Source organism: Bradyrhizobium sp. UFLA05-109 (assembly GCF_054185165.1).
Genome location: NZ_JBBIAR010000062.1, coordinates 1 through 55,048 on the forward strand (window position 1 = coordinate 1; position 55,048 = coordinate 55,048).

Genomic DNA, 55,048 nt, shown 5'->3' on the forward strand with positions numbered 1-55,048 from the left:
CAAGCTTGCCGGCGGCGTCCACCGTCTCGACGGCCAGCTCATGGTCGTTCTCGATGTCGATCGCGTTCTCGAACTCGAAACCAAAGTGCAAATGGCTGCGTGAGCCCAACAACATCGAAGCCGGAGAACCAAAATGAAGACATGTTTGGTCGTCGATGATTCCAGCGTCGTGCGCAAGATCGCGCGCCGCATCCTGGAAGGCCTTGAATTCGAAGTCACCGAAGCCGAGGACGGCTCGAAGGCGCTGGAGATCTGTCAGCAGAAGCTGCCCGATGCCGTGCTGCTCGACTGGAACATGCCGGTCATGGACGGCTTCGAATTCATGGGCCACATGCGCCGCATGCCCGGCGGCGACCAGCCCAAGGTGGTGTTCTGCACCACCGAAAACAACGTCGCCCACATCGCCCAGGCGCTCAGCGGCGGCGCCAACGAATACATCATGAAGCCGTTCGACAAGGACATCATCGCCGACAAGTTCGCTGAAGTCGGCTTGATCCCGGTCGGACAAGCCTTTGCTTAAGTCTTCCTGGCCTGAGTGTTTCCGGTAATCCTGCGAGAGGCTGCCCTGTGACCCCGCCCGAGTATGAGTATCTGCGGAAGTTTCTGAGAGACCATTCCGGTCTCGATCTGTCTGCCGACAAGCAATATCTGATCGAGAGCCGGCTGTTGCCGCTCGCGCGCAAGGCCGGACTCTCCGGCATCGGCGAGCTCGTCCAGAAGCTGCAAGCTGGTTCGAGCGCGCTGATCACCAGCGTGGTCGAAGCCATGACCACCAATGAGACCTTCTTCTTCCGCGACAAGGTCCCGTTCGATCATTTCCGCGATACGATCATGCCAGAGGTGCTCAAGGCGCGCGCGGCGCGCCGGAGCGTGCGTATCTGGTGTGCCGCCGGCTCGACCGGGCAGGAACCCTATTCGCTGGCGATGAGCTTGAAGGAGATGGGCGCGGCGCTCACCGGCTGGCGGGTCGAGATCATCGCCACCGATCTGTCGCAGGAGGTTTTGGAGAAATCCAGGGCCGGCATCTACAGCCAGTTCGAGGTGCAGCGAGGCCTGCCGATTCAGCTTCTGGTCAAATATTTCAAGCAGACCGGCGAGGCTTGGCAGATCAATCCCGAGCTGCGCGCCATGATCCAGCATCGGCAGCTCAATCTGCTGCACGATTTCTCCCAGCTCGGCACTTTCGACGTGATCTTCTGCCGCAACGTGCTGATCTATTTCGACCAGGAGACCAAGATCAACATCTTCAACCGCCTCGCTCGTCAGGTCGAGGGCGACGGCTTCCTGGTGCTCGGAGCTGCGGAAACCGTGGTCGGGCTGACCGACACCTTCCGTCCGATTCCGGAGCGGCGCGGCCTCTACAAGCCCAATGACGCACGCAGCGTCGGCGCCAAGCCGGCGATCGCGGCGGCGCCTCCGCGGACTGCTGCAATGGCAGGGCTGCGCGCATGAGCGAGGATGGCAAGGGTGCGGAACGTGTGACGTTCAGTCGGGGCTATGATGTTTGCATCATGGCGATCGACGGAACCTGGCGTCGCGATTGCAAGCTCAACGCGATTTCCGACACCGATGCCATCCTTACGGTCGAAGGCTCGATCCAGGGCCTGAACCTCAAGGAATTTTTTCTCCTGCTGTCCTCGACAGGCCTTGCCTATCGCCGCTGCGAGCTGGTGCGCGTCAACGGTGCGGAAATGGACATCCAATTCCTGCGCGGCAAGAACAAGAAGAAGCGCGCCGCCGCGGGTCATGACGCGATGGTCTGAACACGGAGCTGGCGTCCTGCTTGCTTTCCTAACGCGTTGTGTCGAATTTGCTGCAAACATCCGATTGAATTCGCGGCGTCCGTTTTACGTGGCCTAAGCGCGTGCGCTGTATGAATTGCCGGTCTCACTCGCAGGATCCGGTAATGCCAAGAAGCTCCTTCTCTACACTCCCGTCAAACCCGTCTGATGCCGGCGAACGGCGTCCGTTGCAGCTTCTGGTCGTCGATGACGACGCCACGCAGCGCAGCCTGATCACGGTCGCAGCCAAGCAGGCCGGACATGCGGTGACCGTGGCGTCCTCGGTTTCGGAGGCGATCAGCAAGCTTCGCGCCGGGCGCTTCGACTGTGTGACGCTCGATCTCGTTCTGGAGGACGGCGACGGCATCGAGGTGCTGCGCGTGATGTCGGAGGCGAAATTCGCAGGCTCCGTGATTGTCATCAGCGGCATGGATGGCCGGCGCCGCAGCGCCGCCCGCCACTTTGCCCGGTCGGTGGGAATCGAACTGCAGAGCCTGCCGAAGCCGCTCGATCTCGCCGCGCTGCGCATCTGCCTTGCCAATCTCGGCAAGATGGCGATGGGTCTGCCGACGATGCATACTTGGGGCGGAGTCGCCACCGATGCGATCGTAGAGCGCCACCGCGCGTGATCACGCGCGGGGTACGCGCGGTATCAGCCGATCAGGTGCGGCTGCCGTGCCGCTGCGGTCGCAGTTTCAGCCAACCTGCCGGAATCAGAGAACGATTTTAAGGCAAGGTCGAGGCCGGCCCTGCACGCACCGAGCGCTGCGTTTGCCGTGGCATAGCGGGGCGTGACGTCATCCAGCACGAAAACGTCGGTGGAACCCGGCGGATCGCAGGCATCCTCCCGCGTGATCGCGGCCTCGATCAGGCGTATGCTGGTCTCGATCTGCGCGATCAGAGAGCGAAGATCGGCGGCGATCAACTGACGGCTGTCGGAAATGGCCGCTGCGACACGTGGGTCGGTGCCAGCAGAATTTTGCATGGATATTCTCCGTCCCCCAGTCATTAGGCACTACGCCGCTACTTGTGCGTTAACTTCATGTCCCGTACAAATGCGGGGTGGGCCGAATCCGTGCCGAACGCCAAAAACGTTTGGCGCGGACACAAGTCTTCTCATGCCGGATGGACGTGGCACATGGCCGAAAAAACCTCCCGTGGCGAGATCTTTGTGGTCGACGACGATCCTGCCGTTCGCGACACCCTCTCGATGGTGTTGAAGGCGGCGGGCTATGAAGTGATCTGTTTTGCCGACGGCGCCGCGCTGCTCGCGGTCGCGCGAAACCGCACACCGGCCGCGATCCTGCTGGACGTCCACATTCCCGGCAAGTCGGGCCTCGACATCTTGAGGGAGCTGCACGGCGAGGATTATCCCGCGCCGATCTTCATGATCTCCGGACAGGGCGATATCTCGATGGCCGTCAGCGCCATCAAGAACGGCGCGCTCGACTTCATCGAGAAGCCGTTCCGCGGCAGCGAAATCGTCAACCGGCTCGACGAGGCGATCGGGGCTTATGCACGTCGGCAAGCGGAGAGCGCCTCGCCCAAGTTCGGCCAGCTCCACTTCCCTGGGCGCGAGCCCTTGACCCGGCGCGAGCGCGAGGTGCTCGAGCAGTTCGCCGCGGGTGCCTCCAACAAGGAAGCCGGCCGTACGCTCGGGATCAGCCCGCGCACCATCGAGGATCATCGCGCCAACATCATGAAGAAGCTCGGTGCCCGAAATGCGGCCGATCTGATCCGCATCGTGATGACGGCGGCCCAGCGCGCGTCGTAAATCGAAGCTCCTCTCTCGTGCCCCGGACACAGCGCGTCACGCAGTGATGCGCTGCTGAGCCGGGGCCCATCTCTCCAGTTTAGAGCAAGCGTTGTGGATCCCGGCTCTGCACAGCAGCGCTGGCGCGCTGCAGTGCGTCCGGGACACGAGAGTTACGCGCGTCTCAGCCGTCGAGCGCCTTGCGCAAAATCCTTGCGAGATCCGACTTGCGGTACGGCTTGGCCAGCAGCAGAACGCCTGAGTCCAATCGTCCGTGGTGGATGATCGCGTTTTCCGTATAGCCTGATGTGTAGACCACTTTGAGATCTGGCCTGGTCTTCAGGATCTCGTCGGCAAGCTCACGGCCGTTCATCTTGCCCGGCATGATCACGTCGGTGAACAGGAGGTCGAACGGCTTTCCGGCCGTGACGATCACCAGCGCGTCAGCCGCATTGGCCGCCTGCAACGTCGCGTAGCCCAGCGAATGCAGCTGAGCCAGCACATAGTCGCGCACCAGGCGATCGTCCTCGACCACCAAAATCGTCTCGTCTCCGCCCTCTATCGTAGCCGGCGTTACGCCCTCGCCGTTCGCGGTCGCCGTCATGCCCGGCGGCAGGTACATCTTGATCGTGGTCCCGTGTCCTTCCTCGCTGTAGATCCTGATATGGCCGGCAGACTGCTTGACGAAGCCGTAGACCATGGAGAGGCCGAGGCCGGTGCCCTTGCCGGGTCCCTTCGAGGTGAAGAAGGGATCGAACACCCGGTCCAGGAGCTTTGCCGGAATGCCGGCGCCGGTGTCGCTGACCGCGATCAGCACGTAGTGGCCGGGGCGAATGTCGTTGATGTTGGCGTAGACTTCGTCGAGATAGGCAGCTCCCGTCTCCAGGATCAGCTTGCCGCCGTTCGGCATGGCGTCGCGGGCGTTGAGCGCCAGGTTGAGAAGCGCGGTGGTGAGCTGGTTGGGGTCGACGATCGCCACGCAGCTTTCCGCCTCGAACACGGACTCGATCTGGATCTGCTCGCCCAGCGTCGGACGCAGCAGCTTGGCGGTGTCGACGATCAACGAATTGACGTCGATCTCGCGCGGTTGCAGCGGCTGCTTGCGTGCAAAGGCGAGCAGGTGCTGGGTCAGATCGGCGCCGCGCGCTGCGGCCTCGTCGATCATCTTGGTGATGGCGGCAAGCTGCGGCTCCTTCTCGACCGCTTCCGCCAGGATCTCGATCGTCCCGGTGATGACGGTGAGGATGTTGTTGAAGTCGTGCGCCACGCCGCCCGTGAGCTGTCCGACCGCCTCCATCTTCTCGGCATGGCGAATGCGCTCCTCGGCCGCGACCTTGTCGGTCAGGTCGCGGTAAAAGACGTTGAACAGCAGTCCTTCGCGACGGCTCAGCGCGGTGACGCTCAGCTCAGCCTGGAATTCCTTGCCGTCACGTCGGCGGACCATCATCTCGCGCCGGCGCTCGGGGACCCTGCCGTCTTCCGAGCTCACGAAGCGTTGCAGGCCGGCCCGGATCGTTTCGCGTTCGCTCTCGGCGACGATCAGGTCGATGCTGTTCCTGCCCAGCGCCTCATCGCGCCGCCAGCCGAACAGCCTTTCCGCCTGCGAGTTCCAGTCCAGGATGGTGCCGTTCTCGTCGGTCTGGACGAAGGCGTCGAGCGAGGTCTCGATGATGTTGCGGGCGAGCTGCTCGCTTTCCCGCAGCGATTCCTGCGCAAGCCGGGCTTCGGTCATGTCGCGCCCGACGAAGTAGAAGCGCTTCATCTCGGCAGACCATGTTCCGAGCCAGGAGAGCCAGACCTCGTGCCCGTCCTTGTGGAAACAGCGGGTGTCGGCCAGCTTCGGCCGTTCGCCGTGCCGCAAGGCCCGCATGTCCTCGCGTGCCCCCTCCAGATGATCTGGATGGACGAAGTCGGCGCCGCTGCGGCCGACCATCTCCTGCGGCCGATAGCCGAGAATGGCTTCCGAACTCGGACTTATCTGGGCGACGTAGCCCCTCGCATCCATGATCATGATCAGGTCCTGCGAGGCGTCGAAGATCCGCCGCCGCTCCTCGAGCTGCTGCTGCAGTGCCCGCTCGGTGCGCCTGGCTTGGGTGATGTCACGGGCCGATCCGGAAGCGCCGATGATTTCGCCGCCGGGACCCCTGATCGGCGACAGGCTGAGCGCGATCTCCACGGGAGTGCCATCCCTGCGCAGGCGCACCGTCTCGAAGCGTTCGATCGGTTCGCCGCGCGCGATCCGTCGCAAATAATCCTTGCCCTGCTCGCGGCGATCGGGAGGCACGATGATCGAGGTGTGCTTGCCGATCGCCTCGTCCGCCGAATAGCCATAGAGCCGTTCGGCCGCAGGATTCCAACCGGTGATGATGGCGTCGAGCGACTGCATGACGATCGCATCGTCGGAGGATTCGACCGCGGCACTGAACAGGCGCTCGCGTTCGGCATGATGGCTTCGCGCGGCTTCGGTACGGCGGTGCTCGCGAACCTCGCGTTCGAGAGCCGCGGTCTTGGCCTGCACCTCCGCTACCATGTGCGCGAAGGCCCGTGCCAGTGCGCCGGTTTCGCCAGCCGCATCGACTGGAATGGCGATCTCGCCGCCTCGGCCGACGGTCTCGACGGCGCGCGTCAGTTGCACGACAGGCCGTGTCAGGGTTCTCGCGAGCAGGATCGCCAACACGGCTGCGCCGAGCACCGCAATCGAGCCGACCGACAAGGTGGTGTTTTGGATCGCCGCGGCAAAACGGGCGAATGTCGTGTTGGGAGCAATCTCGATGATTCCGAGCCATTCTTTGCCGGCGAGTAGCGCCGGCGCGAAAGCTGCGCCGCCAACCCGGCCTCGCGCATCCCTGACGGCTTGAGCAGCACCTTTGGTGGCCCCGATCATCCCCGCAAAATAGGGAAGATCCTTCGTCCAATCGTTGGGCTCGCCGTGAGAAAGGCCGAACTCGCGACTGCGGTCGGGATGCACGACGTAGTCGCCGCGCGCATTCACGACGTAGAGCTGCTCGCCCGGGCGGACCAGCGAACGGAGACGCTCCAGCTCCGGACGCATATCGATGTTGACGATGATGATTCCGAATGGCTTGCCGTCCGGCGTGAACAGCGGAGAGGCCACACGCAGCGTCGGTGCGTGGGCCGTCGTCGTGCCGCCTCGATCACTCGCCGGTTCGAGTGGCGAGACGTAGAGCTCGCCCGGAGGAAGCCGGATCGTCTCCTGGAAGTAGCTGCGCTCACCCTTGCGCTGGAGCTCGTCATCGGGAGCGATCCGCGCCGAGCCGCTGGGGCCGGTCCGGTCCACCCGGATCAGTTCCGGTTCGCCCTCCGCGATGCCGATGATACGAAACTGCGCGTAAGCCGGCTTGGAATCGATCTCGGCGGCAAGGCGCGCCGCGAGGCGGTCGCGCCAGGTTTTCTCGGAAACGCCATCCTGCGTGTCGGTGCCTCCGGCAAGATGCGCGCGGATCAGGCCGTTGAGAGCGGCCGCCGCGCGGTAGCCGGCAATATCGCCGCGCGCGCTGGCGACGTAGCCTTCGACGTCGGATGCGAGCAGCCGTGAGTGGGTCTCCAGCCGATCGATCACCCGTGGCAGGACGGCCTGCTCGACGCTCGAGGAACTCAGCCAACCCACCGCAGCCACTGTAGCCGCAACCAGCAGAGTCATGGCGATAGCGAGCCGCGTCGCCAGCGTCATGTCGCGCTTCTCGCTGTTTCGGGTACGGTTCGGCTTGTCCTGGTGCGTCGCAGAACCGCTGCCCTCGTTATCTGCCGCCGGTGCTGACATCAGGAGTCCTCGGCTTGCTCGCCTGCAGGCAATCGTCGACGGCCGCGAGCAGCGCCTCGGGGCGGAACGGCTTGGGCAAGCTTGCCGCTGCGCCGAGCCTCGTCGCCATATTGAGGAAGTCCGGTTCGGCATAGGCGTCGGGCGTGGCCGACCGGCCGGAAATCACGATGATCGGCACCCCCGGCGCTCGCGACCGGATGTGTCGCATCGTCTCCAGTCCATCCATTCCGGGCATGAAGATATCCAGGAACAACAGCTCGAACTGATCGGCTTCAAACAGTGCAAGGCCCTGATGGCCGTCACCGGCGACCATCACGCGATGGCCAGCTCTCTCCAGCAGCAGCCGGATCGTCATCTGCACGGCCGGATCGTCATCCACGATCAGGATGTTGGCCAAGTTCCAGTCCCCCGAGCCTGGTCCAGGTCGACCATGTCGGTCGAAGCAGGGATTAGGAAATTGTTGCGCGGATTCCGCGTAACCTGCAAGCACTTCGCGACGATGGAACGTGCCGATGGCGCGGCTCGGACATAAGCTGCCCATATGCACGCTTGCATGCTTATCATGCTACAGCAGGTGGCTGCGCCGCGTCTAGTCGCTGAGATATTCCGGATAGCGTGCCCGGATCCTGTCGAGCTCGCTGAGCGTGCCTGACAGATGCGTACGCAAGTGCTGCTGGGCGGCATCGGCGTCGCCGGCTTCGATCGCGCGGGTGATCAGCCTGTGGTGCCGCACGATGTTCTGGGCCTTGCCGGGGGAGGGAAGGTGCAGCCGCCGCAAACGGTCGATATGTCCGCTGCGGCTGCGTACCAGCGTCCAGAGCTCGTGCTTGCCCGCGGCCGCGTAGAGCTGGGCGTGGAAATCGTTGTCGCCGGCGATGAAGCTCTCGAAATCTCCGCCCCTGGCGCATTGCTGCTGGAGCGCGATCGCGTGGTCGAGACGGATGATCAGGGCTTCGTCATGGCTCTCCGCGAGCAGCCGCACGATCTCGAGCTCCAGCGCCTGGCGCAGGAAATGCGCCTGCTGGGCGCGGCCGACATCGACTCGGCTGACCACCGTCGCGTGCTGCGGGAACACGTCGACGAGCCCTTCTTCCTCCAGTCGCATCAAGGCGTCGCGGATCGGCGTCGAGCTGACGCCGAATTGCGCGGCGAGATCGGCACGCGACAGCGGCGAGCCCGGCGGCAGCTCAAGGGACAGGATCGCGTTGCGCAGCCGCTCGAACACCTGTGGCGCGGCCTGCCGGGCGCGGTCGAGCCGCGCGCCGGCGCGGGACGCCGCGCGAGGCGCGGTATGGGACACTTCCATGGCGGCGGCTCCGCGCGCTTGCCTTTGATGCACTAATGCATTAGTGCATCACCAACGCCGCTCGTCAATGCCGGCCAGAGGAAACGAACAACAATGATCAAGCAGTTCCAGCACGGCCTCGCCGCCGTCGCCCTGATCGCCGCCATGGCCGTGTCGGCGACTCCTTCAGCGAGAGCGCAGCAGAAATCCGAGATCGCGCTGTCGCGGCAGCCCGGCATTTTCTACATGCCGAGCCACATCATGGAGAAGCTGAAGCTGATCGAGAAGCACGCGGCTGCGCTCGGCGTATCAGGCGTCACCACCAAATGGATCACCTTCTCCGGCGGCGGCGCGCAGACCGACGCGCTGCTCGCGGGCGGGGTCGACATCCTCAACACCGGCACCGGCAATCTCCTGCTGCTGTGGGATCGCACCCGCGGCGGCGTGAAGGGCATCGTCGCGACCTCGGCGCAGCCGATGACGCTGATCAGCCGCGATCCCAACGTCAAATCGATCAAGGATTTTGGCCCGACCGACAAGATCGCGGTGCCGACGGTCAAGGTCTCGACCCAGGCGATCGTATTGCAGATCGCGGCCGCCGAAGCCTTTGGCGCGGACCAGTGGTCGAAGCTCGATGCCAACACGGTGCAGCTCGGCCATCCCGATGCCTACGCCGCGCTCGCCAATCCCAAGCACGAGGTGCACAACCACTTCTCGATTCCGCCGTTCAGCTTCCTGGAACTGAAGAACGTGCCGGGCGCGCATGTCGTGCTGAATTCACCCGACGTGATGGGTGGGCCCCTGAGCCAGGCGCAGTTCTTCACCACGACCAAATTCGCCGACGCCAATCCAAAGATCATCCAGGCTGTGCGCGACGCGACCAAGGAAGCGCAGGACCTGATTCGCAGCGACACCAGGCAGGCGGTCGAGATCTACAAGGAGATCACCGGCGACAAGACCTCGGTCGAGGAGCTGCTGGATCTGCTCAAGCAGCCCGGCATGATGGAGTGGAATCTCGAGCCGCAGGGCACGATGAAATTCGCCGCCCATCTATTCAAGACCGGCACGCTGAAGACGCAGCCCAAGGCGTGGACGGACTATTATCTCCCCGTCGCGCACGATCTGAAGGGCAGCTGAGCCCATGGCGCTGCTCGATGTCAGCGGGGTGACGCTGCGCTACAAGACCTCGAGCGCCGTCGTCACCGCGACCGAAAAGGTGTCATTCACCGTCGACAAGTCCGACCGCTTCGTGCTGCTCGGACCGTCCGGCTGCGGCAAGTCGACCCTGCTCAAGGCGGTCGGCGGCTACATGGTGCCGAGCGACGGGCGGATGGCGATCCAGGGACGCGATATCGTCGGCCCCGGCGCCGACCGCATGATGATCTTCCAGGAGTTCGATCAGCTCCTGCCCTGGAAGACCGTGCTCGCCAACGTGATGTTTCCGCTCCTGACCGCACGGCGGCTGCCGCGCAAGGAGGCCGAGGCGCGCGCGCGGGCCTATATCGACAAGGTTGGCCTCACCCGCGTGGTCGATGCCTATCCGCACACGCTCTCGGGCGGCATGAAGCAGCGCGTCGCCATCGCCCGCGGCATGGCGATGGAGCCGGACATTCTCCTGATGGACGAGCCGTTCGCGGCGCTCGATGCGCTGACGCGGCGAACCTGCCAGGACGAATTGCTCCAGCTCTGGCGCGAGACCAAGTTCACCGTGCTGTTCGTCACCCATTCGATCGCCGAGGCGATCCGCATCGGCAACCGCATCCTCCTGCTGTCGCCGCATCCCGGCCGCGTCAAGGCGGAGGTCGTCGATGTCGATCGCGTCTCCACCGACGATGGCAGCGCCGGGCGGCTGGAGAAGGAGATACATGATCTCCTGTTCTCGTCCGCTGCAACGGCGCATTGAGGGAGCCGGTCATGAGTGAAGCGAGAATCCTGCTGCGAGCCGCACCGGTTGGGGACGCCGTCAGCGCCGAGGAAGTCGAGCGCAGGCTGAGCGTCCTTGAGCTGTTGTGGAACGAAGGCTTCGTCCGCAAGACGGTCATCATCCTGTTTCTTGCGGCGATCTGGGAAGCCTACGGCGTCTACCTCGACAATCCCCTGCTGTTCCCGACGCTGCACGATACCCTCGTCACGCTGTTCGAACGCGTCAAGGACGGCACCATTCCCATGCGCGCATGGACCTCGCTGAAGGTGCTGTTCATGGGGTACTCGGCGGGAATCGTGCTGGCCGCGATCTTCACGGTGCTGGCGATCTCGACCCGTATCGGCACCGACTTCCTCGAGACCGTCACGGCGATGTTCAACCCGCTGCCGGCGATCGCGCTGCTGCCGCTGGCGCTGATCTGGTTTGGGCTGGGCAATGCCAGTCTAGTGTTCGTGCTGATCCATTCGGTGCTGTGGCCAGTCGCCCTCAACACCCATTCCGGCTTCAAGAGCGTCTCCAACACGCTGCGCATGGTCGGGCGCAATTATGGCCTGCGCGGATTGCCTTATGTTGCAAAAATTCTGATCCCGGCGGCGTTCGGCTCGATCCTCACGGGCCTCAAGATCGGCTGGGCCTTCGCCTGGCGTACGCTGATCGCGGCCGAGCTGGTATTCGGCGTGTCGTCAGGCCAGGGCGGCCTCGGCTGGTTCATCTTCGAAAATCGCAACCTGCTCGACATTCCCGCGGTCTTCGCAGGCCTCTTGACCGTCATTATCATCGGGCTCTTTGTCGAGAACCTGATCTTCCGCGCGATCGAGCGGAATACCGTCCAGAAATGGGGTACCCAATCATGACGAAGAAAAAGACGCCCGACCAGCTCCGCAGCGCGCGCTGGTTCGCGCCTGATGACCTGCGCTCGTTTGGCCACCGCTCGCGCACCATGCAGATGGGTTACGCGCCGGAGGAATGGAAAGACCGGCCGATCATTGCCATCCTCAATACCTGGTCGGACGCGCAGCCCTGCCACATGCACTTCAAGTCGCGCGTCGACGACGTCAAGCGCGGTATCCTGATGGCCGGCGGTCTGCCGATCGAATTGCCGGCGCTGTCGCTGTCGGAATCGCTGCTCAAACCGACAACCATGCTTTACCGCAACCTGCTGGCGATGGACGCAGAGGAGCTGCTGCGCAGCCATCCCGTCGACGGCGTGGTGCTGATGGGCGGCTGCGACAAAACCACGCCGGCGCTGCTGTTGGGGGCCACCTCGATGAACATCCCGGCGATCTACCTGCCGGCAGGTCCGATGCTGCGCGGCAACTGGAAGGGCAAGACGCTTGGCTCGGGTTCCGACGGCTGGAAGTACTGGGACGAGCGGCGCGCCGGAAAGATCTCCGACAAGGACTGGGTCGACATCGAAGCCGGTATCGCCAGAAGCTATGGCACCTGCATGACCATGGGCACGGCGTCGACCATGACGGCGATCGCCGAAGCGATCGGAATGACGCTGCCGGGCGCCTCCTCGATACCCGCGGCCGACGCCAATCACATTCGCATGGCCAGCGAATGCGGTCGCCGCATCGTCGAGATGGTCTGGGAAGACCTGACGCCGAAGACGGTCCAGACGCGAAAGGCATTTGAGAACGCGATCGCGGTCGCAATGGCGATGGGCTGCTCGACCAATGCGATCATCCACCTGATCGCACAGGCGCGCCGCGCCGGTCAGGACATCGGCCTCGATGATTTCGAGAAGGCCAGCCGCAAGGTGCCGGTCATCGCCAATGTGCGGCCGAGTGGCGATGCCTATCTGATGGAGGACTTTTTCTATGCCGGCGGTCTGCCGGCGCTGATGGAGCAGATCAAGCAGCATCTGCATCTGGATTGCATCACGGTCACCGGGAAAACGCTTGGCGAGAACATCGCGGGCGCTGAGGTTCACAATGATGATGTCATACGCTCGGTCGATAACCCCATCTACAAGGAGGGAGCGCTTGCCGTGCTCACGGGCAACCTTGCGCCGGATGGTTGCGTGATCAAGCCAAGCGCTTGCGCGCCGCGCTTCCTCAAGCACACGGGACCGGCGCTGGTGTTCGACGACTATCCGTCGATGAAGAAGGCAGTCGACGATCCCAATCTCGACGTCACCGAGGACCACATCCTCATTCTCCGTAATGCGGGGCCTCAGGGCGGGCCGGGCATGCCGGAATGGGGCATGCTGCCGATCCCGACGAAGCTCGTGAAGCAGGGCGTGCGCGATATGGTGCGCATTTCTGACGCACGCATGAGCGGCACCAGCTACGGCGCCTGCATCTTGCACGTCGCGCCGGAGTCTTATGTCGGTGGCCCGCTCGCGCTGGTGAAGAACGGCGACCGCATCACGCTCGACGTCGCCGCGCGCACCATCAATCTGGATGTGCCGGACGCCGAGCTCGCCAAACGCCGCGCGGAATGGAAGCAGCCCGAGCGCCGCTTCGAGCGCGGCTATGGCTGGATGTTCACCAAACACATCAAGCAGGCCAATGACGGCTGCGACTTCGATTTCCTGGAGACCGGCTTCGGCGCGCCGATCGGCGAGCCATCGATTTACTAACCCAATCACCGTCGTTCCGGGATGGTCCGAAGGGCCAGACCCGGAACCTCGAGATTCCGGGTTCGATGCTGCGTATCGCCCCGGAATGACAACACAGGGATGCACCAATGACAAAACTCAGCGACGCCACCCGCAACAAGCTCAAATCCGTCTCCACCGCCACCGTCGCCACCGCGCTGTTCAAGCGCGGCCTGCGCATCCAGATGATCCAGGATGTGCATCCCCTGAGCCCGAACCAGCCGACCATGGTCGGCGAGGCTTTCACGCTGCGCTACATGCCGGCGCGCGAGGATCTCAACACCATCGAGGTGTTCCGCGATCGCTCGCATCCGCAGCGCAAGGCGGTGGAGGATTGTCCGCCCGGCGCCGTGCTGGTGATGGACAGCCGCAAGGACGCGCGCGCTGCTTCGGCCGGCGCGATCCTGGTGACGCGATTGATGAAGCGCGGCGTCGCCGGCGTCGTCACCGACGGCGGCTTTCGTGATTCCGCCGAGATCGCCAAGCTCGGCTTCCCCGCCTTCCATCACCGCCCGAGCGCGCCGACCAACCTGACGCTGCACCAGGCGATCGAGATCAACGTTCCTATCGGCTGCGGCGACGCGCCGGTGTTTCCCGGCGACGTCATCCTTGGCGACAGTGATGGCGTGATCGTCATCCCCGCGCATCTCGCCGATGAGATCACGAATGAAACCTTCGAGATGACCGCGTTCGAGGATTTCGTCACCGAGGAAGTCGGCAAGGGCCGCGGCATCTTCGGGCTCTATCCCGCCACCGATCCGCAGACGCTCACCGACTTCGCGGCCTGGCGCAAGGCGAACGGCAGGTAGCTGAGCGCGGCCATCGTGCGGCGCGTAGCCCGGATGGAGCGAAGCGTAATCCGGGGCGGTGTTGTCGTCTGCACGAATCCCGGATTTCGCTGCGCTCCATCCGGGCTACCTGGCTACGCCACCGCCTCCGTCATTCCCGCCGCCCAGAGCGCGAACGCGTAGACGATCGCCACCTCGTCTAGCCGGTCGAAGCGCCCCGATGCGCCGCCGTGGCCGGCGCCCATGTTGGTGCGGAGCAGGACCGGGCCGCCGCCGCTCATAGTGGCGCGCAGGCGCGCGATCCATTTGGCGGGCTCCCAGTAAGTGACGCGCGGATCGGTCAAGCCGCCCATCGCCAGGATCGCCGGATAGTCCTTTGCCGCAACGTTGTCGTAGGGCGAGTAGGACAGGATCGTACGAAAATCCTTCTCGCTCTCGATCGGGTTGCCCCATTCCGGCCATTCCGGCGGCGTCAGCGGCAGCGTGTCGTCGAGCATGGTGTTGAGCACATCGACGAAAGGCACCTCGGCGACGATCCCTGCGAACAGCTCGCCGGCGCGGTTGGCGACCGCGCCCATCAGCATGCCGCCGGCCGAGCCGCCATGGCCGACGATGCGTTTTGCGCTCGTGTAGTTGGCCGCGATCAGCGCGCGCGCGCTCGCGGCGAAATCGTCGAACGTATTGGTCTTCTTCTCGCGCTTGCCGTCGAGATACCAGCCCCAGCCCTTGTCGGCGCCGCCGCGGATATGCGCAATGGCGTAAACGAAGCCGCGATCGACCAGCGACAGGCGGTTGGTGTTGAAGGAGGCCGGCATCGCTGCGCCATAGGAGCCGTAACCGTAGAGCAGCAGCGGCGCCGTGCCATCGAGCTTGAGGCCGCGGCGATACAGGATCGAAACCGGCACCTCCGCGCCGTCATGGGCTTTCGCCATGATACGGGTGGTGACGTAGTCGGCCGCGTCGTGGCCGGACGGAATCTCCTGGCGCTTGCGAAGCACGCGCGAGCGCTTGGCCATGTCATAGTCGTAGACCTCTGACGGCGTGGTCATCGACGAATAGGAGAAGCGAAGATTCGTCGTCTCGAACTCGTAGGAACCCATGGTGTCGAGCGAATAGGCCGCCTCATCGAAGGCGATCGCGTGCTCTTCGCTCGAAGTGAGATCGCGGATCACGATCGCCGGCAGCGCGTTGGCGCGCTCCAGCCGCACCAGATGGCCGGCATAGAGATCGATATCGATGATATAGATGCCCGGACGATACGGAATCAGATCGCGCCAGTTGTTGCGCTCCGATGCGGCGAGCGGTGCGGTGACGATCTTGAAGTCGATCGCGTCGTCGGCGTTGGTGAGGATGAAGAGCTGGTCGCCGCGATCGGCCAGCGAATATTGCACGCCCTCCTCGCGAGCCGCGACCAGTCGCGGCGGCGCGTCGGGATTGGCGAGGTCGATCAGCCGCTGCTCGGATGTTTCGTGATCGCCGCCGGCGATCACGCAGAAGCGCCCGCTGGTGCTTTCGTGCAAATGGGTGAACCAGCCGGAGTCCTGCTCCTCATAGACCAGGGTATCGTCGGCCTGCTTGGTGCCGAGCCGGTGCCGCCACACCTGCATCGGTCGGTGATTGTCGTCGAGCTTCACATAGAAGAAGCTTTTGGCGTCCTTGCTCCAGACCACGCCGCCGTCGCTTTCCTCAACGAGGTCGTCGAGGTCTGTTCGCGTCGCCCAATCGCGCACGCGGATTGAAAAATACTCCGAACCCTTGGTGTCGGCTGTCCAGGCCTGGAGCTTGTGATCGGGCGAATGCCGGCTGCTGCCGAACCTGAAGTATTTGTGATCCTTTGCGAGCGCATCGCCGTCGAGCACGATATCGCTGTCGCCGCCGTTGCGCGGCATGCGGCCGAACAGCTCATGCTGTCCGCCTTCGCGAAACTTGCGGAAGTAGGCGAACGGGCCGTCCGGTGAGGGCACGCTGGAATCGTCTTCCTTGATCCGGGACCGCATCTCGCGCACCAGCGTCTTCTGCAGGAGGGCGGTGTGGCCGAGCAGGCTCTCGGTGTAGGCGTTCTCTTCCTCGAGATAGTTGCGGATGTCGGGATCGAGCACCTGGGGATCGCGCAGCACCTCCTGCCATTTCGCATCCTTGAGCCAGGCATAGTCGTCACTCACGGTGATGCCGTGCCGGGTGAACGAATGCGGCCGCCGCGGCGCGACGGGGGGCTTGGTGGGGCTGGCGGTTTTGGTCAAGTCGATCCTCGCGTCAGGGGGCGTGTCTCGCCATATATCGGATCGAACACACCAGATTTAAAGAAGCGCCAAGCACCGCGCTCGTGTCCCGGACGCGGCGCAGCGCGAAAGTGACGCGACGCAGAACCGGGACCCAAGGCCGCCACCTGGGCCCCGGCTCAGCAGCGCATCACTGCGTGCTGCGCTGCGTCCGGGGCGCGAGACGAGGATTACGCCTCGACCTGCTCGCCGAGATACGCGACCGCCGCCTCGAGCCCACCCTTGCCGTGCGGGATCTTCAGCGCGTTGAGGCCTACTTCGATCACGCCGAGCGTGCCGAGCAGCATCGGTGCGTTGACGTGGCCCATATGGGCGATGCGGAAGGCCTGGCCCTCGAGATCGCCGATGCCGGTGCCGAGCACCACGCCGCATTTGTCCTTGCAATAGCGTTGCAGCACGGCCGGGTCGTGACCGTTGCCCATGGTTACGGTCGTCACCGTGTTGGAGCGCTCGTTGTTCTCCAGAATGTTGAAGCCGAGTACCTGGCCCTCCGACCACACCGCGACTGCTTGCCGCGCGGCTTCGCCGAGCAGGTGATGGCGACGGAATGCGTTCTCCAGACCCTCCTCGTGCAAGAGGTCGATCGCCTGGCGCAGCGCGAACAACAGATGCACCGGCGCGGTGCCGGCATATTTGCGATAATGCTCGGTGCCTTCGCGCTCGCTCCAGCTCCAATAGGGCGTCGCCATGTTCGCCTTCTTGTGCGCCTCGAGCGCGCGATCATTCGCCGCAACGAAGCCGAGGCCGGGCGGCGTCATCAGGCCCTTCTGCGAGCCGGACATCGCGACGTCGATGCCCCATTTGTCCATCTCGAACGGCATGCAGCCCAGCGAAGCCACGGTGTCGACCATGTACAGCGCCGGATGGCCGCTCGCCTTGATCGCCTTGCCGATCGCCTCGATGTCGTTCTGTACGCCAGAGGCAGTGTCGACCTGCACGACGACGACGGCCTTGATCTTGTGCTCCTTGTCACGGCGCAGGCGCTCCTCGACCTCGTGCGGCCGCACTGCGCGGCGCCAGTCACCCCGGAGCACCTCGACCTCGGCACCCATCAAGGATGCCGCATGGCCCCAGCCGATCGCGAAGCGGCCGCTTTCCAGCACCAGAAGCTTATCGCCGCGCGACAGCACGTTGCTGAGCACGGCTTCCCAGGCGCCGTGGCCATTGGCGATGTAGATGTAGGACTTGCCCTTGGTCGCGAACAGTTTCGAGAGGTCGCTGATCAGGCTCTCGGTCAGATCGGTCATCTGCTTGGAATAGATGTCGATCGCCGGACGATGCATCGCCCGCAGCACCTCGTCGGGCATCGTGGTGGGCCCGGGGATGGCCAGAAATTCCCGGCCCGCGCGAACGGTCATTGTTGTTTTTCCTTAGTTGATGAAGACGGTCTGGAGGGTCATTGATCTAGCTTTTACGCGCCGCGGGGGCCCGAGAAAAGCACGTAAAACGCGGGATGATCATGCAGGGCGAGAGCGTCCGGAGCCCTATCGCCGCGTCTCGCGACAGCCGGCGGCCTCCGCCTCTTCGACTGAACAGAACCAGCGGGTGCCCTTGCTGATCTTCATCTTGATCTGCGCGTACCAGCGGCTGGTCGGCTGGTGAAAGATGCATTCGCCGGCACTGTTGACGTTGCCCTTGATGGTGCAATCCGGCGAGGGCGCGATGGCGCCCGACGCCGAGGCGAGCAGGATTGCATGCGCCCCTTCGGGCGGCTTGGTGGCGCCGAGGATCGCGGTCTTCTTGTTGCGCACGCGCCAGTCCCAGGGGGCGATGAAGGCGCCCTGCCACATGCCGGCCTTGGCTTCGCGTGCGGCGGCTTCATCCGCCTCGTAGTCGTGGGAGATGCGAGTAAAGGCTAGTGCCCAGCCGTTTCGCACCAGCCATTTCTGGATGTCCTCGCCATCGACCTCGCAGCGCGCCACGGTGCGGCCGCGGCGGTCGATCGACCTCGCATGGCAGACCCAGCTCTTGCCCTCGACGTGTTTGGTCAGTTCCTCGCGTGCTGCCACGCCGCAGGTCCAGCGCTCGCCCTGGGTGTTGAGGCACAGCTGGTCGGTCGAGGGTGCATCGATGCCGCCGAGCCGGATGCGGGTATTGCCGATCTGGAGTGTATCGCCGTCGCGGATCTTTGCCGTGCCGGTGATGTCGGCGGCCTGCGCCAGCGTGGGCAAGGCGAGAAGGGAAATCGCAGCTAGGAATTTGCGCAGCATGCCGGTCCGCGGGTCAGGAAAAATCGCGATCAACGACGCAATTGTGGTCGGGATTTGGCCGCCGGGCCAGCACCTGCCCAAGTTATGGGCTTTCAACTTCCTGTCATCGAGCTCCAGATCCGTAGGGTGGGTTAGCCGAAGGCGTAACCCACCTCTTTGCTTTCCGCGGGTCGAAGGAAGTGGTGGGTTACGCTTCACCCACCCTACGATTCTATGCGGATCCGCGCATCGCCTTCCGCGCCACGGCCAGCCCCATCAGCACGAAAGCCGACGTCACCTCCGGCCCGCCAACCAAGATCCGCGTCGGGGTCTTCATCTTGTTCCATTCATAGGCGCGGAACGGGCCACGGCGGCCACCTTCGCCGAGAGCTTTGACGATGCAGTTCAGCGCCGGCGCGAAGGTCCTGGGATCGGCGCCGAGATGGCCGAGCGCGATCAAGGCGAGCGCCGCATCGAACGCGTTCATCTCGGCGACGAGCATCTCGCCCTGGACATAGCCGAGTACGCGGGCGCGGATGAAATCGAAGGTGCCGTCGGGATCGATCGCGGCCTGGGCGGCGAGCGGCAGCGACAGGAAGCTCGCATAGCAGCGGCCGAAATAGGCGCTGTAGAGTTCGGGCAGATAGTAGATGTGCGAGCGCGGATTGGCGAACGCGCCGCTCGCCGCCAGCCGTTTCTGGAAGGCGATGATGCGATGTACGGTGGCGAGCCGCGCCGGCATCTCCAGAATTTTCCAGCGCTCGAGATTGCGGAACGACACTTCGAGGATGTCGAGGTTCAGCGTCGGATCGAGATCGTTGCCGTAGGGCCGCTCGCCGGCGAGATTGTCGATCCAGGTGGCGACGCCGCCTTCGTAATCGATGTTGTCGTTGAGCGGCACGGTGACGCGCGGCTCGTTGACGCCCTCGCGCACCTGGTAGCCGGCGTAGAAATCGAGCAGCGGTTGGGCGAGGATCGGATCCTCGCAGCCGGCCTGTGTCGCGGCCGAGAACGAGCACGCCGTGGTGTCGCAGTCCGGCACGTAGACGCCGAAGCCGAGATCCTGCTTGATCTGCGCGAAAAAGCGGGAGAAGCGCGGATGCGGCGCCGGCGCGAGCGCGGTGATGACGTCGAAGCGATGGCCTTCGCTGCTCCGCACCTCCTCGCGACTGATGTTGATGCAGAAGTCGACCATGTCGGCGATCGCGGCCTGCGCGGCAGTGGCGTCGTCGGGCGAGGCGAGGCCGGTCTCGCGATAGGCGAGCAGCGCCTCGATGAAAAAGGCGTCGTAGTAGGCCGAGCGGTGGCGGATCTGCACCGGCTCCCACATCGGCTCGGCGATGCCCCTCCAGGGCGGATTGATGATGGCGCCTGCGCTCGAGCGCGCGATGAAGACGCGCGCCAGGTTGAACAGCAGTGAGGAGTTCTTGTAGCCGCGCGAGTTCAAGCCGGTCAGCGCCATGATCAGCTCGCGACCGCGCAGGTCTGGATCGCCGATCAGGTTGAACGCGGCGAAGGTCGGCAGAAAGCCGTTCTGGCGGTAGCTGCGCAGCAGATGATGGGCGCAGTCGCGGATCACGTTGTCGATCTCCGCCAGCGCCGGCGCCGCACCGTTGAACGGCATCGGTGGCGGCTTGGGATGGTCGAGCGCGATGGTATCGAGGAGGTCGGCGACGGGGCGGCCGACCGCCTCCCAGTCGGGTTCGGCGTCGTCACGGGCGCGGGTCAGCGCCGCACGCAGCCGAGTGAGCCTTGTCTCCTCGAGCAACTCGGGCAGGCCGGCGCGGCGGAGCAGCGCCCGCAGGGCGGGATTGCCGAGCGCGGTCTTGTAGAATTTTGCCAGATGCGGATCGCCGGTGGCCGGGCCGGCGAGCACGGGATCGCAGACGTCGTAAAGCGAGGGTCCGTCCTTCCGTGCCGTCAGGGCGCGGAAGGCGTGCCCGGCAAAATAATGAAAGCTCATGAATGACCTGGTCGCGCGGGGCCTTGCCGGGGTTCACGGCACGCCGTCCCGCCAGCGCGCCTATGTCTCAGCAAGTGTTTGAAAAGTGTCACGAATTCGTGGGGAACACAAATGTGACTGATGTCACATAAAAATCCGGCACGGAAGCTGCCCCTTTAGCCCCCAAAAGGGGGCAAAAAGGTGCAAAAATTCGCATCGGGGCTGTCGTGAATTAACCAGTATATTCAGTGGTTTATCTAAAAAGAGGGGCAATCTATTGCCCCGGGGGCGATATCCGGTTAAGGGTTTGTTTGGTGCGGCGCCGCAAATTGCGCGCAATTCGGGGACACACCCCCGACCAATCCCTCAAACCTAAAGACGCCATCGCGCTACTCGGACAAGTACGCGCGTCGCGATGGCTCCTGACAGGAATGAACCGAGATGAATGTAAGGCAGCTCGACATTTCCCGACGCACCATTGCGGTCGCCGCCGCCCTGATCGGCACGGTGTCGCTGGCGATCGGCGCCCACGCTGCCCTGAACATGCGCGCCCTCGATGCCGCCAAGGCGGTCTCGACCGTTGAGGTCACCGGTTCCGTCGGCCACACCTCGCGCCTCGCCCTCGTCATCGGCAATGGCCACTATCCCGATGCCAATGCGCCGCTATCGCAGTCGATCAACGACGCGCGCGCGCTGTCGTCCGCGCTGCGCAAAGGCGGCTTCGACGTCGACATGGTGGAGGACGCAAGCAAGGATGACATGGTCCGCGCCGTCAATCGCCTCAAGTCGAAGATCACGCGCGACAGCGTCGTCATGCTGTTCTTCGGCGGCTACGGCGTGCAGGCCGGCCGCGAGAGCTACATGCTGCCGGTCGACGCCGTGATCTGGAAGGAAAGTGACGTCCGCCGCCACGGCGTCTCGATCGAGAGCGTGCTCGAGATGATGAAGGAGCAGGGCGCCAAGGCCAAGCTCGTCGTCGTCGATGCCTCGCGCCGCAACCCCTATGAGCGCCGTTTCCGCTCCTACAGCCACGGGCTGGCGCCGATCAGCGCATCCGACAACGCGCTGATCCTCTCCTCCGCCTCGCCCGGCAAGGTCGCCGACGACGGCAGGGGCGAGCACAGCGTGCTGGTCGGCGAACTCCTGAATAACCTCAATGCGCAGGGCAGCGCCGAAAGCGTCTTCAACAAGACCCGCGTCGCGATCTCCCGCGCCTCCGAAGGTGACCAGGTCCCGACGGTGTCGTCCTCGCTCCTGGAAGACGTCCAGTTCGACCAGGCCGGCGGCTAGTCTCTCGCCGCAATTTGTAGCGCTGCATTTTGCAGGGTGGGCAAAAGGCGCAACGCGCCGTGCCCACTGGTGGGCACGCTTCCGCCTTCTCTTCGAGCTACGGCGGACAAGCCGCTTTGCCCGCCCTACGAAGTTGCGCGTTACTTCGTCTCTGCGCTCGCCATCACCGGGCGCACCGGGTCGCCTTCGCGCAACAGCGCGCCGGCGCGGGCGACGACGATGTCACCTTCGTTGACGCCGTCGCGGATCTCGATATTGCCGCCGGACATCAGTCCGATCTCGACGCGCTTGGTCTCGACGCGGTTGCGACGGATGAGCTGAACCACGGTGCCGGCGGAACTGTACTGCACGGCGGTGAGCGGGACGGCGACATTACAGCTCTGCCCGGTCTTGATCAGCGCGCGCCCGCTGGAATTCAGCAGCAGCCGTCGCGGCGTCGAGATGCCGATATAGACTATGCCCTGCTGGATGTTCGGCTCGACCGTCGGCCCGATCTTGCGCACCTTGCCGTCGATGTCGCCGGCACCCGCGATGCGCACGGTGGCCGGCTGGTTCACCGCGAGCTTCTTGATGTCGGCGGTGGCGACGAGGCCGACGAGGTCATATTCGCTGCGCGCCACGATCGAGAACAGCGCTTCGCCGCGTGCCGAGGCCGGCGCGCCAATCTGCGCGGTCGAGGCGGAGATCACGCCGGCGACCGGCGCCGTCACCTGGACTGTGCCGCCTTCGGGCAAGGCCAGCCGCGCCAGCACCTGGCCGGCGGTGATGGTGTCGCCGGCTTCCGCCAGCACCTCCGTCACCTTTAATCCGGGCCGCTCGGGCCGCACCGAGGTTTCCTCGCGCGCGATGATCGTGCCGCTCGCCTCCACGATATCGGAGAAGCAGGACTTTGCCGCCTTCAGCACCGTGACGGCCGGGCCCTTCGGCGCCTCCTCATCGGCGGCCCGGGCCGGGAGGGGGCCAAGAAAAAGGCCAAGCCCCAGTGCGATGGTCACGGGAAACAGGGTTTTGCGAGATTTGCGGGTGCAATGACGCATCGGACTAATCCACGGGATCAAACGCTTCACTCGATAGCAGATGGCGGGGGCACAGACCATGGCGCTCGGGTGCCACAGCAGGATCGATTGCGGCGGGTGTAGTCCACGGCAAGCCTTTGATTAGTCGCGGAATTGAAGATCAGGTTCGGCGCCTCGCGCCATCCGTCAGCGGCGTTCGCCGAGCAGCCTGCCGGTCGTGCGATTGATCAGGTGCAGGCGCGCGCACGCCGGACACGTCACCGAATCGTGCGTATCCTTGGCATCGGTCGGCTCGGCCACAAGCCGATGCTGAACGTTCATGCCGGTCTGCGGGCATTTGAAGACAATATGACGGTCCATCGCGTGTCGGAATATGACCGCGGCGAGCCGCGACCGAAACTACGGATGATTGCGTAGGTCGGTCGCAGCTCCCGTATTCTTACGGCAGCGTGACGAACTCCACCCAGTTCGGCTTCTTGCCGGTCGGATAGGACTTCAGCTTGGTTAACGCGCCGCTGGCCTGGTCGATGGCGTAGACCGACATGCCGTCGGACAATTCGCCGACGGCGGCGAGATAGCGGCCGGTGGGATCGATGTTGAAGCCGCGCGGCTGCTTCTCGGTCGGCACAGTTCCGACCGTGGTGAGTTTGCCGCTTGCCGGATCGATCTTGTAGGCGGTGAGCGTGTTGGTGGTGCGCTCCGAGGCGTAGAGGAAGCGGCCGTCGGGCGTAACATGGATGTCGGCGGCCCAGGGTTTGCCGGTGAAGCCTTCGGGCAGCGCCGTGGTCCGCTGGATCTCGTTCCACGCGCCGGTCTTGGCTTCATAGCTGAATACCGCGACGTCGCCGTTCAGCTCGTGGATCAGATAGATATATTTGCCGTTGGGGTGGAATACGAAGTGCCGCGGGCCCGATTTCTCAGGCACCTTGTAGACCGGCGGATCGCTCGGCGTCAGCTCGCCGGTGGTTGCATTGAAGGCGAAGGCGAGCACCTGGTCGGAGCCGAGATTGGTCGCAAACGCGAAGCGGTTGTCGGGCGAGGGGATGAAGGCGTGCGCATTCAGCCCGGTCGGAATCACCTGCTTGGGCTCGCCGACGACGCCGGTATCAAGCAGCGGATTGAGCGCGACCTTGTTGCCGCCATAGGAGGCGCTGAGCACGAACTTGCCGGTGCGATCGGTCATGACATAGGCCATGCTGTCGGCGAGCGGCCCGTTGCCGATATGCTTGAGTGTGCCGGTCTTCTGATCGATCGCAAAGCTCACCGCCGAGAACGGCTGCGAGCGCACGCCGGCAATCAGCACGCGGTGATCGGGCGTCACCGCCAGCGGCGTCGAGGAGCCAGGCTTCTCGATGCCTGCGAAGGGCGCGGTCTGCACCGCGCTCATTTCGCCCTTGTCGTCGATGCGGAAGACCGAGATGTCGTTGCTGTCAGCATTGCCGACATAGGCGAAAGTGTCGGCCATGCCGGCTCTTGCTCCGAATTGGGTGGCGAGAATGACGGCGCATGCCGTCAGCGGCAGTTGCAGGGCAATACGGCGGGTCGGTCGGGACATCAGGCTTCCTCCAGCTTTCCAAAATCGCCATTGCCGTCCGGCAAGGCTTTTCTTGGTTCCCGCGAGGATACAAGGCTGCCTGCCATTCCACCAAAATCCAGTTTGGATCGATCGATGTCGAAATTGTATCAGTCGGGCGTCGCAAAGCCGGTCCCGCGATGCCAATCAATAGGGTGGGCATGAGTGTGGGGCAGGCCTTTCGAAAGAGGAGCTTGACCATTGCCCCGCGAAAACGATCTTGAAGGCAAGCCCGACATGGGCGGCAAGCATGGCGGCCAGGCCGGCCAGCCGAAATCTCCGCCACGCCCAAAAACCAGCCAGCGCGATGAAGATGTGATGGCAAAGCATCGGAGCCATCAAACCGATCAGAGGCCGCCGCCGACCAACAGGTGACAGTTCGGCAAGAGATTGGCCTCAGGATACGGGACAGGGTTGGTTCAAGAACTGGTCCAAGGTTGATTCTTGAGTGCGCTCACAGGCCGCAGCAAAAGAGGAACGGCATCGTCGTTCGGCTGTTCTAGAATTCCTGCATGCGGCGGGAGGTTTTTGCGGAGGCTGACGTGTTTTGGATTTATTGGGACACCGCCTGGTCGATCATCATTAGCGGCATCATGTTCGCGACCATCGTCGCGCATCCCGATGCCGAGTTCGCGGAAGTGCGCGCGGCGAAACGGTCCTGAAGATCGCGCAGCGTCCTGGCTGCGTGTCTCCGTAGTTCTGCGGAGTTTGCCCTTCCGCGCGTCATTATTCGACGCCACGGCCCTTGCCGGCATCGAGGTGAACCAAATCTTAGGAGCGCGACGGTATTTTTCCGCATCTTTTTAAAGGATGCGGCCCCGCAATGAAATTGTTCGGCAATCCCTCCATTCGTTCGGTTCTCGGCGCCATCATCGGCATCCTCGGCCTGTTTCTGATCGCCCAGCTCGCGACCGGACTCTATGGCGCCGTTGAGCGCAACGCCACGGCGCAGAAGCTCGAGCGCTTTGCCGGCACCGACCAGCAGCTGTTTGCGACCCTGCTCGGCTTTCGCTTGGAGCGCGGCACCTTCCTGTCGGCGCTGCTGGCGGAGGGGCCGGCCAACGCCAATGCTGACAATCGCATCGCCACCAACCGGCAATCGTCGGAAGTCGCCTATAAGATCGTGCTCGAGCGTCTCGAGGGCGTGACCGATTCCCGTCTCGCCGGCGCCCTGAGCAGGCTGGTCGCAATCCACGATGCGCTCGTGTCGCTCCGGCCCAAGGCGGAAGCCGCCATCCACCAGGCGAGAGCCGAGCGCGACACGAAGCTCGCCGACGATTTCCGCAGGACCGCGCAGGACTATCTCGACGGGATTCTGGCGCTGACGGGTGAGCTCGAGAACGCGCTGAAGCTGAGCGATCCCGTGGTCGATCATCTCCTGGGCGTGAAGCAGTCGGCCTGGGCCGCGCGCAATTTCGGCGGCCTGATCGCGATCCGCCTGGAAGCCGCGGCGGCCAGTGCAAAACCCTGGAGCGCCGCCGACATGGTCGGCGCCGCCGAGGATACCGGCCGTGCCAAGCAGGCCTGGAGCCAGGTGCTGGACGCAGCCGGCCGCGCCGACGCGCCCGCCGGCCTCACCGACGTGATCGCGCGCTCGAAGCAGGGCGAAGCCGCCGCCATGGTCGAGCGCCAGCAGGGATTCATCAAGGCGCTGAGCAACAACCAGACGATCGACATCAAGGTCGAGGACCTCTCCAAGCTCAACACCGCCATCCTCAACTCCAGCGTCGAGGCCGGTCAGGTTGCGCTTGCCGAGATGGTCGCGCGCGCCGGCCAGCAAATGAGCTCGGCGAAGTGGAGCCTGGTGTTCAACGGCGCGATGATGCTGGTCGCGCTCGCCATCACCGTGTTCGGCTTCATCCTCGTCAACCGCCGCGTCAGCGTCCCGATCCGCAAGCTGACCCAGGCGATGCAGCGCCTCGCTGAGCGGGACTATGCGATCGAACTCGCCGGCATCGAGCGTGGCGACGAGATCGGCGAGATGTCGCGCGCGGTGTCGGTCTTCAAGGAGAACATGATCACGGGCGATCGCCTCGCCGAGGAGCAGGCGGACGAGCAGGGTCGGAGAGAGCGGCGCCAGCTTGCTGTCGAGCGGCTGATCGGAGAGTTCGAGAAGACCGTCACGGCATCACTGCATACGCTTGCCTCGGCGTCCGGCGAGCTGAACGGTACCGCGCAGTCGATGTCGTCGACCGCCGAGCAGGGCTCCTCTAAAGCGGCCTCCGTTGCGTCCCTCTCGGGTGATGCGTCATCCAACGTGCAGACCGTTGCCGCTGCCACGGAAGAGCTGTCGGCCTCGATCGCCGAGATCAGCCGCCAGGTCGCGGAATCCTCGAGTATCGCCGGCGCTGCCGCCGCGGAAGCCGATCGTACCAATGGCGAGGTGCAGGCGCTGGCGGACGCCGCCCAGCGCATCGGCGATGTCGTCGAACTGATCACGGGCATCGCAGAACAGACCAACCTGCTGGCGCTCAACGCCACCATCGAGGCCGCGCGCGCCGGTGAAGCCGGCCGCGGCTTTGCCGTGGTCGCAGCCGAGGTGAAGAATCTCGCGACGCAAACCGCGAAGGCGACTGAAGAGATCACCGGCCAGGTCGCCGCAATCCAGGGCGCGACGCGTTCGTCGGTGACCGCGATCCAGTCGATCGGCACCACCATCCAGCGCGTCAACGAGATCGCCGCCGCGATCGCCGCCGCGGTCGAAGAGCAGGGCGCCGCCACGCGCGAGATTGCCCGCAACGTGCAGCAGGCCTCCCAGGGCACCACGGAAGTCTCGCGTCACATCTCCGGCGTCTCGCAGGCCGCCGGCCAGACCGGTGCGGCCGCCGGCGAGGTACTCGATTCGGCCAAGATGCTGTCGCGCCTCTCGGACGACCTGAAGCGCGAGGTCGATCGCTTCGTCGAGGATCTCAGGGCGGCGTAGTTTTGCAGTGCGGTAGGGTGGGGTAGCCGGTCACGTTCTCGCTTGCTCAACAGGCGACAGCGCAAGGCGTAACCCACCGCTTGTCTCGTACGCGGGATGATGGGTTACGCCGGCGCCTGTCATCGGGTCGCGCTTCGCGCGGACCCGGTGGGCCAACCCACCCTACGAATCCCGCGAAGCCTCACGTCATGCTGCCGGGCATGAAGCAGCGGATCAGCGTGCGGCCGTTGACGTAGTACGGCCAGACCATGGTGCGACCGGCGCGGTTCGGCTCGGTGATCACGGTGTCGTCGGGCACCTCGACCCACATGCCTTCGAGACGAACGCGGTAATGGCCTTCCCTGGTGTCCCAGTCGGCATCGGCTACCGCGGTGCCGTCGGCGTCCGCGCAGCACGGGCCACCGCCTTTGCTGTGCAGGCTTTCGAACCAGCCTTTGAGGGGGGAATTTGCAAACTGGCCGTTGTCGCGGCCTAGTGCGGGGGCGCCGATCAGGGCAAGCGCCGCAACGAGAGGCAGTAACCGATAGCCGACAGACATCCTTTCGCCTCTTGAGTTTCGCACGCAAAAGACCGTCCGGCCCCCGGAGGCCCGGTGCGCACGTGATGTATTTTCGGCTGACACCCCCCGGCTGGACCGTTCCGCATCAGCGATTGCGACAACCCGCGGCTCGAAGCTTTGATCCTATTTGGGAACGCGCATCACTGCGGCCCTATCGGTCAGAAGTTGTGACCGATTGCCGATCGTCCATTTTGCCGACTTGATGCGCGCGCGAATTGAGCGCAGTTTGCGTTCGTGATTTGTCGTGAAGGGCTTTAAGGGGCTTTGGGATTCATGGTGATCGCATCGAAGGCGACAATCGCCGTTTGCTCATTCCTGCTGGTTGCGGCCGGGGGTACAGCGATCGCTGTCGGCACCGGTGGGCTGTGGCAGGCTTTGCGTGGCCAGCCCGAGGCCAAGGTCGCCGACGGCAATGCCGAATCCAAGCCGGAGGCCCGGACGGCACGCGCGGCGCCGCCCACATTCCTGCCGCCGAGTGCGCCGTCCGTCGCACCGTCAGCGTCGCCCAGCAATGACGTCGCCAATGCGCTCGGCAAAGCCGAGACCGCGCTTGCCGATCTGCCGACGCCAACCGCTCCGCCGCCCACTGCCAGCGAGGAGACCGGACCGCGCTTCGATGTCGCTCGCGTCGATGACGACGGCGAGGCGGTGATCGCCGGTCGCGCCGCGCCGGGCGCCCGCGTCGAGCTGCTGCGCGATGGTGAGAGCCATGCATCCGCAGTCGCCGATGCGTCCGGCCTGTTCGTGATGACCCCGCCCAAGCTGCCGCCGGGCAGCTACAAGCTCAGCCTGCAATCGACGGCGCCGGACGGCAGCGTGACGAAATCGAGAACCGACGTTCCCGTGACGCTGAACGCGATGGCGCAGCCACCGCGCGCCGCACAAGCGCGTACCGATGTCGCCAAGGTTGCAAAGGATACGCCCGCTGCCAAGGAAGTGTCTGCGAAGGAAGACAGTCCGGCGGCATCGCAGGCTGCATCGCCAAGCACCGCACAATCGGTTCTGGCACTCGCCGCCGCATCGCCCGTCGAGAAGGGCCCGTTGCGCTCCAGGGTGGAGGCGACGGGGGCGATTGCCAACAGCCGCATCGTCATCCGAGGCGACAGCCTCTGGCAGATCAGCCGCCGCGCCTATGGCGACGGCCTCAACTACGCCCTGATCTACAACGCGAACCGCGACAAGATCCACAACCCGGACCGGATCTATCCCGGCCAGACATTCGTCTTGCCGCGCAAGGCAAGGTGAGGGGTTCTCGCTCCGTAAATTGTAGGGTGGGTTACTGAGCGCGGGAACTTTCTGTTCCACTGCGCGTCATTCTCGTTGTGACGAGATGCGGCTCGACCCGGAGACTTGGTGCTGAGGAGTGAGCCAGGGTGACCATCATGTCGAAATCCCGCTTTGGATTTGCGGCCGCCGGGATCGCGCTGGTCGTTCTCGCGCTGCTGCCTGACGTGGCCGAGGCCGGCTTCGGGCTGCGAGTCGGCGGCCCGCTTGGCGTGGCACGCTTTGCGATGGCGCGTATGCTCGGGGTTGCCGGCATCCGCCACATGCGTTTGGCGGCGCGGCGCGGCCATGCCCGGATGGCGGCGCTGCATCCGCAGGATCTTCGCTCTGCCGCGGACGCCGTCCGCCCGACCGTTCGGGCCCAGCTCACGGCCGTTGCGGCGCTGGCCGGCTGGCGCGGCGGGCGCGCCGAGCAGGGCTGGTGGCAGCACGCCGACGGGACCTATGGCTGGGTCGGCCCCCTGTTCTGGCCGTTCGCCGATGACGACATCACCGATTTCACGATGCGCGGCGACGGCACCGCGCTGTGGGCTTATGGCTATGGCGATATCTATGCCGCGATCTTCGCGCCCTATGCCCCGACCGAGCTCGCCGCCTACACGGCGACCGGCCGTCGTCACCGCAGGGTCCCCGAGCTCCAGCAGCTCTGCGACACCGGCGATGCCGTGGGCCTTCCGATCGATGCCATCCTGCGCACGGTGCAGCCGAACGAGGTCCAGCGCGCCGGCCTCGACGAGCTCGCAAGTGCGTGGGGCTCGGCTGGTGCGACGATCCGCTCATCCTGCCCGACCGATGCGGCCGCCAATGCGATCGATCGCTTCGCGCTGATGCAGCGCCGCCTCGAGGCGATGATCAACGCGGTGGATGCGGCCGCACCATCGCTCGCAAAATTCTACGGCCTGCTCGACGACGAGCAGAAGTCGCGCCTCAACGCGCTCGGCAAGGACAGTCGCGCGAATGCTGCCGAGACCAAGCGCAAGGAGATGCAGGCCGCGGCGTGCAAAGCGCCCGCTGAGCTCCCGAGCGACGAGCAGGCCCAGCGTCAGTACGAGCAGCTCGTAAAGCAGCAGTGGCCGGCCGACGAGATCGGTGCTGCCCTTCGCCTCGACGATACCAAGCGCGCTGCGCTGGAGGTGCTGCAAGACACCACCATGCGCACCATGGAGGCCTTGTCCCCCTGTCCGCCGCAGAACCTGCACACCCCTCAAGCTCGCCTCAAGGCGGTGAAGGCGCGGCTCGATGCCGTGCTCGAGACGGTGAAGACCGTAGGCGACGCGCTCGACGATTTCGAGTGGGGGCTCTCCGACGAGCAGAAGACGCAGTTCGAGGCGATGGGGCTGAAGCGGGGCGTGTGAGCAGCGGAGAGGTGCGGGCTGTCGCCACATGGACACTCTTCTCCCTCCGCCTTGCGGCAGGGCTATCGCATTTGATGTGAGAGCTCGAGGCGTTGAAGCTTCCAGATCGTCGTGACCGGGCTTGTCCCGGCCATCCACGCCTTGCCCCGGCACCAAGAACGTGGATGCCCGGGACAAGCCCGGGCATGACGACCTCTGGTGAATGCCCATATGCGATGGCCCTGCCCGCAAGGGGGGAGGGAATGCAGCGGAGGCGACGTTGTCGAGCCTGCGCGCTACCCGCACGCCCAGTCGAACTTCATGTCCTTGAAATCGAGCTGCGCGTTGCCACCGCCGAAATTGTAGCCGCCGAACTCTTCCTCGAACTCGATGTAGAACGGGCTCATCTCCGGCACCCACTGGTTGGGTCGCATGGTCCCGCCAAGATGATTGTTGCCGTGGTTCTTGGCCCAGTCGTGCTCGCGCCAATTCTCCAGCCTGCTCGCATCGCCGACATAGTAGTAATAGGGCTGGTAGCCGGTGGGTTCGCCTCGCCAGAGATGTTCGTCTCGGGGCGCCTTGCCGGCGTTGGGGTCGCGCTCGCGCGGTTGCAGCGCGATCGCTCGGTTCTCGGCGAGATTGGCGCGCGGCGGGCCGGCGAACATCTTCTTCGCGTAGGGGGCGGCGTCTTCGTGAAAGGCGCTGGCCCCGCCGACGTCGAGCCAGCGCGGCCGCTCTAAGGTCGCGAGCGCAAGCGGTGCCGGCGGGATCGCGAAGGCGCCGACATATTCGCGCGCCGTCAGCAGAAGCGCGGCATATTCGTAATCGAGAATGTCCGTCATGCGGGCGAGGCGCGGGTGTGAGGGGTGTGCTAGCACCGCCTCGCGGATTTCAGGATCGTCCGGCGCGCCGCCGCCATTGTGGTCAAGGGCGGGCGCGAAGAACGACAGCGCGACGATGTCATCGCCATGCACGCGATAGTCGTCCGGCAGCTTCAAGGTGAAGCCGTGCATCAGCGGATAACCGGAAACCGGATCGAGCGGCCACTGCTCGCTGGCGATACCCGGCGGCAGGCCGAATACCCAGCCATTGTCGCTTTGCCGATCGGCGGCGCGATCCAGCATCTGCAAATCATAGGCGCGCGAAGGCGGGGCAAGCGTCACGATCGATCTCTTCATGCGAACGCCTCGCGATCGAGGCGATCGTTAGTCGTGGGCAGGAGCGGTGAGGTTCGTGGGACGGGGGAGGGAGTTTTGCCGGAGGAGCGCGCCGCGTTCTCAACTGTCATCGCCCGGCTTGATCGGGCGATCCAGTATTCCAGAGACGGTGGTGATCAATCGAGCAGCCGCGGCGTACTGGATGCCCCGGTCAAGCCGGGGCATGACAGTGAGTGTTTGGCACGCATCGTCGCTCACATCCTCCGCCGCGCCGCCGACGCATCCACGACATTGTCGACTTCGTCGCGCCAGCTCAGGATCTCCATCGCGAGCACGGGGTGATTGAAGCCCTTGAGCTGGAGATCATCGAGCGGGCGGGCTTCGACCCAGGGCTCGACGATGCCGTAGACGCGCCGCGCGACCACGACCTGTCCGGCCTTGGCCTCGTCGCACAGGCGCGAGGCGAGATTGGTGACGCTGCCGATCGCGGCGTATTCCAGTCGCTGCTCGAAGCCGATCTGGCCGAGCGTGGCATAGCCGAGCGCGACGCCGACGCCGAAGCCGAGCGAATGGCCGCGGTTCTTCCATTTCTCGGTCAGCTTGCCGATCGCATCGCGCATCTCGACGGCCATCTTCACCGCGCGCTTGGTGTGGTCGGCAAATTGAATCGGTGCGTTGAACAGGATCATCACGCCGTCGCCGGCGAAGCGGTCGAGCGTGCCCTCGTAGCGGTGGATCAAATCGCCGAGCGCTGCGTGGTATTCGCGCAGCACGTTCATTGCCTCTTCCGGCTCGGTCGCTTCGGTGAATGAGGTGAAGCCGCGCAAATCGCAGAACACGACGGTGACCTCGCGGCGATGGCTGTCGAGCAGCGCATCATGGCCGTCGGAAGAAGCGATGAGCTGTGCGACCTGCGGGGCGAGGAAGCGTTCGAGCCGCTTGATGCGGCCGATCTCGCCAAGCTGCTTTTCGACGCGCTCTTCCAGCGAGCGGTTCCAGTTGCGGAGCTGCTCGGTCTGCTCCTGCAATTTTGTCGCCTGCTGCTGCACCGTCTCATGGGCGGCCGCAAGCTCGCGGCCTTTGTGGTCGACCTCGGTGAAGAGCCGCGCATTGCGCATCGCGAGCACCGCCTGGTGCGCGAAGGTGCGCATCAATCCGGTGAGGCTGCTTAGGAACTCGCCAGCCGCGCGGCGCAGCACCACCAGCGAGCCGAGCGTGCCCTGCTGGTCGACCAGCGGCACCACGAGCACGGAGTGGAAGCCGGCATTGACCGCGACGTCGCGCAAAGGCTGCTCGGGGGCCTCATCGAGATCGGGAAGCGCGATCGGCTCTCCGCTCCTTGCGGCGTCGCTGAGCAGGCTCGCGCCCTCGTCGATGGTGACGTGCGCGCCGTCGGTCGACTTGTCGATGCCGTTGGCCTCGACCAGGTTGAACTGGTGCTTCTCGGCATCGTAACCGTAGATCAAGACCGCGTCGGCCTGGGTGATCTCGATCGCGCGTGCGGCAATCGTCGGCAAGACCGCATCGAGATCGAGCGAGGAGGCGACGGCGCGGCCGACTTGCTCGAGAACCTTGAGCTCGTTGATGGACTGCGCGAGGTCGCGCGTGCGTTCCTCGACCTTGGTTTCGAGAACCGAATAGGTCTCCTGGATCTGGCCGGCCATGCGGTTGAACTGGCCGGCGAGCTCCTCCAGCTCATCGGAGGTCTTCACGTCGATGCGGTGGCTGAAATCGCCCTCGCCGAGCCGGTTTGCACCGGCACGCAGCGCGGTGATCGGGATGAGCATGCGCCGCGCCAGCAGCGTGCCGGCGAGGATCGCAACCAGCAGGCCCATGCCGATCAGAAGCGCGACCCGCACCAGCTGGTCGCGGATCGGCGTCAGCGCCTGCGCAGTCGGCTGCTCGAACAGCACCGTCCAGTCGAGCTTTGGCACCTCGCTTGTAGCCGTCAGCACCGCGTGGCCGTTGAAGTCGGCTCCGGAGGACGCGCCGTCGCGGTCGGAGGCAATCGCGGCTGCGACTTGCGGCAGTTTCGAAAGGTCGGCGGCGACGTCCGGCCCCTTTGACGATGCCGCCAGCACTCTGCCGTGCGGATCAACCACATAGGCAAACGCAACCTTGCCGACCTGGGTGTCGGACAGCAACTCGGCGAGGAAGCCGAGGTCGACCTCGGCCAGCGTGACGCCGGGCTTGAAGCCGGAATGCGCGACCGAGATCGTCATGAACGGCTCCTGGTCGATGAAATGAGCCGGCGCGTAACTGGTGCCGCGAGCGACGGCGTCGGTGAAGCGCATGTCGCGCGCGTAGTCCGTGCTGCTGCCGCTGGAGACCGCGGCGCGCGACACGCGTTGCACCACCTGGCCCTCGCCGTCGAGCTGGGTGAGCCGGCTCACGGCCGGGACCTGGTTCAGGAGCTGGACATAGTCGGCGCGGCGCTTCTCGATGGTGTCCTGCGAGGCGCGCGTTACCCAGCTGATCTGGCGCTCGAGATCGGACATCGATTGCTCGATGCGCTTGGAGACGGCCTGCGCTTTCTCCTCGAGGCCGTCGGTCAGACTTGTCCTGGTGGCGCGATAAGAGATCCAGGTCTCCATCGCGCCGTTGACCGCGAGCACGAACACGACGAGGCCGACGAGCGAGACGACGTATTTGGCGAACAGGCCCTCGCGGAAAAACCAGGTCTTGTCTTTCGCTCCCGCCATCCAGATCCTCACGCGCCACGGCCGATGCTGGGGCTGTGGGCCGTTTTAGCACAGTTCAGCCGCCATGGCGGTAAGCTCGGCCGGCGTGGTTACCCATTGTGGGCTAGGAGAGCCTTCCGCAGGCGTCGAATCGTCGCAGTAAGCAGGGCTTTGCGCTGGCGCGCCGCCCGGAAAAATCACCGGTTAAAGAGCTGGCGCAGCACGTCATTCATCGGCTGGCTGTCCTGCTGTTCGGCGGGCGGGTTGGCGGGCGGGTTGTCCTGGACCGGCGGCGCCGGTGAGGCTTGCGGCGCCGGTTGCGCCGGCGTTCCGGGTAGGCCGCGGCTGCGGCCGGTGCTGGTCCCGGGGGCACCGCCGGACAGGCCCTGCTGGATCAGATTGCCGATCGCCTCGCCTAGCGCGCCGCCGAGCGGATTGTTTTGCGGCGGCTGTCCTTGCGGATTGGCATTGCCCGCATTGTTTCCGCCTGGGGCAGCGCCGCCGAGACCGAAGCTGCCCAGGATGTTGCCCAGGCCGGCGCCATCGGGACCGAACAGGCCCTTGCCCATCTCGCGCAGCTTTGCATAGGCAGCCTCCGGATTGTCGAGCATGCCCGCCATGTCCGGATAGATTTTTGGCTGCGACCAGGAGCCCTCGATCATCACGGGAATGCCGAAGCCGATGGGATCGGAGGTGCGGCCCTGGCCCTCGGTGGTCATCACCAGTTTCGGCTCGACGCGAAAACCCATCATCTTGGTGTCGAGCGCGATCGTGCCGGCGCCGGTCACACGCACCAGTGGGCCGATCAGGTTGAGATCGGTCGTCACCGCCTGGCCCTTGTCGATGCTGAAGGAGGCTGAGAGCTGCGTCAGATCCGTGCTCTGCTCCTGGCTGTCCTGCCAGCCGGACAGGGTGGACGTGGTCAGCGAGCGGATCATCTGCGCGACATTGATGCCGCGGATGGCGCCGTCCTGGAAATTGGCGAACGCCGTGCCCTGCATGTTCGCCATCAACGCACGCTGGCTGACGCCTGCAGAGCGCACCGCGATCTTTGCCTGCAGCTTGCCGTCGAGCCGGTCGAAATCGGCGAGCCCCTTGAGCAGCGGCAATGCGCGCACGCCGACGAGGTCGGAATGCATGGCAAAGCTCGGCGCGCCGCCGGTCGCATCCAAGATCACCTCGCCGGAGACCTGGCCGCCATAGGCGCCGAGATTGGTCGTACCGGCCTTCAGCACGCCGCCGGCGAGCTTTGCATCGAGCGCAAGAGGTCCAAAACGCGCTTCGCCGATATTGGCCTCGGTCGCCGAGACCCGCATCTGCGCGTCGACATAGTTGAGTGCGGAGATGCTGATCGGCGCATCGCTCCAGGGCTGGCCGGCGGCACCGTCGGCCGATTTCGACAGGGGAATGTCGAGCCGCTGGAAGTCGAGATCGAGCTTGAGCAGCGGCTTGCTGGCGATGTCGACCGAGGCCCAGCCGTTGAACGCGCCTTCGCCAAGCGCGCCGTTGATGCCATTGACCATCACGACCGAGCCGTTGAGCCGAGCCTCGGCGTGGCCGCTGAGCTGCGACTGCAACAGGCTCGGTGCGTCGATGGCGAAGTCGAGCGGGATCGTCTGCCGCTCGACCGGCGCCGCAGGCATCACGGCCTTGATGTCGAACTTGATGCCGTGATCGCCAGCCCGCGCCGTGCCCTTGAGACTGACCTTGCGCTCGGCATTCATGGTCGCATCCGCGTTGATCGCGCTGAGCCGGCTCTCGACACGGTCGCGGGCGACCGAGAACGCCACTTCGCCGTCGGCGACCTTGAGGCGGTCGATGCTGACGTCACCGGCGGCCAGCGGCACCGCCGGCTTCGATGCAGCGGCCGCGTTCGGCCTGCGCTCGCGCAGCAGCGGCTGGTAGAGTACGGGATGGGTGACGACGAGATCGCCGATCTTCGGATGTCCCGACCACACGCTCGCCAGCGACATGTCGGCCTGAACGTTGTCGATGGTGAGGCGATTGATGCCGGTGTGGTCCTTCGGATCCTGGAGCGTGAGGTCGCTCAGCGTCACATTCAGCGTCGGCCATACGCTGACCTTCGTGGTGCCCGCGATCGTCAGGCGGTAGCCGGTCGCGCTTTCTACCCGCGAGGTGATTGCCGAGGTCAGGAATCCGGAGGGGACCCCGATCACCAGCAGAAGCGCGATGACGATGATGACGGCGGCGACCGCAGCGCCGGCGAATTTCACTGCTCTCATGTCGACTTTCCAAACGGAGCGGTATCGAACCCGGCCGGCCCGATCACCCGTCCGTTGCCCGTCAGTCTATCCCGGGAGGGGAAACCGCTCCAAGCTGCCAAAAATAAACAGGAGGTGCTGCAAAGTTATGTGACTTATGACACACTTCTCTCCGCGGGTTTTCCGCGAGTCTGATGTTGATGGTTCCGGGGGAATTGCCAAGGGGATTACCAAGGGATTGCAAAGGAAATTGCCATGAGCAAACAGGCCGAATTTGCGGTCATTCTGAAAATGAATCCGATGTTCGCCGACCTCGGTGCGGACGAACTGCAGCGCTTGTCCAATCTCTGCCATACCCAGCATCTGGCGAATGGCGAAGTGCTGTTCCAGAAAGGGGACCCCGGCGATGGGCTGTTTGGCGTCCGCCGCGGCCAGGTCCGGATCGAGACCGGCGCCCCTGATGGCAGCAGGCTGACGCTGAATTTCATGGGACCGGGAGACCTGTTCGGCGAGGTCGCCGTGCTCGACGGCCAGGACCGCACCGCGGATGCGACCGCGGGCGAGGCCAGCGAGCTGTTCGTGCTGCGGCGCGAGGATTTCCTCGCCTTCCTGGAGCGCGAGCCGAAGGTCGCGATCAAGATCATCACGCTCTTGTGTCAGCGCATCCGCTGGCAGAGCGAGCGCATGGAAGAGTCCATGCTCCAGCCCCTGCCGGTGCGGCTTGCCCGCAGGCTGTGCGCGCTCGCCGCCGATTTCGGCTCGGAGGTGCATATCTCGCAGGAGCAGCTCGGCGTCTTCGTCGGCGCCGCCCGCGAAAGCGTCAATCGTCAGCTCCAGGCCTGGCGCAAGGAGGCGATCCTCGACCTGCAGCGTGGTCGGATCCTGCTCAAGAACATGGCCAAGCTGACGTCGATCGCGCGGAATGAATAGGGGTAGGTAACGCCTACTCCGCCGCCGGATGCACGATGCTCTTCGGCACCGGTGTTGCTTGAGCAGGTGTAGCCGCGACCGTCGGCGCAGCATGGTGCTCGTCGGCGTCCGTATCTGCGCTGTGAACGATCAGCCGCTTGCCGAAGCGCCAGCTCAGCGCGCCGATGTCGTCCATCACCATGAACATCGCGGGCACGAACACCAGCGACAGCACGGTGGAGAAGATCAGGCCGCCGATCACCGCGAGCGCCATCGGCGAGCGGAACTCGCCGCCGGCGCCGACCGCGAGCGCGCTCGGCATCATGCCGGCGACCATCGCGATCGTGGTCATCACGATGGGGCGGGCGCGCTTCATGCCGGCGTCGATCATGGCTTCGTCGCGCGGCTTGCCTGCGCGGATCGCTTCGATCGCAAATTCGACCAGCATGATCGCGTTCTTGGTCACGATGCCCATCAGCATCAAAATGCCGATCCATACCGGCGTAGTGAGTTGCTTGCCGGTCACGAGCAGCGCGGCGATCGCACCGCCGATCGAGAGCGGCAGTGAGAACAGGATGGTGATCGGCTGCAGGAAGGTGCCGAATAGCAGCACCAGCACGGCATAGACCATCATCAGGCCGGCGGTGATCGCGGTGGCGAAACCATCCGACAGCTCGTTCAGGCTTTCGGCGTCGCCGGACGGGCTGACCCTCACGCCCTTCGGCAGGCTCTTCATCACCGGCAGCTCGTAGATCTTCCGCGTGGCATCGCCGAGCGCGGCGTGGCCGACGAGGTCGGCGGCGACGGTCGCCTGACGTTCACGGTCGTAGCGGTTGATGGTGGTCGGGCCCTGGTCGAGCTTGACGTCGGCGATGACCGAGAGCGGTACGCCGCCCTTCTCGCCGCGCTCGCCGAGCGGCACCCGCAACTGTTCGAGCGTTTTCAAATTGCCGCGCGCGGCATCTTCGAGCTGAACGCGGACCGGCACCAGCCGGTCGCCGACGTCGAACTTCGCGAGCGCAGGTCCCACGTCGCCGATGGTCGCGACGCGGATGGTCTGCGACAGGATTTCGGTCGAGACACCGAGCCGTGCCGCAAGCTCGGCGCGGGGCTCGATGCGCAGCTCGGGCCGCTCCAGTGCGGTTTCCGAGATCACGTCGGAGATGGTCGGGATCCGCTTCATCTGCGTCGCAAGCTCGCTCGCAACGTTGTTGACGATGTTGGCGTCGACACCTGTGACGACCAGCGAGATCGCGCGCAGGCCGTTCTCGTCGAGGAACCAGAAGCGGATGTCGGGGATGCTCTCGAGCTCCTGGCTGATCGAGGATTCGAGCTCGCGCTGGGTGATCTTGCGCTCGTTCTTCGGCGTATAGTTGATGATCAGGGAGGCGCGCCGGACTTCCTGCGTGCCCGGCGGGACGCGGCCGCCGTCGACGAATATGCTCTTCACCTCGGGCCGCTGGCGCAGCCGCGCGACGATGTTCTCGGTGACCTTCTCGGTATAGGAGAGCTGGGTGCCCGGCGGCAGCTCGATCGCGAGCAGCGATCGCGCACTGTCCTGCGCCGGCAGGAAGCCCTGCGGCAACAGCGTGATGCTCCAGATCGACGCGGCGAAGATGCCGAAGCCGATCAGCACGGTGATGAAATAGTGCTTCACCGACCACGCCACGATCTTGTGGTAGGTGCGCAGCACGCGGCCTGGCGGCGGTTCCTCGTGATTGTGATGCTTGAGGAAATAGGCCGCCAGCATCGGCGTGACGAAGCGCGCGGCGAGCAGCGAGAAGAACACTTGCACCGAGACGGTGATGCCGAACTGCTTGAAGAACTGCCCGGCGATGCCGGACATGAAGCTTGCGGGTGCAAAGATCGCGATGATCGTCAGCGAGATCGCGATGACCGCGAGCCCGATCTCGTCGGCTGCTTCCAGCGCGGCACGATAGGGCGATTTGCCCATGTTCATGTGCCGCACGATGTTCTCGATCTCGACGATGGCGTCGTCGACCAGAATTCCGGTCGACAGCGTGATGGCGAGGAAGCTGACGAGATTGAGCGAGAAGCCGAGAAGATCCATCGCCCAGAATGCCGGGAAGATCGACAGCGGCAGCGAGATCGCGGCGATGATGGTGGCGCGCAGGTCGCGCAGGAACAGCAGCACGATGATGACGGCAAGGATCGCGCCCTCGAACAGGGTCGAGATCGCGGCCTCGTAATTGCCCTTGGTGTATTCGACCGAGGTGTCGATCAGCTTCAGGTCGACGTCGGGATAGGCGATCTTGAGCGCATCGATGCGCTTCTGCACGGCGGCGGCGACCACCACGTCGCTGGCGCCCTTCGAACGCTTGATGCCGAGGGCGACGACCGGCTCGCCGTTGAAGCGGGCGAAGGTGCGGCGGTCGGCGATGGTGTCGGTGACTGTGCCGAGATCGTCGAGCCGGACCTCGCCGCCGCCGAACAGCGGGATCATGGTGCCGGCCAGGTCGCTCAGCGTCTTGGCGCCGGCCAGCGTCCGGATCGCCTGATCGTTCTTGCCGATCTCGGCGCGGCCGCCGGCGACGTCGACATTGGTGCCGCGCAGGCTCTGGCTGACATTGACGGCCGTCAGCCCCATGGCCTGCAGCCGGTCCGGATCGAGCGAGACCAGGATCTCGCGCTCGACACCGCCGATGCGCTCGACCTGGGCGACACCGCGCACGCCCTGCAGCGCGCGCTTGACCACGTCGTCGACGAAATAGGAGAGCTGTTCCGGCGTCTTGCCGGGCGAGATCGCGGCATAGGTGACGATCGGCAGGCCGATGACGTCGACGCGCTGGATCAATGGCTCGGTGACGTTCTGCGGCAGGTTGGAGCGCACCCGCGTCACCGCGTCCTTGACGTCGTTCAGCGCGCGGTCGGTGTTGGTTTCCAGGGCGAACTGGATCGTCGTCACCGACAGGCCGTCGGTGATCTGCGAAGTGATGTGCCGCACGCCTTCGACGCCGGAGACCGCGTCTTCAACCGTCTTGGTGACCTGGGATTCAAGCTCGGCGGGAGCTGCGCCGAATTGCGACACCGCCACCGAGATCACGGGGATGTCGGCTGAAGGCAATCGCGTCACCGCGAGCTTGGTGAAGGACACCCAGCCGAGGATCAGGAGAATGATGGAAAAGACGACCGACGGCAGCGGATTGCGGATCGACCATGCCGAGATATTGAGAGCCATCAGCGTACTCGCGATCGATCGAGTTCATCGGCGAAGACGGTCTTGATCTGGTCGCCGTCATGGAGCGAAGAGCCGGCGTCGGCCACGACGATCTCGCCGACGTCGAGACCTTCCAGGATTTCCATTGCGGTATCAGAGGTCAGCCCGACCCGCACCCGTCGCGTCTCGACCGTGTTTCCTTTGACCACCTGGACGGTGAGATGGTCAATGGCGGTCTTGGGAACCGCAACGCCGCAGCTCCGCTTGGCGTCGATGGAGGCGCGGGCAAACATGCCGACCTTCAGTGACGGATTGTTGGCAACGCTGATCCGGACGCGGCCGAGCTGCGTGGCGCGGTCGATCTCGGGCGAGACCAGTCGGACCCGGCCGATCAGATCGGGGGCGTCGTCCCGGCTGATCCGAACCGTCGCGCCGGGATTGAGTTTTGGCATGTGCACGGCCGGCACCTGCGCATCGAGCTCGATCTCGCCGCCGACGGCGATGCGGAACATCGGACCCGCCTGCGGCGAGGCCGGGGCGCCCACGACGGTGCGGACTTCGGTGACGAGGCCTGCGGCGGGTGCCTTGAGCGAGATCGGTCCCTGCGGTCCCGGTCGCGCCGGCTGTCCCGGCATCTGCGGAGGCGGGCTCAGCCGCGCCAGTTCCTGGTTCTCGGTGACGGTGGCGCCTTCGGCGACGAAGAGGTCGGTGACGCGCGATCCTTCCTGGTCGGCAGTCACCACGGCCTCGCGGCGCGGCACGAAGAAACCGGTCACGCGCACCAGATCGGAGAAGCAGGCATTGGTCGATTTGGTCACGACCACGACGGCTTCGCCCGGCGTCTCCTTCACTTCCGGGCGATGGCGGTGCTCGAACCAGTAATAGCCGGCGCCGAGCACGACGATGAACGCCGCGGTTCCCGCAGGCTTGAGGTATTCGGTGATGTTCATCGCCGGATCATCCTGGCCTGGCTCGCTGTCGCCCGCTCGCGGCCCGCCACTGAAAGAGTTTCCCCGAAACGAAGCTGCGTCCCGCAAGGCTGCGGGACGCGCGTCGGACACACGGATTTACCACATCACGACGAGGCACTTGAACAATTGTCGCCGTTACTTGGACGCAGTGGTCTTGTTTTCCATATTGACGACCTGCACCCGGCGATTGACCTCGGCCATCGGCTGGCTCGGATCCTTCAGCTTGCTCTTGCCATAGCCGACGGTGACGAGATCGGCCGCGGGAATGCTGTACTTGTCGATGAGGTAGCGCTTGATCGAGTCGGCGCGGCGCTCCGACAGGTCCTGGTTGTAGCCTTCGCCCCCGGCGGCGTCGGTGTGGCCGGCGACGACGAAGGTCGAGCCCTTGAGGTCGGGATTGGTCAATGCGCGGCCGAGCGCCTGCACGGATGGCATCGACTTGGCGCTGATATTGGCCGAGTTGTAGTCGAAGGTGATCTCGAGATCGATATTCGGCTTGTCCTTGGCGGCGGCTGCGATTTCCTCGCGTTCGGTCACTGAGAGCGAGCGCGTGGCGCGGCCCCGCACGCTCTGGAGCAATTTGGTCTCGGCGGCGCTCGGCGCCGGATCGGTGGTTTGCGGTCCGATCGAGAGGCCACGCGTCAGGGGCTTCTTCGGTGGCGCGAGCGCCCGGACGATCTGGTCCTCGGTGACGTTGTTATTGGTGTCCTTGTCGTCGCCCGCGAATGCGCTTCCCAGCGGCAGCGTCAGCGCGGCGCTGATCGTGAGGATCGAGAGAAGCGCGGTCACGCCCTTTGCAGCCAATCTCATTGCCAGTCCCTCCTGCAAAAATTCCTGCAACAAGCCCGGAAGCGCCCTTGCGGCATCCTTCCCTTGGTCTCCGCAGAGCTCTCGGGGGTTCGAGGCGCGTCGCCCCGAATCTCAAAAAAATGTCAACGGACTCCGTAACTTGCGAACTCCTGGACGATGTTCGGATCCATCGCCTTGGCATTCGCAATGTCCAGCGCGCCTTCCGGGGCCGAGCCGTTGCGCTGCTTGGCAAGCCCCCGCCCATAGAGCGACGAGGTCAGGCGCGGGTTGATCTTCAGTGCCGCATCGAAATCCGAGATGGCGTTCTTCACCGCGCCGGATTTCAGGTTGACCAGGCCGCGGCTGTCCAGCGCATCGACGAAGTTCGGGCGCAGCCGCAAGGCCTCGTTGCAATCCTTCAGCGCGCCCTGGAGGTCGCCGATCACGGTACGGGTCCAGCAGCGGTTGTTGAGGGCCTCGACGTCCTTGGGATTGATCCGGATCGTGTCGTCGAAATCCTTGATCGCAAGGTTATAGGCGCCCTTGCTGGCATAGACCTGGCCGCGCCGGTAGAGCGCGTTCACGTCGTCGGGGTTGGCCGCAATCTTGGCGGTCAGGCTCTTGATGGTCGGGTCGTCCGCCAGCGTGGCCTGGCTCGGTCCGGTGTCGCCGGTATTGGGACTGGTGCCGACGTCGGCCGGCTTGGCCGGCGGCTGCGGCGGGGGAATAGCCGCATCAACCTGCGGCTTCGGTGACGGTGCAGGAGCGGGGGAAGGCGCAGGAGCGGGGGGCGGAGCAACATTCGCTTCGACCTGCGGCTTCGGCGGGGCGGGCGGTGCCGGGGCAGCGGGAGTTTGGGCAGGTGTCGGTGCAGGCGGGTTGTTTGCAACCACCGGCGGCGTGGGCGCGGGTGGGACCGGCGACGGGGTGGTCGGCTGTGTCGTGGCCGCCGGCCGCGATCCGCTGGCGCCCGGAATGAAGGAGAAATCCTCGGCCAGCGAGGACGAGATCCACGGCACCTGCTCGTTGCGCGAGGCGCGGGTGACGCCCATCTTGGTGCGGTTCAGCGTTTCCTCCGCCATCAGGTCGGGGACGCGGATTTCCTTCAAAAGTTCCTGGACGAACAGGCTGCGGTCACCGCCGGCATCCGAGGTCACCGAGCTCAAGGCTGCCGAATACATCACCAGCGTGCCGTTCGGCGCGATCACCGGGGCGAGGCCCGCGGAGAAGCTGCGGAACCGCCGCTCGAACGGGTTGCGCCGGGAGGCATCGATCAGCGCGATCTTGACGCCGGCGCCGCGGGTGTTGATCTCGCCGAGCACGGTCTCGATGCTGAAGCCGTCGCGGCGCACGTCGGACTCGGTCCAGATCTGGGCGTCGACCGGGATCATGTAACTCTGGCGCGCGGACTGGATGCCGAAGCCGCTGTAGAAGATCAGCACGACCGCGCCGGGCTTGATCTTGCCATAGAGCTTGTCGAAGGCCCGGCGCATGCCGTCGCCGGTCAGGTTCTCGCCGACATCGACGGTAAAGCCGTCATGCTTGAGCTCGTCGGCGACGTCGCGTGCGTCGTTGATCGGCTCCTTCAGCGGGCTGTCGGCATCAGGATACTTGGCATTGCCGATGACCAGCGCATAGCGGTCGCCGGCGGCAAAGGACGGGGCGGTCAGGACGACCGAGAACGTCAAGAGCAGAAGCGAAAGAAAGCGAATCTTCATAACGAGCGCGGTCCAGCCAAAAAGGCGCCGTTCGCAAGCTTTGCGCCACGGCGACCTTAACTTACGCAATTTGCATTATCAAACCGGGGGGTGGGGGCGTCAACCGCTTGGAGACACGGCGTTATCGCGACAATTGACCGCGACGCCGCGGAAAAGATGGAAGGGACTAAAGCGGCTGTCACGGCATCGCTCGATCGGAGGGGAGCCCGGCGGGGATACCTCTCTTAGCGCGGCCATCGCGACAAAAATGTGATCGGTCTCACACGGCGGCAGCGCCAGGGGCGATGTTTGACCTTTGCGTCCGGCGATGGCTTGCTGCGTTCGCGACCGCTCTCAGCCTCCCTTCAACGAAAAAAGTGCACCATGGGAAATCTCTACGAAGTCTACGCACTGCGCTACGCGACGATGTCGCCCCGCACCCCCCACATGAACTTCCTGTCGCCGGACCCGCATGAGAGCACCGCGCAGGATCTCGACTATTTCGTCTGGCTGATCCGTGGGGGCGGCCGCGATATCCTGGTCGATACCGGCTTCAATGCCGAGGAAGCCACCTTGCGCGCCCGCAAGCTGACGCTCAATCCGGTCGACGCGCTGGAGCGCTTTGGTGTCAAGGCATCAGCCATTGCCGACATCATCGTGACGCATCTGCATTACGACCACGCCGGCAACCTCGATCGCTTTCCGAATGCGCGCTTCCATCTGCAGGAGCGCGAGATGGCTTACGCGACTGGCCGCTGCATGTGCAACGGCCTATTGCGACATCCATTCTCGGTCGAGCACGTCACGCAGATGGTGCGCCATGTCTATGGCGAGCGCGTCAGCTTCTATTCCGGCGACGGCGAGGTGGCGCCTGGCGTGACCGTGCATCGCGTCGGCGGCCATTCCGACGGCTTGCAGGTGGTCAGGGTCGAGACGGCGCGCGGGCCCGTGGTGCTCGCCTCCGACGCTGCGCACTATTACGCCAATCTGCAGCGGCGCAGCCCGTTCCCGATCGTCTACAATGTCGGCGACATGGCCGCAGGCTGGGAGACGATCGAGCGCCTCGCCGGTCATCCCGATCGCTTCATCCCCGGACATGATCCGCTGGTCACCGAGATCTATCCGCGCGCCAGCGACAAGGTCGATGCCTGGGCACTGCACCTGCCGCCGACGCGGTCGTTTGCGAAGTGACGCATCTCCGTCATTCCGGGGCGCGCGTCAGCGCGAACCCGGAATCTCGCGCCACAACTTCTGGATTCCGGGCTCGCGACTTCGTCGCGCACCGGAATGACGAGGAGAGAGAGCGAAGCCGCGCTCTCAATCCCTCATCCCGAGGAGGGCGCAGCGGCCGTCTCGAAGGATGCAGGCCAAGATGCAGAAGCGGGGGCCTTCATGGTTCTCGCGGCGATGCGAAGCATCGTCCGCTAGACGGCGCTTGCGCGCCTCCTCACCGTGAGGGTCAGCTAAGTCAGGGCGCGTATGAGGTCCGCGGTGCCCTGATAGCGGACCTCGCCAGAGGTCCGAGTCGGGTCAGAAGACGACTTACTTTGATCCCAACAGCGGGCTTATCACGCCAGCGTCTGTGATGCCGAGCATTTGTCCGAGTTTCACCGCGCGCGGCAAGACCCAAAACGGCGAGTCGGGATCGAATGGCGCGGGCTCATAGGTGATATTGTAGAGTGTCTTGGCACAAATCTCTTCGAAGGCGTATTGAGCGACAGCTAGCTGATCCTCGCGTCTATGTGCCGCTAGCGTCTTATTTCTGATTTCATTGAACAGGGCATGCGCTTGCTTGCGGCGGGACTTGTCATTGGCCAGCGCGATCAGTTTTCGAAGTGTTCCCTTGTCCTCGCACCGTTCTTCAAAGAACATAAGTGGTGCTAGCATCGCCGTGATTATGTCTCCATTCATGCGGAGACCGTAACCTATTAGGCGGATGTCCGCCATGGGCCCAAGAAAGCGACATCGCGAACTTGATCTGATACGAAGGAGGCGGCCAACTGAGGCGGCCTATTACATGATGAGCTCTCAGCGTGGGAAAGTTAACATTCGAAGGTAGTATCGTGAAATATCAATGGGCGTCGGATGTCGCCTTTGACGGCATTCGCATGGAGGTCCTTTCCGACGAAGGAGATATGCTCTTTGACGTTAGCGTGCCGGATGAAGGTCCGATCACAATCAACACCTTTGGCAAAGAGGTCGCCGCAAACCTAGTCGAAGCAGCAATCGAGGTCGCTCGCCGTTCGCGATGCTCCGTTCCGCCGCCAACCTGAGGGCGTCAGAAGCTAACTTCCGCGCCCTTATGAATCCGCACCCTAATACGCCTGCTTCGCATCCGCCTCTTCGCTGGTTTGGATCAAATCGAGGCTCTGCTCGATCTTGCCGAGCAGTGCCGACAATTGCTTGCGCTCCTGCGCGGAGAGGCAGCTGAGGATTTCGTCCTCCCGCCGCAACAATTGCGGAAACAGCTCTTCATAGAGCGCGCGCCCCTTCTTCGTGAGTTGCAGGCGGAATTCGCGACGGTCGGCTTCGTTCTCGACGCGCTCGATCAGGCCGTCATGCAGCAGCGCGGTGACCGCGCGGCTGATCGTGGATTTGTGCGTGCGGGTGCATTGCGAGATGAACTGCGCGCTACAGGCATCGTTGCGGAAGCCGAGCGTCGCAAGCACGCGCCAGGCCGGAATGTCGAGCCCGTGCTGCTCCTGATACTCGACCGCGAGTGCGGAACTCACCTCTGCAGCCAGGCGGTTCAGGCGAAAGGGCACGAACTTGAACAGGTCGAGCCGCGCCTTCGGCCTCGAAGCCGCCTCGTCCGCTTCCTTTGCTCTCAATGCGGTGTCGCCCGATGTCCTCGCCAAAAAATCGCTCCGAATGCCAGTTGACGGACGGCGGCGGCCGGTCCAAGATAGTTGCACGTGAGACTATCTAGCAGATAAGTCCCCTCCTGACCAGAGCGAAAGGTTAGCGCATGGCGCAGGCAAAAACCCAGTTCGGCTATCGCCGCCACCCCGACCAGGATCGCCCCGGCCAGGCTCCGGCGGAGCATGCGATCGTGGTGGTGGGCGCCGGACCGGTCGGGTTGTCGCTTGCGCTCGATCTGGCGCAGCGCGGCCAGCGCGTGGTGCTGCTTGACGATGCCGACCGCATCGGTGAGGGCTCGCGCGCCATCTGCTTCTCAAAACGCTCGCTGGAATATTGGGACCGGCTCGGCGTCGGCGACCGCATGGTCGAGAAGGGCGTGGTATGGAGCGTCGGCAAGATCTTCCACGGCGAGTCCCAGCTCTACCAGTTCAACCTCTTGCCGGAAGAGGGTCACAAGCGGCCTGCCTTCATCAACCTCCAGCAATATTACGCGGAAGCCTATCTGGTCGATCGCATCGGGGACCTGCCGGAGATCGACCTGCGCTGGCGCAACAAGTTGACGGCGCTCGAGCAACGCAACGATTGCGCCCTGCTGACGATCGAGACGCCGGAAGGCGCCTATCGCCTCTCCGCACAATACGTCATCGCCTGCGACGGCGCGCGCTCTTCGCTGCGGCAGATGGTGGGCGCTGAATTCGCCGGCCAGGTGTTCGAGGATCAATTTCTGATCGCCGACGTCAAGATGACCGCTGAATTCCCGACCGAGCGCTGGTTCTGGTTCGATCCCCCCTTTCATGCCGGCCGATCAGCGCTCTTGCACAAGCAGCCGGACGACGTCTGGCGCATCGACCTCCAGCTCAATCGCTATGCCGATCCGGCCGTGGAGAAGAAGCCGGAAAACGTGCGGCCGCGCATCGCGCGCATGCTCGGGCACGACAAGTTCGATTTCGAATGGATATCGCTCTACAAATTCCAGTGTCGGCGGATGGATCGCTTCATCCACGGCCGCGTGATCTTCGCAGGCGACTCCGCGCACCAGGTTTCGCCCTTCGGTGCGCGCGGCGCCAACTCCGGACTTGAGGACGCGGAGAACCTCTCCTGGAAGCTCGACCGGGTGCTGCGCGGCCAATCACCGGCAACCCTGCTCGAGAGCTACCATGTCGAGCGCAGCATGGCGGCCGACGAGAACATCCGCGAATCGACCCGCTCGACGGATTTCATGGCGCCGAACTCGCATCAGGAGGCGCGGCTGCGCAAGGCGGTGCTGTCGCTGGCGAAGGAAACCGAGTTTGGCAAGCGCATGGTCAATGGTGGCCGGTTATCGGTGCCCTGCAGTTACGACTCGCCGCTGTCCTCCGTGGACGCGGACACATGGAGCGGTGGTCCGCGTCCCGGCTGTTCCATGCTGGATGCACCTGTCGCGACGCGTGCGGGCGAGGGCGCCTATTTGACCGATATGTTCCGCAAGGGTGGAACGGGTTTTGCCATGCTCGGGTTTGATAATGGCGCGGCCATCGAGCTACCTGGCGGCGTCAAGGACATCCGCATCGGCGGCGAGAACGGACTGATCGACCCCGGCGGGCTGGCTGCGAAGCGCTACGACGCCGAGCCTGATACGGCCTATCTGCTGCGGCCTGATGGCTACGTCGCGGCCCGCTTCCGTCATCCGACAAAGGCGCTGGTCGCAGCGGCATTGTCGCGCGCTCAAGGCTTGAACTGAAGGTTTTGCCAATGGCTCTCTCCACCAGCTCGAATTTCGCGCGGCCCGACGACGCCTTCCGCGCCATCGTGGAAGCGCATCGCGGCCTGACCGAAGAGCAGAGCGCGGATTTCGACGCCGCCTTGGTCCTGATCCTCGCCAACCATATCGGCGACATCGACGTGCTCAAGGAAGCGATCGTGCTCGCCAGGTGCCGCATGGTCGACGGCCAGCAGCAACAACAGCAACAACAATAACCGTGCAAGGAACGAACTGATGGCGAAGAACTTCGCATCCACCGGCGATCTCGCGGAGAAGAAGGTTACCTTCTCCGAGATCGGTCCCGATCTCTATGCCTTCACCGCCGAGGGCGATCCGAACTCTGCGGTCATCGTCGGCGAGGACGGCTGTCTGGTGTTCGACGCGCAGGCAACACCGGCGATGGCGAACAAGGTGATCGAGCACGTAGCCAGCGTCACCGACAAGCCGATCAAATATGTCGTGCTGTCGCATTATCACGCGGTCCGCGTGCTCGGCGCATCCGCCTACAAGGCGCAAGGCATCGTCGCCTCGCAGGAAACCTATCGGCTGATCGAGGAGCGCGGCAAGCAGGACTGGGATTCCGAGTATGGTCGCTTCCCGCGCCTGTTCCAGGACGCCCAAAGCATTCCGGGGCTGACCTGGCCGACGCTCACCTTCGAAGGCGAGATGTCGATTTATCTGGGCAAGCGCGAGGTGCGGTTGATGCAGCTCGGGGCGGGCCACACCTCGGGCGACATCGTCGCCTGGGTGCCGGATGCCGAGGTGATGTTCTCCGGCGATCTCATCGAATATCACTCCGCCTGCTATTGCGGCGATGCGCATTTGCGCGAATGGCCGCTGACGCTGACCGAGATCCGCAACTTCAATCCGAAGGCGATCGCGCCGGGTCGCGGCGATGCGCTGAAAGGCACGACCACCGCGCGCGAGGCGATCGCGATGACGCGTAACTTCGTCACCACGCTCTATGGCGCGGCGGAAGTCTCCGTCGCCAAGGGCCGCACGTTGAAGGAGACGATGGCGGCGACGCGCGAGGTGATGGATCCCAAGTTTTCGAGCTTTGCCATCTACGAGCACTGCCTGCCGTTCAACGTGTCGCGCGCCTTTGACGAGGCGTCCGGGATCGATGACCCCGTGATCTGGACCGACAAGCGCGACCAGGAGATGTGGGCTGCCTTGCAAGGAGGAGGATAGTCATGAACGTCAACACCTCGCCTGACCAGATTGTTCGCAGCACGGCCCAGGTGACGCCGGGCTACATGTCCGGCTTCGGCAACAGCTTTGAGACGGAGGCGCTGCCGGGCGCGCTGCCGATGGGGCGCAACTCGCCGCAGCGCTGTGCCTATGGGCTCTACGCCGAGCAATTGTCAGGCTCGCCCTTCACGGCGCCGCGCGGCACCAATGAGCGCTCCTGGCTCTATCGCATCCGCCCGTCGGTGAAGCATTCGGGTCGCTTCGAGAAGGTCGATGCTGGCCTGTGGCGCTCGGCGCCGTGCCAGGAATACGACCTGCCGATCGCGCAGCTGCGCTGGGACCCGACGCCGATCCCGAAGGAGGAGATCACCTTCATTGCGGGCGTGCAGACCATGACGACGGCCGGCGACGTCAATACGCAGGCCGGTATGGCCGCGCATATCTACCTCATCACCAAATCGATGGTGGACCAGCATTTCTACAATGCCGACGGCGAGCTGATGTTCGTGCTCCAGCAGGGCAATCTGCGTCTCGTCACCGAGTTCGGTCGCATCGATGCCGAGCCCGGCGAGATCGTGGTGATTCCACGCGGCGTCAAGTTCCGCGTGGAGATTCCGAACGGGCCGGCGCGCGGCTATCTCTGCGAAAACTATGGCGGCGCCTTCACGCTGCCGGAGCGCGGCCCGATCGGCGCCAATTGCCTTGCCAACGCGCGCGACTTCCTGACGCCGGTTGCGAGTTACGAAGACAAGGACACGCCGACCGAGCTCTACGTCAAATGGGGCGGCTCGCTGTTCAAGACGACGCTGCCGCATTCGCCGATCGACGTGGTCGCCTGGCACGGCAATTACGCGCCGTACAAATACGATCTGCGTACCTTCTCGCCGGTCGGCGCGATCGCCTTTGACCATCCCGATCCTTCGATCTTCACGGTTCTGACCTCGCCATCGGAGACGGCGGGCACGGCGAATATCGACTTCGTCATCTTCCCCGAGCGCTGGATGGTTGCCGACAACACCTTCCGCCCGCCCTGGTACCACATGAACATCATGAGCGAGTTCATGGGGCTGGTGTACGGCGTCTATGATGCCAAGCCGCAAGGGTTTGTTCCGGGCGGTATCTCGCTCCACAATTGCATGCTGCCGCACGGCCCTGACCGCGACGCCTTCGATCACGCCAGCAATGGCGAGTTGAAACCGGTCAAGCTCACCGGCACACTCGCCTTCATGTTCGAGACCCGCTTCCCGCAGCGCGTCACCGCGCATGCCGCGAAGTCGTCGACGCTCCAGGACGATTATGCGGATTGCTGGAAGGGCCTGGAGAAGCGGTTCGATCCGAACCGGCCGTAGTCTTGCTTACCCTCCCCTGGAGGGGGAGGGGCGCTACGCATGCAGCGAAGCGGAATGCGTAGCGGGGTGGACAGCCTCTCCATTGAGGCGGTGCCCGTGTTGAGAGGTCACCCCACCCCGTCTCATATTTCGCTGCGCTCAATGAGCCGACCCTCCCCCTCCAGGGGAGGGTGATATCGTCACCGCTGCGCCTACGGGAAGCCAATGCCCCATCCCAACGATCCCAGCCTCCGCTCCTTCATCGACGTCGATCCGTCCTCCGACTTCCCGATCCAGAACCTGCCCTATGGCGTGTTCTCGACGGCGGCCTACCCGGCACCGCGGGTCGGGGTCGCGATTGGTGACTACGTGCTCGACCTCTGGGAGCTCGAGCAGGACTCTCGCCTCGATGTCGGCCCGCTCGGCGTGTTCTCGGCGCCATCACTCAATCCGTTCATGGCACTAGGACCAAAGGTCTGGGCGAAGACGCGGGCGCGGATCAGTGAGCTGCTCCGCCACGATCATCCGGAGCTGCGCGACAACGAGGATCTGCGCAAGCAGGCCCTTGTGCCGATGCGTGATGTGCGGCTGCATCTGCCATTCGCGGTCTCCGGCTATACCGACTTCTATTCGTCGAAGGAGCACGCCACCAATGTCGGCGTGATGTTCCGCGGTAAGGACAATGCGCTGCAGCCGAACTGGCTCTACATGCCGATCGGATATAACGGCCGCGTTTCGACGGTGGTGGTGTCCGGCACCAAGGTGAAGCGGCCGCGCGGGCAGTTGAAGCCGCCGACCGCAGAGGTGCCGGGCTTCGCGCCCTGCAAGCGGCTCGATTTCGAGCTGGAGATGGGCGTCGTCATCGGACAGCCGTCGCCGATGGGCGGCATGCTCAGCGAGCAGCAGGCCGAGGAGATGATTTTTGGCTTCGTGCTGCTCAACGACTGGAGCGCGCGCGACATACAGCAATGGGAATATGTGCCGCTCGGGCCGTTCCTCGCAAAGGCCTTTGCGACCTCGATCAGCCCGTGGGTGGTGACGCGCGAGGCGCTGGAGCCGTTCCGCACTAAAGGTCCCGAGCAGAGTCCGGCGCCGCTCGATTATCTCAGACAGGGTCGGCCGCAGAACTATAATGTCGAACTCGACGTCTCCTTGCGCGCCGCCGGCACGAATACGCCCGCCAGCATCAGCCGCACCAATTTCAAGTACATGTACTGGTCATCGGTCCAGCAATTGATGCACCACGCCTCCAGCGGCTGCGCGATGAATGTCGGCGATCTCCTCGGCTCCGGCACGATCTCCGGGCCCGAGAAGAACCAGCGCGGCAGCCTGCTCGAAATCTCCTGGAACGGCACCGAGCCGGTGGAGTTGCCAGGCGGCATCAAACGGTCGTTCCTCGAAGATGGCGACAGCCTCGTCATGCGTGGCTGGTGCCAGGGCGACGGCTATCGCGTCGGCTTCGGCGAGGTCGAGGGGACGATTCTGCCGGCGGCTTAGGACGGCGCCACGAATTGTAGGGTGGGCAAAGGCGCGCTCTTCGCGTGCCGTGCCCACCTCGTCTGTTGCATGCGCGGAGAGATGGTGGGCACGGCGCAAAAGCGCCTTTGCCCACCCTACGAGTTCACCGCGCCTCTGGCGGCACGTCGCGGATCCGCGCGCAATGCGCGGTGACATCCTCCACGCTGTATTTCAAATGCACCCGCTTGTCTGATGGAACATGCTTCGCCACGCACACGCCCGGCCGCCATTCCTTCTCAGGGCGGATCGGGCGCGGCGCAAAGCCGCCGCCGCAGTTCGGGCAGACGTTGAAGAGTTTCGTCTCGACGCAGTCCGCACAGAACGTGCATTCATAGGAGCAGATCCGCGCATTCATAGCATTCGGCGGCAGATCGCAGTCGCAATATTCGCAGTTCGGCCGAAGCTGGAGTGCCATGGCTCAGTCTCCCGGAGCATGATCCGGACCCGAAAGGCCGCGTTAGCGCAAAGTGTGAAGCGGCTTTCCGAAAAGATCATGCTCAAACAAAAATAGGCTGGCGCCGATCATCGCAGATCGCGCGCCGTGCGCGAATGCCGCATTTCCCTCGATTTCAGCCAGGGGTGAGCCCCTTCAACGGCAGCCGCGAGCTCTCCTTCAGGCGGTCGAGCACGATCGAGGAGCGCACATGCGCGACGCTCTGGTGCGGCATCAGCACGTCGTTGACGAGGTTGGAGAGCCCCTTGAGATCGCGCAGCACCGCCTTCAGCACATAGTCGGCGTCGCCGGTGAGCGAATAGGCCTCCTGGATCTCATCGATCCGGCCGACGAGCGTTCGGAATCGCTTGGCGTTGTCGGGCGAGTGCGTCGCCAGCGTCACCTGGATGAAGGCGACGACGCCGAAGCCGAGCGCCTCGCTGGAGAGGTCGGCATGGTAGCCCGCAATCACCTTTTCTTCCTCCAGCCGCATGCGCCGCCGCGAGCATTGCGAGGCCGAAAGCCCCGCGATATCGGCGAGCTCCTGGTTGGTGAGGCGGCCGTCGTCCTGGAGCGCAGTCAGGATCTTGAGATCGAAGACGTCTACCGGAATCATGCGCAATTTGTCCATTTCATGCACAAACCGTGCATATCATACCGGAATCGCGTCCCGTTTGCACGCCCATTGCGCGCCCCATGAAGGATAGTTCAGGCGAACAATCCGGGAGAAGTCGCCATGGGTCCGTTTCCGCACGATGCACCGCCTGCCACCATCAGCGCCGACAATCCGATGGGCACTGACGGGTTCGAGTTCGTCGAATATGCCCATCCCGATCCGCAAGAGCTGCACGCGCTGTTCAAGCTGATGGGCTTTGCGCCGGTCGCGCGCCACAAGACCAAGGCAATCACGGTCTATCGCCAGGGCGACATCAACTACATCGTCAACGAGCAACCCGGCACGCATGGCTTCGATTTCGTCGCCGCGCATGGGCCGTGCGCGCCGTCGATGGCGTTCCGCGTGGTCGATGCCAGGCAAGCCTATGAGCGCGCGATCGCGCTCGGCGCCGAGCCGGCCGACGTCTCGTCCACGCAGAAGACGCTGGATGTGCCCGCAATCAAGGGCATCGGCGGCAGCCTGCTCTATCTCGTCGATCGCTACGGCGCGAAGGGCTCGGCCTATGATTCCGAGTTCGAATGGCTTGGCGCGCGCGACCCGCGGCCTGCTGGCGCCGGCCTGTTCTATCTCGACCACCTCACCCACAACGTCCATCGCGGCCGCATGGATGTCTGGGCCGGCTTCTACGAAAAGCTCTTCAACTTCCGCCAGATCCGCTTCTTCGACATCGAGGGCCGTGCGTCCGGCCTGTTCTCGCGGGCGCTGACCAGCCCCGACGGCAAGATCCGCATTCCCATCAACGAGGATGCCGGCGATTCCGGACAGATCGAGGAGTATCTCAAGATCTATCGCGGCGAGGGCATCCAGCACATCGCCTGCGGCTGCCGCGAGATCCACGGCACGATCGAGGGCCTGCGTGAGGCCGGCCTGCCCTTCATGCCGTCACCGCCCGACACCTATTTCGAGAAGGTCGACGCGCGGCTGCCCAAGCACGGTGAGGACGTCGCGCGATTGCAGCGGAATGGCATCTTGATCGACGGCGAGGGTGTCGTCGACGGCGGCCAGACCAAGGTGCTGCTCCAGATCTTCTCGGCCAACGCGATCGGCCCGATTTTCTTCGAGTTCATCCAGCGCAAGGGCGACGACGGCTTTGGCGAGGGTAATTTCAAGGCGCTGTTCGAATCGATCGAGGAGGATCAGATCCGCCGTGGCGTGCTGAAGGTGGGGAATGCGGCGTAAGGCTGAGTTGTGCGCGAACTCACGCCAACCAACAGGTGTCGTCCCGGCGAAGGCCGGGACCCATAACCACAGGGAGTGGTTGTTAGACGAGCTTGGCAACCACGAGCCTTCGCCAAACTACTCCCTGTGGTTATGGGTCCCTGTGTCTGGAAAGTCTGTCATGATGGTGGTGGGCGGGAAGCCGTTGGGTCCTTGGCGCTTGACGCCGTG

At 64.4% G+C, this 55,048-nt stretch carries 46 protein-coding genes and 1 pseudogene; 24 read left to right on the forward strand and 23 right to left on the reverse strand.

The window, feature by feature from the left end:
- The 5 genes and pseudogenes from Q3C01_RS34115 to Q3C01_RS34135 all read left to right on the forward strand — a co-directional run.
- A pseudogene (locus Q3C01_RS34115) lies at nucleotides 1-103 on the forward strand (chemotaxis protein CheW); the annotation flags it as partial.
- A gap of 30 nt (nucleotides 104-133) precedes the next feature.
- Nucleotides 134-520: a response regulator gene (locus Q3C01_RS34120; protein ID WP_458149657.1), complete on the forward strand. Its 387-nt coding sequence runs from the start codon at nucleotides 134-136 to the stop codon at nucleotides 518-520.
- A gap of 47 nt (nucleotides 521-567) precedes the next feature.
- A complete protein-coding gene (locus Q3C01_RS34125) occupies nucleotides 568-1,452 on the forward strand; it encodes a CheR family methyltransferase (RefSeq protein ID WP_458149658.1) in 885 nt (294 codons plus the stop codon).
- Complete coding sequence (locus Q3C01_RS34130; RefSeq protein ID WP_458149659.1) at nucleotides 1,449-1,763, forward strand: PilZ domain-containing protein; 315 nt, start codon at nucleotides 1,449-1,451, stop codon at nucleotides 1,761-1,763. The genes Q3C01_RS34125 and Q3C01_RS34130 overlap by 4 nt, the downstream gene beginning before the upstream one ends.
- A 143-nt stretch (nucleotides 1,764-1,906) precedes the next feature.
- The gene (locus Q3C01_RS34135; RefSeq protein ID WP_458149660.1) at nucleotides 1,907-2,410 is read left to right on the forward strand and encodes a response regulator; all 504 of its coding nucleotides are present in this window, start codon (nucleotides 1,907-1,909) and stop codon (nucleotides 2,408-2,410) included.
- 23 nt (nucleotides 2,411-2,433) lie between these two features.
- Here the strand turns inward: Q3C01_RS34135 and Q3C01_RS34140 are convergent, their stop codons facing one another.
- Nucleotides 2,434-2,766 carry a hypothetical protein gene (locus tag Q3C01_RS34140; protein ID WP_458149661.1) on the reverse strand — a complete coding sequence of 111 codons (333 nt, stop codon included), beginning with the start codon at nucleotides 2,764-2,766 and terminating at the stop codon, nucleotides 2,434-2,436.
- 153 nt (nucleotides 2,767-2,919) lie between these two features.
- Between Q3C01_RS34140 and Q3C01_RS34145 the strand changes: the two genes are divergently transcribed.
- Nucleotides 2,920-3,555 (forward strand): response regulator transcription factor, encoded by a 636-nt coding sequence (locus tag Q3C01_RS34145; RefSeq protein ID WP_449384159.1) that lies wholly within the window; start codon nucleotides 2,920-2,922, stop codon nucleotides 3,553-3,555.
- A 163-nt stretch (nucleotides 3,556-3,718) separates the two neighbouring features.
- On the opposite strand, the gene Q3C01_RS34150 is transcribed toward Q3C01_RS34145, so the two are convergent.
- The 3 genes from Q3C01_RS34150 to Q3C01_RS34160 all read right to left on the reverse strand — a co-directional run bounded on the left by Q3C01_RS34150 (nucleotide 3,719) and on the right by Q3C01_RS34160 (nucleotide 8,621).
- Nucleotides 3,719-7,315 (reverse strand): PAS domain S-box protein, encoded by a 3,597-nt coding sequence (locus tag Q3C01_RS34150; protein ID WP_458149662.1) that lies wholly within the window; start codon nucleotides 7,313-7,315, stop codon nucleotides 3,719-3,721.
- Nucleotides 7,293-7,712 (reverse strand): response regulator, encoded by a 420-nt coding sequence (locus tag Q3C01_RS34155; protein WP_458149663.1) that lies wholly within the window; start codon nucleotides 7,710-7,712, stop codon nucleotides 7,293-7,295. Before Q3C01_RS34155 ends, Q3C01_RS34150 begins: the two co-directional genes overlap by 23 nt.
- Before the next feature lie 192 nt (nucleotides 7,713-7,904).
- On the reverse strand, nucleotides 7,905-8,621 hold the full coding sequence (locus tag Q3C01_RS34160; protein WP_458149664.1) for a GntR family transcriptional regulator: 717 nt from the start codon (nucleotides 8,619-8,621) through the stop codon (nucleotides 7,905-7,907).
- 93 nt (nucleotides 8,622-8,714) lie between these two features.
- On the opposite strand from Q3C01_RS34160, the gene Q3C01_RS34165 reads away from it, so the two are divergent.
- From Q3C01_RS34165 to Q3C01_RS34185, 5 genes are all read left to right on the forward strand, one after another.
- Entirely contained in the window at nucleotides 8,715-9,737 is a 1,023-nt protein-coding gene (locus Q3C01_RS34165; protein WP_458149665.1) for an ABC transporter substrate-binding protein, read from the forward strand.
- A gap of 4 nt (nucleotides 9,738-9,741) precedes the next feature.
- Nucleotides 9,742-10,503, forward strand: coding sequence for an ABC transporter ATP-binding protein (locus Q3C01_RS34170; protein WP_458149666.1), 762 nt, complete (start codon nucleotides 9,742-9,744; stop codon nucleotides 10,501-10,503).
- 11 nt (nucleotides 10,504-10,514) lie between these two features.
- Nucleotides 10,515-11,378, forward strand: coding sequence for an ABC transporter permease (locus Q3C01_RS34175; protein ID WP_458149667.1), 864 nt, complete (start codon nucleotides 10,515-10,517; stop codon nucleotides 11,376-11,378).
- Nucleotides 11,375-13,111 carry an L-arabinonate dehydratase gene (gene araD, locus Q3C01_RS34180; RefSeq protein ID WP_458149668.1) on the forward strand — a complete coding sequence of 579 codons (1,737 nt, stop codon included), beginning with the start codon at nucleotides 11,375-11,377 and terminating at the stop codon, nucleotides 13,109-13,111. The genes Q3C01_RS34175 and araD overlap by 4 nt, the downstream gene beginning before the upstream one ends.
- Before the next feature lie 107 nt (nucleotides 13,112-13,218).
- Nucleotides 13,219-13,938 (forward strand): ribonuclease activity regulator RraA, encoded by a 720-nt coding sequence (locus Q3C01_RS34185; RefSeq protein WP_458149669.1) that lies wholly within the window; start codon nucleotides 13,219-13,221, stop codon nucleotides 13,936-13,938.
- A 113-nt stretch (nucleotides 13,939-14,051) separates the two neighbouring features.
- Here Q3C01_RS34185 and Q3C01_RS34190 read toward each other — a convergent pair whose 3' ends face one another.
- From Q3C01_RS34190 to Q3C01_RS34205, 4 genes are all read right to left on the reverse strand, one after another.
- On the reverse strand, nucleotides 14,052-16,157 hold the full coding sequence (locus Q3C01_RS34190; protein WP_458149670.1) for a S9 family peptidase: 2,106 nt from the start codon (nucleotides 16,155-16,157) through the stop codon (nucleotides 14,052-14,054).
- Between the two features lie 209 nt (nucleotides 16,158-16,366).
- On the reverse strand, nucleotides 16,367-17,554 hold the full coding sequence (locus Q3C01_RS34195; protein WP_458149671.1) for a pyridoxal-phosphate-dependent aminotransferase family protein: 1,188 nt from the start codon (nucleotides 17,552-17,554) through the stop codon (nucleotides 16,367-16,369).
- Between the two features lie 126 nt (nucleotides 17,555-17,680).
- Nucleotides 17,681-18,406: a thermonuclease family protein gene (locus Q3C01_RS34200; RefSeq protein ID WP_458149672.1), complete on the reverse strand. Its 726-nt coding sequence runs from the start codon at nucleotides 18,404-18,406 to the stop codon at nucleotides 17,681-17,683.
- Nucleotides 18,407-18,617: 211 nt separating this feature from the next.
- Nucleotides 18,618-20,348, reverse strand: coding sequence for a hypothetical protein (locus Q3C01_RS34205; RefSeq protein WP_458149673.1), 1,731 nt, complete (start codon nucleotides 20,346-20,348; stop codon nucleotides 18,618-18,620).
- A 420-nt stretch (nucleotides 20,349-20,768) separates the two neighbouring features.
- Between Q3C01_RS34205 and Q3C01_RS34210 the strand changes: the two genes are divergently transcribed.
- Nucleotides 20,769-21,617 carry a caspase family protein gene (locus tag Q3C01_RS34210; protein WP_458149674.1) on the forward strand — a complete coding sequence of 283 codons (849 nt, stop codon included), beginning with the start codon at nucleotides 20,769-20,771 and terminating at the stop codon, nucleotides 21,615-21,617.
- A 140-nt stretch (nucleotides 21,618-21,757) separates the two neighbouring features.
- On the opposite strand, the gene Q3C01_RS34215 is transcribed toward Q3C01_RS34210, so the two are convergent.
- From Q3C01_RS34215 to Q3C01_RS34225, 3 genes are all read right to left on the reverse strand, one after another.
- Nucleotides 21,758-22,654: an efflux RND transporter periplasmic adaptor subunit gene (locus Q3C01_RS34215; protein WP_458149675.1), complete on the reverse strand. Its 897-nt coding sequence runs from the start codon at nucleotides 22,652-22,654 to the stop codon at nucleotides 21,758-21,760.
- Between the two features lie 165 nt (nucleotides 22,655-22,819).
- Nucleotides 22,820-22,954, reverse strand: a complete 135-nt coding sequence (locus tag Q3C01_RS34220; RefSeq protein ID WP_458149676.1) for a hypothetical protein — start codon at nucleotides 22,952-22,954, stop codon at nucleotides 22,820-22,822.
- A gap of 118 nt (nucleotides 22,955-23,072) precedes the next feature.
- Nucleotides 23,073-24,188, reverse strand: coding sequence for a lactonase family protein (locus Q3C01_RS34225; RefSeq protein ID WP_458149677.1), 1,116 nt, complete (start codon nucleotides 24,186-24,188; stop codon nucleotides 23,073-23,075).
- 841 nt (nucleotides 24,189-25,029) lie between these two features.
- On the opposite strand from Q3C01_RS34225, the gene Q3C01_RS34230 reads away from it, so the two are divergent.
- On the forward strand, nucleotides 25,030-27,129 hold the full coding sequence (locus tag Q3C01_RS34230) for a methyl-accepting chemotaxis protein (protein ID WP_458149678.1): 2,100 nt from the start codon (nucleotides 25,030-25,032) through the stop codon (nucleotides 27,127-27,129).
- A 181-nt stretch (nucleotides 27,130-27,310) separates the two neighbouring features.
- Here Q3C01_RS34230 and Q3C01_RS34235 read toward each other — a convergent pair whose 3' ends face one another.
- Nucleotides 27,311-27,667 carry a hypothetical protein gene (locus Q3C01_RS34235; protein ID WP_458149679.1) on the reverse strand — a complete coding sequence of 119 codons (357 nt, stop codon included), beginning with the start codon at nucleotides 27,665-27,667 and terminating at the stop codon, nucleotides 27,311-27,313.
- Nucleotides 27,668-27,961: 294 nt separating this feature from the next.
- Here Q3C01_RS34235 and Q3C01_RS34240 point away from each other — a divergent pair, with 294 nt between their 5' ends.
- Together Q3C01_RS34240 and Q3C01_RS34245 are read left to right on the forward strand one after the other, a co-directional pair.
- A complete protein-coding gene (locus Q3C01_RS34240) occupies nucleotides 27,962-28,933 on the forward strand; it encodes a LysM peptidoglycan-binding domain-containing protein (RefSeq protein ID WP_458149680.1) in 972 nt (323 codons plus the stop codon).
- A 137-nt stretch (nucleotides 28,934-29,070) separates the two neighbouring features.
- Nucleotides 29,071-30,327 carry a Spy/CpxP family protein refolding chaperone gene (locus tag Q3C01_RS34245; RefSeq protein WP_458149681.1) on the forward strand — a complete coding sequence of 419 codons (1,257 nt, stop codon included), beginning with the start codon at nucleotides 29,071-29,073 and terminating at the stop codon, nucleotides 30,325-30,327.
- 275 nt (nucleotides 30,328-30,602) lie between these two features.
- Here Q3C01_RS34245 and Q3C01_RS34250 read toward each other — a convergent pair whose 3' ends face one another.
- From Q3C01_RS34250 to Q3C01_RS34260, 3 genes are all read right to left on the reverse strand, one after another.
- Entirely contained in the window at nucleotides 30,603-31,484 is an 882-nt protein-coding gene (locus Q3C01_RS34250) for a hypothetical protein (protein ID WP_458149682.1), read from the reverse strand.
- Nucleotides 31,485-31,717: 233 nt separating this feature from the next.
- Complete coding sequence (locus Q3C01_RS34255; RefSeq protein WP_458149683.1) at nucleotides 31,718-34,165, reverse strand: adenylate/guanylate cyclase domain-containing protein; 2,448 nt, start codon at nucleotides 34,163-34,165, stop codon at nucleotides 31,718-31,720.
- A gap of 176 nt (nucleotides 34,166-34,341) precedes the next feature.
- Nucleotides 34,342-36,387 (reverse strand): AsmA family protein, encoded by a 2,046-nt coding sequence (locus Q3C01_RS34260; RefSeq protein ID WP_458149684.1) that lies wholly within the window; start codon nucleotides 36,385-36,387, stop codon nucleotides 34,342-34,344.
- A gap of 234 nt (nucleotides 36,388-36,621) precedes the next feature.
- Here Q3C01_RS34260 and Q3C01_RS34265 point away from each other — a divergent pair, with 234 nt between their 5' ends.
- Complete coding sequence (locus tag Q3C01_RS34265; protein ID WP_458149685.1) at nucleotides 36,622-37,296, forward strand: Crp/Fnr family transcriptional regulator; 675 nt, start codon at nucleotides 36,622-36,624, stop codon at nucleotides 37,294-37,296.
- A gap of 13 nt (nucleotides 37,297-37,309) precedes the next feature.
- Here the strand turns inward: Q3C01_RS34265 and Q3C01_RS34270 are convergent, their stop codons facing one another.
- From Q3C01_RS34270 to Q3C01_RS34285, 4 genes are all read right to left on the reverse strand, one after another.
- Entirely contained in the window at nucleotides 37,310-40,474 is a 3,165-nt protein-coding gene (locus Q3C01_RS34270) for an efflux RND transporter permease subunit (RefSeq protein ID WP_458149686.1), read from the reverse strand.
- Nucleotides 40,474-41,403: an efflux RND transporter periplasmic adaptor subunit gene (locus Q3C01_RS34275; protein ID WP_458149687.1), complete on the reverse strand. Its 930-nt coding sequence runs from the start codon at nucleotides 41,401-41,403 to the stop codon at nucleotides 40,474-40,476. The genes Q3C01_RS34270 and Q3C01_RS34275 overlap by 1 nt, the downstream gene beginning before the upstream one ends.
- Before the next feature lie 156 nt (nucleotides 41,404-41,559).
- Nucleotides 41,560-42,234, reverse strand: a complete 675-nt coding sequence (locus Q3C01_RS34280; protein WP_458149688.1) for an OmpA family protein — start codon at nucleotides 42,232-42,234, stop codon at nucleotides 41,560-41,562.
- 122 nt (nucleotides 42,235-42,356) lie between these two features.
- Complete coding sequence (locus Q3C01_RS34285; protein ID WP_458149689.1) at nucleotides 42,357-43,931, reverse strand: caspase family protein; 1,575 nt, start codon at nucleotides 43,929-43,931, stop codon at nucleotides 42,357-42,359.
- 363 nt (nucleotides 43,932-44,294) lie between these two features.
- On the opposite strand from Q3C01_RS34285, the gene Q3C01_RS34290 reads away from it, so the two are divergent.
- Nucleotides 44,295-45,101, forward strand: a complete 807-nt coding sequence (locus tag Q3C01_RS34290; RefSeq protein WP_458149690.1) for an N-acyl homoserine lactonase family protein — start codon at nucleotides 44,295-44,297, stop codon at nucleotides 45,099-45,101.
- Nucleotides 45,102-45,452: 351 nt separating this feature from the next.
- On the opposite strand, the gene Q3C01_RS34295 is transcribed toward Q3C01_RS34290, so the two are convergent.
- Entirely contained in the window at nucleotides 45,453-45,821 is a 369-nt protein-coding gene (locus tag Q3C01_RS34295) for a hypothetical protein (RefSeq protein ID WP_458149691.1), read from the reverse strand.
- A 152-nt stretch (nucleotides 45,822-45,973) separates the two neighbouring features.
- On the opposite strand from Q3C01_RS34295, the gene Q3C01_RS34300 reads away from it, so the two are divergent.
- Nucleotides 45,974-46,183: a hypothetical protein gene (locus Q3C01_RS34300; protein ID WP_458149692.1), complete on the forward strand. Its 210-nt coding sequence runs from the start codon at nucleotides 45,974-45,976 to the stop codon at nucleotides 46,181-46,183.
- A 42-nt stretch (nucleotides 46,184-46,225) separates the two neighbouring features.
- On the opposite strand, the gene Q3C01_RS34305 is transcribed toward Q3C01_RS34300, so the two are convergent.
- Nucleotides 46,226-46,768: a MarR family winged helix-turn-helix transcriptional regulator gene (locus Q3C01_RS34305; RefSeq protein ID WP_458149693.1), complete on the reverse strand. Its 543-nt coding sequence runs from the start codon at nucleotides 46,766-46,768 to the stop codon at nucleotides 46,226-46,228.
- Nucleotides 46,769-46,878: 110 nt separating this feature from the next.
- On the opposite strand from Q3C01_RS34305, the gene Q3C01_RS34310 reads away from it, so the two are divergent.
- The 5 genes from Q3C01_RS34310 (at nucleotide 46,879) to fahA (ending at nucleotide 52,529) form a co-directional block, all read left to right on the forward strand.
- Nucleotides 46,879-48,492: an FAD-dependent oxidoreductase gene (locus Q3C01_RS34310; RefSeq protein WP_458149694.1), complete on the forward strand. Its 1,614-nt coding sequence runs from the start codon at nucleotides 46,879-46,881 to the stop codon at nucleotides 48,490-48,492.
- Between the two features lie 11 nt (nucleotides 48,493-48,503).
- The gene (locus Q3C01_RS34315; RefSeq protein ID WP_458149695.1) at nucleotides 48,504-48,728 is read left to right on the forward strand and encodes a DUF2783 domain-containing protein; all 225 of its coding nucleotides are present in this window, start codon (nucleotides 48,504-48,506) and stop codon (nucleotides 48,726-48,728) included.
- 19 nt (nucleotides 48,729-48,747) lie between these two features.
- On the forward strand, nucleotides 48,748-49,704 hold the full coding sequence (locus Q3C01_RS34320; protein WP_458149696.1) for an MBL fold metallo-hydrolase: 957 nt from the start codon (nucleotides 48,748-48,750) through the stop codon (nucleotides 49,702-49,704).
- A 2-nt stretch (nucleotides 49,705-49,706) separates the two neighbouring features.
- Nucleotides 49,707-51,053 carry a homogentisate 1,2-dioxygenase gene (gene hmgA / locus Q3C01_RS34325; protein WP_458149697.1) on the forward strand — a complete coding sequence of 449 codons (1,347 nt, stop codon included), beginning with the start codon at nucleotides 49,707-49,709 and terminating at the stop codon, nucleotides 51,051-51,053.
- Between the two features lie 204 nt (nucleotides 51,054-51,257).
- A complete protein-coding gene (fahA, locus tag Q3C01_RS34330; RefSeq protein WP_458149698.1) occupies nucleotides 51,258-52,529 on the forward strand; it encodes a fumarylacetoacetase in 1,272 nt (423 codons plus the stop codon).
- A 124-nt stretch (nucleotides 52,530-52,653) separates the two neighbouring features.
- Here fahA and Q3C01_RS34335 read toward each other — a convergent pair whose 3' ends face one another.
- Both Q3C01_RS34335 and Q3C01_RS34340 read right to left on the reverse strand, forming a co-directional pair.
- A complete protein-coding gene (locus tag Q3C01_RS34335) occupies nucleotides 52,654-52,965 on the reverse strand; it encodes a DUF1272 domain-containing protein (RefSeq protein ID WP_458149699.1) in 312 nt (103 codons plus the stop codon).
- Nucleotides 52,966-53,119: 154 nt separating this feature from the next.
- The gene (locus tag Q3C01_RS34340) at nucleotides 53,120-53,599 is read right to left on the reverse strand and encodes an Lrp/AsnC family transcriptional regulator (protein WP_458149700.1); all 480 of its coding nucleotides are present in this window, start codon (nucleotides 53,597-53,599) and stop codon (nucleotides 53,120-53,122) included.
- Nucleotides 53,600-53,719: 120 nt separating this feature from the next.
- Between Q3C01_RS34340 and hppD the strand changes: the two genes are divergently transcribed.
- Nucleotides 53,720-54,838: a 4-hydroxyphenylpyruvate dioxygenase gene (gene hppD / locus Q3C01_RS34345; RefSeq protein WP_458149701.1), complete on the forward strand. Its 1,119-nt coding sequence runs from the start codon at nucleotides 53,720-53,722 to the stop codon at nucleotides 54,836-54,838.
- Nucleotides 54,839-55,048 lie beyond the last annotated feature (210 nt).

Coding starts and splice junctions, on each gene's coding strand:
- Q3C01_RS34165 (WP_458149665.1), top strand. CDS start 8,715: ATGATCAAGCAGTTCCAGCACGGCCTCGCCGCCGTCGCCCTGATCGCC.
- Q3C01_RS34340 (WP_458149700.1), bottom strand. CDS start 53,599: ATGATTCCGGTAGACGTCTTCGATCTCAAGATCCTGACTGCGCTCCAG.
- Q3C01_RS34230 (WP_458149678.1), top strand. CDS start 25,030: ATGAAATTGTTCGGCAATCCCTCCATTCGTTCGGTTCTCGGCGCCATC.
- Q3C01_RS34195 (WP_458149671.1), bottom strand. CDS start 17,554: ATGACCGTTCGCGCGGGCCGGGAATTTCTGGCCATCCCCGGGCCCACC.
- Q3C01_RS34335 (WP_458149699.1), bottom strand. CDS start 52,965: ATGGCACTCCAGCTTCGGCCGAACTGCGAATATTGCGACTGCGATCTG.
- Q3C01_RS34235 (WP_458149679.1), bottom strand. CDS start 27,667: ATGTCTGTCGGCTATCGGTTACTGCCTCTCGTTGCGGCGCTTGCCCTG.
- Q3C01_RS34250 (WP_458149682.1), bottom strand. CDS start 31,484: ATGAAGAGATCGATCGTGACGCTTGCCCCGCCTTCGCGCGCCTATGAT.
- Q3C01_RS34215 (WP_458149675.1), bottom strand. CDS start 22,654: ATGCGTCATTGCACCCGCAAATCTCGCAAAACCCTGTTTCCCGTGACC.
- Q3C01_RS34240 (WP_458149680.1), top strand. CDS start 27,962: ATGGTGATCGCATCGAAGGCGACAATCGCCGTTTGCTCATTCCTGCTG.
- Q3C01_RS34245 (WP_458149681.1), top strand. CDS start 29,071: ATGTCGAAATCCCGCTTTGGATTTGCGGCCGCCGGGATCGCGCTGGTC.
- Q3C01_RS34260 (WP_458149684.1), bottom strand. CDS start 36,387: ATGAGAGCAGTGAAATTCGCCGGCGCTGCGGTCGCCGCCGTCATCATC.
- Q3C01_RS34130 (WP_458149659.1), top strand. CDS start 1,449: ATGAGCGAGGATGGCAAGGGTGCGGAACGTGTGACGTTCAGTCGGGGC.
- Q3C01_RS34225 (WP_458149677.1), bottom strand. CDS start 24,188: ATGTCCCGACCGACCCGCCGTATTGCCCTGCAACTGCCGCTGACGGCA.
- Q3C01_RS34175 (WP_458149667.1), top strand. CDS start 10,515: ATGAGTGAAGCGAGAATCCTGCTGCGAGCCGCACCGGTTGGGGACGCC.
- hppD (WP_458149701.1), top strand. CDS start 53,720: ATGGGTCCGTTTCCGCACGATGCACCGCCTGCCACCATCAGCGCCGAC.
- Q3C01_RS34290 (WP_458149690.1), top strand. CDS start 44,295: ATGGGAAATCTCTACGAAGTCTACGCACTGCGCTACGCGACGATGTCG.
- Q3C01_RS34255 (WP_458149683.1), bottom strand. CDS start 34,165: ATGGCGGGAGCGAAAGACAAGACCTGGTTTTTCCGCGAGGGCCTGTTC.
- araD (WP_458149668.1), top strand. CDS start 11,375: ATGACGAAGAAAAAGACGCCCGACCAGCTCCGCAGCGCGCGCTGGTTC.
- fahA (WP_458149698.1), top strand. CDS start 51,258: ATGCCCCATCCCAACGATCCCAGCCTCCGCTCCTTCATCGACGTCGAT.
- Q3C01_RS34310 (WP_458149694.1), top strand. CDS start 46,879: ATGGCGCAGGCAAAAACCCAGTTCGGCTATCGCCGCCACCCCGACCAG.
- Q3C01_RS34135 (WP_458149660.1), top strand. CDS start 1,907: ATGCCAAGAAGCTCCTTCTCTACACTCCCGTCAAACCCGTCTGATGCC.
- Q3C01_RS34285 (WP_458149689.1), bottom strand. CDS start 43,931: ATGAAGATTCGCTTTCTTTCGCTTCTGCTCTTGACGTTCTCGGTCGTC.
- Q3C01_RS34275 (WP_458149687.1), bottom strand. CDS start 41,403: ATGAACATCACCGAATACCTCAAGCCTGCGGGAACCGCGGCGTTCATC.
- Q3C01_RS34120 (WP_458149657.1), top strand. CDS start 134: ATGAAGACATGTTTGGTCGTCGATGATTCCAGCGTCGTGCGCAAGATC.
- Q3C01_RS34295 (WP_458149691.1), bottom strand. CDS start 45,821: ATGAATGGAGACATAATCACGGCGATGCTAGCACCACTTATGTTCTTT.
- Q3C01_RS34150 (WP_458149662.1), bottom strand. CDS start 7,315: ATGTCAGCACCGGCGGCAGATAACGAGGGCAGCGGTTCTGCGACGCAC.
- Q3C01_RS34265 (WP_458149685.1), top strand. CDS start 36,622: ATGAGCAAACAGGCCGAATTTGCGGTCATTCTGAAAATGAATCCGATG.
- Q3C01_RS34205 (WP_458149673.1), bottom strand. CDS start 20,348: ATGAGCTTTCATTATTTTGCCGGGCACGCCTTCCGCGCCCTGACGGCA.
- Q3C01_RS34170 (WP_458149666.1), top strand. CDS start 9,742: ATGGCGCTGCTCGATGTCAGCGGGGTGACGCTGCGCTACAAGACCTCG.
- Q3C01_RS34315 (WP_458149695.1), top strand. CDS start 48,504: ATGGCTCTCTCCACCAGCTCGAATTTCGCGCGGCCCGACGACGCCTTC.
- Q3C01_RS34185 (WP_458149669.1), top strand. CDS start 13,219: ATGACAAAACTCAGCGACGCCACCCGCAACAAGCTCAAATCCGTCTCC.
- Q3C01_RS34320 (WP_458149696.1), top strand. CDS start 48,748: ATGGCGAAGAACTTCGCATCCACCGGCGATCTCGCGGAGAAGAAGGTT.
- Q3C01_RS34220 (WP_458149676.1), bottom strand. CDS start 22,954: ATGAACGTTCAGCATCGGCTTGTGGCCGAGCCGACCGATGCCAAGGAT.
- Q3C01_RS34270 (WP_458149686.1), bottom strand. CDS start 40,474: ATGGCTCTCAATATCTCGGCATGGTCGATCCGCAATCCGCTGCCGTCG.
- Q3C01_RS34280 (WP_458149688.1), bottom strand. CDS start 42,234: ATGAGATTGGCTGCAAAGGGCGTGACCGCGCTTCTCTCGATCCTCACG.
- Q3C01_RS34145 (WP_449384159.1), top strand. CDS start 2,920: ATGGCCGAAAAAACCTCCCGTGGCGAGATCTTTGTGGTCGACGACGAT.
- Q3C01_RS34160 (WP_458149664.1), bottom strand. CDS start 8,621: ATGGAAGTGTCCCATACCGCGCCTCGCGCGGCGTCCCGCGCCGGCGCG.
- hmgA (WP_458149697.1), top strand. CDS start 49,707: ATGAACGTCAACACCTCGCCTGACCAGATTGTTCGCAGCACGGCCCAG.
- Q3C01_RS34210 (WP_458149674.1), top strand. CDS start 20,769: ATGAATGTAAGGCAGCTCGACATTTCCCGACGCACCATTGCGGTCGCC.
- Q3C01_RS34140 (WP_458149661.1), bottom strand. CDS start 2,766: ATGCAAAATTCTGCTGGCACCGACCCACGTGTCGCAGCGGCCATTTCC.
- Q3C01_RS34200 (WP_458149672.1), bottom strand. CDS start 18,406: ATGCTGCGCAAATTCCTAGCTGCGATTTCCCTTCTCGCCTTGCCCACG.